We start from the raw sequence: 53,771 nt of genomic DNA, 5'->3' as shown, positions 1-53,771 counted from the left end.
ACCAGCGAGCCCGCCCCGATATGCGCACCGTTGAGGACGGTCGCGCCCATGCCGATCAGCACATCGTCCTCGACGGTGCAGCCGTGCAGCACCGCGTTGTGGCCCACCGACACCCGCTCGCCGACGCTGGCCGGGAATCCGGGGTCGGCGTGCACGGTGCAGTTGTCCTGAAGTCTAGTTTCCAAATGCTAGGATTCCCTGGAAGTCGCTGATCAGACCTGCCGCGCGGCGGTCGAGTGGACGCGCCGAAGGGTAGGTTTGGGATGGCCAGGTCTGTTACTCCAAAACTTAGTATCGCGACGAACGAGTATGTCGCTCAGCGAGAAGCCCAGGGGAAGAAGAGCCGGTCTCGGTCTGGCAATCCGACCGAGGATCGGCCGATGTACTACCTGCGGAGCCTGTTCCGGCGCTTCGTCGCGCGGGTCGATGACTGCCACGTAAGTTCACTGCGGAGTCACCACGTCGAAGATTTCTTCTATGGGCCCGGCGGCCTGCATGAGAACGCGGGGGATACGACCTTGGCGAACTACCGGATGAGCATCCGCAGTTTCCTGCGGTGGTGTGAGCGGCGGGAATGGACCCTCCGAACGATGGAACAGCTCACCGAGGGCCTTCGGGAGAAGTCCACTCAGAGCAACCGGAGCCGCTATCGGATGACGCGCGCCGAGCTTCGACTACTCCTCAACGCGGCGGCCTTCCCGCGGGACCGAGCCTTGATCGCCTTCGTAGCCAACACGGGTCTTCGCATCTCCGAGGCCGTGCGGATGCGCGTCCGAGACGTGTCCTTCCAGAAGGGGGAGCTGTACGTCTACCTCCCGAAGACGAAGGAAGAGGTGACTCTTCCGCTCTCTCTCGACCTGGAACAAGAGCTTCGGTCCTGGCTGACCACCTACACGGAAGCCGCGGGAACGCTGAAGCGGAACCACTACCTGTTTCCGGTCTGCCTTCGGCCCTTCTTCAAGGCCGGCCACGCCCAGGAGCCGAACCGGGATCGAGTCCTGAATCCCGAAGGGATGATCAGTCATCCGCATGTGATCATCAAGGATGTCGCCGAAGCCGCGGGGATTGAGCTTGACCCCGGGGATGCCTGGCACACCTTGCGCCGTTCCTTCGCCCGCATCCTCTACGAAGATGCCCGAGCGCACGGGCACGACAACGCGCTTCGGATCGTGCAGGCGGCGTTGAACCACAAGGAAGTGAGTACGACCGAGCGGTACCTAGGTCTTGACATCGAACGGCAGCGTTACGCCGACATGATCAAGGGCAAGCCGTTCCTTATGGCCGATCTCGACGGCGGTAAGCTCGTCGTGCTGGACGAGAGGAGGGGAAGCCGTGGCTAAAGAGGTCATCGAGCTAGTCAGGTGCGACGTGTGCGGCACTGACGATGACGTGGAGGGCTTCACGATCATCAGGGGCGGAAAGCCGAAGGACGTAGACCTTTGCGGCGAGCACAGGGGGCCGCTGGTCGAGCTGTACGGCCTCGGCGTCGAACAGGCGGCACCGCGGACCAAGAAGAGCGCGCGTACCGGTCACGCGGTCGTAGCGATCGAGGATTGGGCCCCTTCACTCGGCGCGCCCATGCAGTCGTCGCCCCCGGATGATGCTCCGGCAGCGGAGGAGACCCCCGTTCCGGAGGAAGCCGCTACCGCCGAGCTGGTCGAAGCGGCTCGCCCCCTGATCGGGACCACGCTTCTTTCAGAGAAGGTGGTCTTGGCCCTGGCTCCCTTTGTCCGCGCTGTCGAGAACGGCAAGCCGGTCACGGACGCCCGACGGCCCGTGCTGGACCTGAACCCGACGCGAATCAAGGCCCCGAAGGGTGAACAGGGCCAGCGCTTCCGTGAAGCCCTGGCCGCCTACCAGGGGTCGCACCGAGGCGCCGAGTAGTCCGGTGACGGAATGCAAGAAGCCCCCGACCGTTCAGGGTCGGGGGCTTCTTGCTACCAAAGGCCGTCCTGGCCAACGTTCTCTTCGTGCACTTCCCGATCAATCGGCATGATCACGCCCCGGAAGGTAGGGCCGATCTTGCACAGGATCGGTTCCTTCGAGTCGTAGACGCACATGTCGAGCGCGCGGCCGAGGCCGTCTTTCCCCTTCGGGGCCTTCACCTTGGAGAACCGCGCCAGAAGGGCGGGGTCGAAGGCGACCAGCTCGGGCACGGCCAGGGGCCGCCCGTCGAGGCGTGTAAACAGGCTGTCGAGCATCCCCCAGAGCCGTTCATCGGCCTGGGCCGAAGCGTCCTGAGCCGCCGTGGGGGTGTCGTTGTTGCCCGGCCGGAAAATCAGGCCGTCACCGGGCTTCACTTCGAGCCTGCCGAAGCCCTTCTTATCCTTCCTGCCGCCCGTGTCGAGGTCCGCCAGGGCGGTCCGGTCGACGTGCAGCGTCACGCCATCCGCGGGCCCTTCGTAGTCCTCAACCGGCGCCGCGTCCTGGCCAATTGCGTACCCGTCCGTACCCGTCACCGTGAGGCCGGCGGGGCCGAGTTGAATCCGCGCGGTCTTCACCATCGCTCGCGCCGGAAGGAAGCACAGGGCGTTGTATACGGCCCTGGCCATCTCTTCGCTAGGCAACGTCGCCGACGCTTGCACCGTCTCTCCTCTCCAGCTCCCCGAGTAGGTGAGCGAACGCGGCGAAGGCTTGCTGAGGAACAACCCCGTCACCGACGGCCTTCAACTGTTGGCCGCGGTCGAGGCCGTCGACCTTCGTGATCCAGCCGGGCACGATCCCCATCAGCCACTCAGCGAAGCGGGGGGCCAGGCGAAGGCCGCCGCGCGGCCCGTACTCGACCGGCACGGGCGCCGGTTGCCCCGTGAGGACTTCCCATCGGCGGACGGCGGGCGCGAAGTCGCCCCACCAGCCCGAGGGGCTGAAGTCCCCTCCGTAGTCGGCCCCAGGCTCGACGTTCAGTAGGAAGCACACTTCGTCTTCGAGGGTCGGGCCGTGGCCGCCCTCTTTCCGCTTGTCGGGGTGCTGCGGGGCGCCGTTGCGCGACAGATTCGCCGTGGGGGTCTTCAGTAGCTTCTCGGTCTTGTCCCGGGGCCACAGTCGGGCCATGGCGGTTACGAGATCGTCGCCACCAGCCCCAGGCCGAGCGGCCTTCGCGTAGTCCGGTCCTCGGCGGCCGTCAGCGGCCGTTGGGGTCGGCAGGAGCGGCAACGAGAAACCACCTATCGCGGTGGTGGGGGGCACCAGCGGCGGAAGCTCGGTAGCACGTCCAGACCGCGTCATACCCGCACGCGGCCAGGTCCCCGAGTACTCGGGAGAGTCCTCGGCTTCGGATGGCGGAGACGTTTTCCAGGAAGACGAGTCTCGGCTGAAGAATGCGAACGGCGTCCGATACGTTCGCCCAGATTCCCGAGCGCGACCCTTCGATACCAACCCGTTTCCCCGCATTGCTGATGTCCTGGCACGGAAAACCGGCCGTGATGATGTCTACGCCGTGTTCGGAGAGCGTCGACCAGTCAATTTCAGTAATGTCCCCGAGATTCGGCACTCCGGGGAACCGTCGCGCCAGAATCAGGGCCTTACTCGGATCGTTGTCCGCGACCCATGCAACCCGACCCCCCGTTAGTGCCTCTACAGCCATCCCGACCCCGCCGTAACCGGCGCACAGTTCCAAGATGCGGGGGACCGTCGAGGCCCCGCTACTCACAGTCGTTCTCGACCCCTTCGAAGAGATCCTTCAGAATTCGCTCTCTCTCCTCGGCCGGAAGGCTGTCCAGCTCGATCACTTCGCTATCCACGGTGCTTCCCCCTCTTAGGCCGTTCTTCGCGAAGTTCATTCAGGGTCAGGACCACGAACAGAGCCAGATTGAAGACTCCGAGGATGGCCAGGCCGAACAGCAGGGATACGGATTCATCGCTCACGATTCGGCCTTTCCGTAGCTGACGGCGTAGTCGTAGGCGACGAAGGCGTTTCGCATTCGATAGGCGGCCTGGTGAAGCTCCCTCTTCCCGCGGCCGGCCGCGACGTGAAGTTGCGCCACGGCCGTTTCGTGGTGGGGCAGGCCCTCGAAGGGCCGGATCATCTCGACAGCCTTGACCAGCGTCACGGGGCCACCATTCCAAATACTAGTTACCGACCGCATGAAAACCGGGCCGGGGTGGCTCCGGGCGGTCGATGGGGTGAGCGGAACGGCACCCCTCGGCGCCGCCCCTTCTGGTCCTCCAAAACCTAGCTTCGCTGCCCTGGCGGAATCAACGCTGCCCAGGTCAGCGGCCCTCGGTGAGGCCCTGGCCGAGCTAACAGGTCTACAGGCCCCGCAGGGGGTAAGGGGGTCGGGCTGAGTGAGCGGAGCGAGCGAAGACCGGGGGGATCGGGGGCCAGAGCTATAGAGCTACTGCGAACGACAGAGAGCAGTAGCAGAAGGGCGCCCCTCCCGAGGGCGCCCCTATAGAAGGAACTTCTTCAGCCCAGGCCGTAAGAGCCTGGGCATAGCAACAGGTCTATAGCTAATGAAGAAGCGGCCAACAGGCCGCCCCAATACAGGGGGCACCCCCGGAAGGGGGTGCTATCCCCATGCCATACAGCATGTGCAGTAGGCATAAGAAGCTCTATGCCCTGGGCACATCATGTGCCCTATGCGCTAACGCACCACGCAAGCACAAGAGCAAGAACACGCGCACGCGTGGACGCTATGACTATCAATGGCAGAAGGTAAGAGCCGAAGCCATCAGGCTTCAGCCCTACTGTTCTTTCTGCGGAACAGGCAATGACCTAACCGGGGACCACATCCTTCCATTGAAGGAAGGTGGGACGAACGTGATCGACAACGTTCGTGTTCTCTGTCGCTCATGCAATACACGACGAGAGAACGACTACCGAAAAGGGAAGCGGTACTAACCCCGCACAATCCCCGCGATGAGCCGAAAGGCTCGCCGTGAAGACGGCAGGGCATTCGATGCGACCGGCGCGCCCGGGGAGTCGACCGCTCTGCTTACGGCCAGGCCGAGACCACACCAGATCACGCACTGACGAGCATCCTGGTTCAGAGTCTCGGCCCTTCGAGGCCGGTAGGGGGAGGTCGAAACGATCTGGGGCCCCTTCCCCGCACCCGCCGCCTTCCCTCTCTGCGAGCGCGCGGGGGTTCGCCTGAGTTCGTGGGAATCCGGATGGCTCCGGTTAGCGGAGCGTGCAACCGCCTAGGCCGTTGACCAGCGCGGATGACTCCGCGCAATTGACAGAAGTGTTTCCCAGAAAGGGGAATTCAGACCCGAGAGAGGTTGCAGCCGTGCCCGGACCGCCCCCGACCCCTTCCAAGCTGGTCGAGCTGAAGGGGAACCCGTCGAAGAAGCGGCTGAACGGCACCGAGCCGGAGCCGACGAGGGGCGCCCCCAGGCCGCCCGCGGACCTCAAGGGCGAAGCCCTGGCCGAGTGGGGCCGGATCGTGCCCGAGCTTGACGGCCTGGGCCTTCTGGCGCGGGTCGACCGCGCGTATCTGGTGGCCTACTGCGAAGCCTGGGCTACGTTCAACGCGGCCCGGGAAGCCATGGCCGAGTACGGCCCGCTTGTGGCCGGCCGAGACGGCGGCCTTGTCAAAAACCCGGCGGCTCAAGTGATGCGCGACGCGGCCGACTTGATGCTGAAGTTCGGTAGCCGCTTCGGCCTGTCTCCCTCGGACCGTACGCGGCTCTCTGTGCCGTCTGCGGCCGAGGACGGCCCCGACGCTCAGGTTCTGTCTCTCCTGAGCTGACAGGGGCACTCAGGCGCCCTCCCAGGCGCCGGGGTTGAGCCCCCACGTCGACCCGCGAAGGGCGGTCGCGCTCCGTGGGGGCTCCCTTCTTGTCTTGCGCCAGGCAGCCTCTCAGTGAAGCGCTGGCGCCCGGTGGTGTGTAGCTCAGTGGTAGAGCGGCGGCTTCCAAACCCGCACGTCGAGGGTTCGATTCCTTCCACACCAGCGATGGGGTAGCTCCCCTGTTCCTGAAACTCGGGCTGATCACCTGACGGAGGGAACGCGCGCTTAGTTCAGCGGCCTAGAACTCCCCCTGTCCGGGGGCAACGCGGGTTCGAATCCCGTAGCGCGCCTAACACGTTTACACGCCTTCCCGGATCGAGGCTCCGCAATGGCTACCACTTCCGCGAACCGCGAATACCGGTTCTCTTTCGCCGAGGACATCCCGAGCGAAGGTTTCCCCTTCTCGCCGGACGTAGAGCGCACTCCCGAGCTTGATCAGATCGCCATGGACTACATGAGCGCGAAGCTTGCGCTCTATGCGGCCGTGAACCCCGGGCGAGTGATGAACACACGCTCTCTCGACTTCTACGGCACCACGGTGGTCAGCGAGACGACTTCGGAGAGCGCCCACCTTTTCCCGATCGCCCCCTAGCAGAGGAGTACCCGCCCGATGGCCGAGGCCCTGAAGAAGAAGCGCCGTAGGCGTAGGCCGGCGGGGTGGCTGTCGCGTCGCGAGTACGCGCTAAAGCTTCGGTGTGAAGGATGGGGTGTTCCGTACTCGAAGGTGAGTCGGACGCGGGTCTTCAATCGCGATGGCTGGGTCTGTCAGCTTTGCGGCGAGCCAATCGACAAGGTGATTCGGTTCCCGAAGCCGCTCAGTAAGTCGCTCGACCACATCGTTCCCCTGTCGCACGGCCCCGGCACTCCGGGGCACGTCGAAAGCAATTGTCAGGCGGCACACCTCGGTTGCAATTCTTCGAAGGGCAATCGGGTGTGAGTGATTCCGCCCCTTAACCGGTCTTTGGACTATGCAAAGACGATACGGGCAGGGGGTGACCAGTGAACGACGGTATCGTTCCTTCACCTTTCGGCCCGGTGGATGCGCGAGAAGGCTTCTTCTACTACGACGAGAAGAAGGCCGCGCACGCAATCAACTTCGTGGAGAAGCTGATTGTGCACACGAAGGGGCGCCATGCGGGCGCCCCGTTCCTTCTCGATCCTTGGCAGAAGGAAGAGATCGTCAAGCCGCTCTTCGGAACGGTCATGTATGACGACCAGTACAACGAGTATGTACGCCAGTACCGTATTGCGTGGCTCGAAATGGCGCGCAAGAATGGGAAGTCCGAACTTCTTTCGGCATTCGCGCTACTCGGTTTGGTCGGCGACTTCGAAGAGTCCGCCGAAGTGTACTCGGTTGCGGCTGACCGCGATCAGGCCGGTTTGGTCTACAACACTGCGAAGCGAATGGTTGAGCTGAATCCTATTCTCTCGAACCGGCTTGAGATCATCGATTCGAAGAAGCGGATCATCGACCGCAAGACGAATTCGTTCTATCAGGTCTTGCCCGGTGACGCCGCGGGCGCCCTCGGAACGAACCCTTCGATGGTTCTGTTTGATGAGGTTCTGACCCAGCGGGATCGGCATCTCTGGGATGCCATGCGGCAGGGTTTCGGTACCCGTCGACAGCCGATCATGATCGCGGCGACAACGGCTGCATACCGAACCGCGGCCTTCGCGCTTGAGGAACACGAACACTCCCTTCGTGTTCGTGAAGACCAGAACCTAGACCCGGCGCGATTCGTGTTCGCGCGGAACGTGCCGGATGACTGGGATTGGAAGGACGAAGGCCGGCCGCCCTCGGAGGAGCATCCGAGGGGGACGGGTTGGTACCTGGCGAATCCGGCCCTCGGTTCCTTCCTGAACATCAACAACCTTCGCGCCGAAGCCATGGAAGCGGCCGAGAAGCCAACAGCTCAAAACAGCTTCAGGGTCTTCCGCTTGAATCAGTGGGTTAGCCAGGCTAACCGGTGGCTCGACATGCACCTGTGGGACGAGAACGGATCACTGAAGGTCGACCGCGAACGGCTGAAGGGCCGTCCCTGCTATGCGGGTATCGACCTGGCCGCAACGGGCGACTTCAACGCGTGGGTTCTCCTGTTCCCCGGTAGCCCGAGTGACCCGGACGCGGACGGCTGGACGGTTGTCCCGCACTTCTGGGTTCCCAGGCCGGCGGTCGCGAAGCGAAGCGCTATGAAGTCGAGCTTCGAAGTCTGGGAGCGCGAAGGCTATTTGACGGTGACCGAGGGTCCGACTACGGACTTCAAGGCCATCTTCCGGCACATCGCGCGGGACGCAGAAACGTTCCGCCTTCGGTGCTTTGGCTATGACCCGTGGAATGCCACTCAGCTTGTGAACGAGCTTGAGGAACAGGGCCTTACGGCCGTGAAGGTTCCGCAGAGTGCGGCTCGACTCAATGACCCGAGCAAGGCCATTGAGAGCGCGCTAGCGGCTCGGGAGCTGCACCACGGCGGGCATCCGGTGCTTCGTTGGATGGCGGATAACGTCGAACTCGACGTTACCGGGGATGGCCTCGTCAAGCCTTCTAAGGCGAAGTCCGGCGAGAAGATCGACGGTATCGCCGCTTTGGCTAACGCCTTCTTCCTTACCGCCCTTCCAGCGGACGAAGAGGTTCATGTGACCTTCGTGAACTTCAACGAAGAGTACTCAGATTCCGACTTGGAAGCCCTCCTTACTCCTGCCTCACGGCAGAGGGATTACTTCCTTGACGACGACGATTAGGAGATTCATGGATCGGCCCAAGCTGGGCCGCTCGCTCCGGTCGGTCGCCAATTCGTTTGTCCCGAACGTCTTTCAGGTGGGCAGCCTCGGCTTCGCCGCTGTGGCTGCCTACGACGTTGCGCGCCCTCTCGGGCATTTCGCGGTGGCCGTGTGCCTCGGGCTTCTCGGGTACGCGACGGACGGGGGTAAGCGGCAGTGAGCCTGTTTACACGCATTGGCGAACTTCGCTCGGCGGTGTCTGGCGCGGCCTCGGATTGGGCGCGCGACATTGAGTCGGTCGGCATGGTTCGCACCTCTTCGGGGCGCAAGGTGTCGCGTCGCAACTCGATTCAGATGATTGCGGTTTACGCCTGCCAGTCCCTCATTGGGGATGCGGTCGCGTCCCTTCCGGTCGACCACTACACGAAGATCAACGGACAGAAGGAAACCTTCGATCCCGTTCGGTCGCCGCGCTGGATTCGACAGCCGAACCCCTTTCAGACGAGCTACGAGTTTTGGTTCCGCGTCATCATCAGTCTTCTGACTGATGGCAACGCGTTCATCTACACGCTGCGGAACGACAGGGGCGAAGTTGCCGCTCTGTACTGCCTTCACCCGCAGTACGTGAGCATTCTCGACGGCCCCCTAGGGGACAACCGCTTTGAGGTGAGCGACGACCAGGGCGCCGTTCAGGGCGTCCTAGACCGGTCTCAGCTTCTCCACATTCCGGCCTTCACGGTTCCGGGCGCAAGCCGGGGTCTGTCCCCGATTGACGTTGCCCGAGAGGCTATCGGCCTGGGGCTGGTTGCCGAGGAGTTCGGTTCCCGGTTCTTCGAACAGGGCACCACGATGGCCGGCGTCATCGAGCACCCGGGTAGCCCGCGGCCTGATGAAGCGCGACTTCTCCGAGACATGTTCCGGAAGACGCACGCGGGCGTGAAGAACAGTCACAGCGTCGGTGTGCTTACCGGTGGGGCTTCCTTCAAGCCGATCACGCTTAGCCCGGAGCAGGCTCAATTCCTCGAAACGCGAAGGTTCCAGAAGACGGAGATCGCTCTTCTCTATCGCGTTCCCGCTTACCTGGTCGACTCTTCCGTTAGCTCGACCTGGGGAACCGGTATCGAGGAACAGAACAAGTTCTTCGTAGACCAGACGCTGATGCCCTGGATCGTTCGCATTGAGCAAGCGGTAAGCACCTTCCTCCTTCCCGGCCTTCAGTACATCCGCTTCAACGTGGACGCTCGACTTCGAGCGAAGACGAAGGACCGATACGAGGCGTATCAAGTCGCCCTGAACAACGGCTTCTTGAACGCGGATGAGATTCGCGCAATGGAAGACCTTCCGCCGCTCCCGAAGAAGCTCGGGCAGAAGTTCTACCGGCCCTTGAACCTTGGCGTAGTCGGGGACGACGGCAAGGAAGAGAAGAAGGCCGAGGCCGGCCAGACTCCACCAGCCCTTCCGGTGCCCCCCGTTGTCCCTGATCCAAACGCGGACCCGAACGCAAACCAGGACCCGAACGCTACGGATCAGAAGGACCAACAGAATGCAGATGGAGCGTAGGGCAGTCCCTACCGAATTCGAGGTTCGATCCGAGGGCGGGACGTTCAACTTCTACGGCTATGCGCTGAAGTGGGACGCCCGTTCCTCGAACCTCGGCGGCTTTCGTGAACGTGTCGCCCAGGGGGCGACGGCAGAGAGCATCGGCCGCGATGACATTCGCGCTCTTTTCAATCACGACCCGAACCTGATCCTCGGCAGGAACCGAAGCGGCACGCTTCGCCTTTCCGAGGACAGCACGGGGCTTCATTACGAAGTCGACATGCCCGACACGACTTACGCCCGCGACCTGGCCACGGCCATGGAACGGGGGGATGTTTCACAGTCGAGCTTCGGCTTCAAGACTTCTGGCCCCGAGGGCGATTCCTGGGCCGAGGACGACGACGGTTTCCCGCTTCGGACTCTTCAGAAGGTCAACCTCTTTGACGTTTCGCCGGTCACCTACCCGGCATATGCCGACTCCACTTCGGGAGTCGGTTCCCGCGCACTTCAGCTCTTCGCGGAGAAGCGCGGTCTTTCTGTAGCGCGGCTGGATTCGCCGGAAGCGATCCGGGCCGCAATTCGAGGGGACAGCGACGCTCCGGCGCTGGCAGAAGCGCGGACTCGCCCCTTTGATCTGCACATCAGGGATCACGAAGCCGTGACCCTGAGCCTTCGTGCGGCGCGGCTCTAGGTCGCTCCCCTTTTTTTGCCCTGATACTAGTATTTGGAGCACTCATGGATTTCGCTGCCACGGCGAAGGCCGCGCTGGAGAAGCGGGCCAATCTGGTTACTGACCTTCGTTCTGTCGAGGCTGACGGTTCCCTGTCCGACGCCGAGAAGCGCGAGCGTGTCGAGCGGATCGACGCTGACCTTCGCGCCCTGGAGGTCGAGGCCCGAGAGGCCGTTGAGCGCGGTGAGCGAGAGGCCGAGGTCCGGTCCCTGGCCGCACGGGCCGGCGGCCTGGTGGTGCCCGGCGGCGCCCCCGAGGCCCGCCAGGGCGAGCGCGACGAGGCCGCCGAGCTTCGCGCGGTTGCCCGCGGTGAGCTGCCCGGCGTCGACTTCGACCTTCGCACCGCGACCAGCGGCACCGCCGCGAACGCGGGCAACACCTTCTCGACTTCGTTCGTCGCCCAGGTCATCGAGGCCATGCGGGTGCGATCCGAGTTCTTCTCGAAGGCCCGCACCCTGACCACCGGTTCGGGCGAGACGCTTGAGTACCCGGTGAAGAACGGGCGTCCGTCGGCCGCCCAGGTCGCGGAGAACTCGGCGTACAGCAAGAGCGACGGTTCTTGGAGCAAGACGAACATTGGCGCGTACAAGTACGGCGTCATTGTCGAGGCCACTCAGGAAATCGTCGATGACTCGCAGCTTGACATCCTCGGCATTCTCGCCGAGGACGCGGGCGAGGCTGTCGCGGACAAGGTCATGGCTGATCTTCTGGTCGGGAACGGTTCCGGCAAGCCGTTCGGCTGGATCACTCGCGCTACCGGCGCGGTGAACGCCGCGAACATGGCTGGCGTTACGACCGACAACCTGATCGACCTTCAGCACTCGATCCTCAAGCCGTACCGCCGGAACGCGGTCTTCATGACCAGCGACACGGCCATTCAGGGGCTCCGAAAGCTGAAGGACACCACGGGCAACTACATCTGGCAGCCGGCCCTTACCGCGGGTGCCCCGGACACCATCCTTGGCACCCCGATCATGACTGACCCGAACGTCGTCACGTCCGGCGCGGGCGCGAAGGTGCTGGTGTACGGCGACCCGTCGAAGTACCTGATTCGCCAGGTGAAGAGTCTCCGGGTTGTCCGCTCGGATGAGTACGGCTTTGACCGTGACGTGGTCGCCTTCAAGGTGACCTGGCGGGGGGCGGGCGATCTGTTCGACCTGGCTTCTGTGAAGGCTCTGACCGTTACCGCGTAAGCAGAAACGTTTCTCCGGCCTGGCCCTTCGGGGCCGGGCCGGACCTTTGCGGAGGCATTGATGAAAATCCGGATTCTTGAGAGCGGGTCGGGGCTTCTCGACGGCAAGCCGTTCCCCTCGGTTGGGGAAGAGGTCGAGCTTCCTGCGGGACTGGCCGTGTCTCTGATCAACGACCAGCGCGCGGAAGCCACGGCCGAGACGGCCGCAGAGACGCGCGAGACGGCCGCTTCTGCGACCCCCGAGAAGCGCGGTCCCGGCAGGCAGCGGAAGGCCGCGTAAGGGGGCATCGTGCGGTTTCTGAGCGGTAGGGGCGTCAAGCTGACGCACACCTTCCTAGACGACGAGTCGCCCCTGACTGTCCCTGCCGTGTCGGTGACCGTGCGGGATGCCCTCGGGCAGACCGTTTACACGGGTGACGCGACCAGCTCGGGGGACGAGTGGGCGGCCACGCTCCCGGCCCAACCCGAGGGCGTTTACACGGTCGATTGGACGGCGGCCGGCCTGGCCGTCGACAAGGGCGGCTTCGAGGTGGTCGGCGCCTTCCTGTTCTCGCTTCCCGAGGCTCGACAGTCGGACATGGACCTAGCGGACACGGTGCGCTTCCCCACGGCCGAGCTGAAGCACTACCGGGCCGTGGTCGAGGACGAATTCGAGGCCATCACTGACCGCTCGTTCGTACCGCGTACGACGCGAATCGAGGTCGAGGCGGATGGGTCGGCGACCCTCTTCCTCGGGTACTTCGATGTGACGGCCGTCAAGGCCGTTGAAGGCCCATCTGGGCCGCTCGATCTGGCCGGTTGGGCCGTCGACTCCTCGGGCTTCTTGAGGGCGCCCTTCGAGCTTCGGGACGGCGACCGGTACACGGTCACCTTCGGGTACGGCTTCGGCCAGGCCCCCGAGGACGTGAAGCGCGCGGGCTTGCTGCGGCTTCGGTCGTTCCTCACGGCCGAGCGGTCCGGCATCCCGGATCGCGCTACGAGCTTCGTGGCCGCCGAGGGCGGAAATTTCACGCTGGCGACAGCGGGCCGGAACGGGTGGGAAACAGGTCTTCCCGAAGTAGACGCGGTTCTGAAGCGGTACAAGTACGGGATTTTCTATGACGTGTTCGGGGTGGCCAGGTGAGTACACACGCCTTCGAGGCGAAGGCCGCCCTTCGGGACATGATCAGGGGCCTTCCGGCCCTGGCCGGCTATCAAGTCACCTGGGGCTATCCGGCCCGAAACCCTGAACGCCGTTGGGTGTTCGTCGGTGAAGTGCAGTGGCCGGATTCGCAGTGGGTGACGAACCGAAGCCGGGAAGAGGTCTTTGAGGTCAGCGTCATTGTGAATTGTCAGCTCTCGGCCGGTACGGCCGAAGAGGTCGAGCGGGAGCTTCAGCGCATGGCCGCGGGGATTGAGGACGGCATGAAGGCCAGTCCCAATCTCGGCATTCAGTCCGTGGTCACTACGGACTTCGTTCCTAAGAAGCTCTCTAGCTTCCCCTCGGATCAGGTCTATGAAGGGCAGTTCGAAGCCGTTGTTCGCGTGAAGGCGAGGCTGTAGTGAAGACCACCGTTGCGTACAACGGGCCTTATTCGGCGGTAGAGGTCCCTTCTTTGGGTCTCACCGCTACGAAGGGCAACCCGATCGAGGTTGCCGAAGAGGTTGCCCAGGCTCTCATTCGCCAGGGTTGGCAGGAGATCAAGGCGAAGAAGGAGACGGCTAAGTAAATGGCCACCATTCACGATTCCTACTTTGGTGTGGCGGATGAGTCCACCTACGGCACGGCAGTTGCCCCCAGCAAGTTCTTCGAGTTCACCGATGAGGGCATTGAGGGTAAGTACGAGCGGATTGACTCCGAGGCGATCCGCGCCGGTACCCGGGTTCTGAGGGCGGATCGCTTCGCGCCGAACGCGAAGGGTGCCGAGGGTGACGTGAAGATGGAAGTCCTTTCGGGCGGCTTCGACTTCTGGCTTAAGCACATGCTTGGCTCCGTCTCGGCCGGCGCCCCTTCCGGCGGTTTCACCACCTACACGGCGACCCTCGGTGACCTGAACGGTAAGTCGTTCACGGCTCAGGTTGGCCGGGTCGACAACACCGGCACGAAGACCCCGTTCACTTACGAGGGTGGCAAGGTCAAGGAGTGGGAGCTTACGAACGCCGTTGACGAGCTTCTGAAGCTCTCGGTGACGTGCGACTTCGCTAAGGAGACCATCGGGGTCGGCTCCGGGGTATACGCCCTGGCTACGCCCTCTTATGTTGCCAACACCAAGTTGTTCAGCTTCGGCGGCGGCACGGTCACCGTTGCCGGTTCAGCCTTCGAGATCAACGACTTCTCGCTGAAGGCTTCCAACGGCCTCAAGGATGACCGGTACTTCATCCGGTCGGGCGGCAAGAAGTCCGAGCCGCTGGAGTCGGACCTTCGTAAGTTCGAGTGGAGTGTCAAGGGCGAGTTCAACGGCACCACGCACATTCAGCGTGTCGCTTCGGCCCTGGCGAGTGGTGCAGTCGCTCAGATAACGGTTCTTTGGGATGGGCCGGACGGTTCGCAGTTCAAGGTAGACCTACCCTTTGCCCGGTTCGATGAGGGGCCCGTGAACGTGGGCGGCCTCGAAGTGGTCGGCCAGGATCTTTCCGGTATCGCCCTCACGGACGGCGCGGCTTCGCCGGTCACGATCACCTACAAGGCGATCTCGTAAGGCAGCCCCTTTTTTTGTCCTGAAGCTAGTATTTGGAATGGTGCTGGGTTATGCCCACGGAAGGCATTTACGCGAATGTCGAGGGACTAGCCCAGTTCACCCGGGCCCTTTCGCGTGCCGGTGTCGACGGCACGAAGCAGGAAGTGAAACAGGCGAACTTCGATGTCGCCGACAAGCTGACCCGCGCCGCCAAGGAAAAGGCCGCTGGCCTCACGCGCCAACAGCGCGCCGCGGCCGAATCTCTCCGGGCCACTAAAACGCAGAACTATGCATCGGTCCGGATGGGTTCGGCCCGAAAGCCGTACGCCCTGGGTGCCGAGTTCGGCGCCAAGAAGAAGACGCGTAGTGGCCAGATCGCCCGGGGCTTCCGCCCTTGGCGGGGAAACCAATTCGACGGCTGGAACGGCGGCCCCGGTTACTTCCTTCACCCCTCGATTCGCGAAAAGGGCCCTGCCCTGATCCGCGAATACATGAATCACATTGACCGCCTAATGTCGGAGGCTTTTCCCGAATGAGCGAGACCCCGCAGACCATTTCCCTTCGCATCGATCCGGACGTTCTGACGATCGGCGATCTCGAAGACTTCGAGGACGTTGTGGGTGCCGCCATCTATGACGTGCTCTCCCCCCGGCCCGTTATCGGCCCGGACGGAAAGAAGGTCCTTGACGAGAAGGGCCGTCCCGAGCTTGAGACGAAGATCCCGACGAAGGCCCTTAAGGCCCTCATCTGGATAACGCAGCGCGCCGATACTCCGGGCTTCTCTCTTGAGGACGCGCGGAATGTGCGTGTCTCCGCGCTTGAGCTGGTCGGCGCCGAGGACGGCCCGGGAAACGACAACGCGCAGAACGCCTGAAAGAACGGGCGGCGTTCTGCCGGTTCTACCGAATGACTCCCGTCGAAGTGCGCGGCCTTTCGGCCGCCGAGTATCGCGCCTTCTGCGCGTACATGAACGAATACCACGCTAGTCGGGAGTCCTTCTAATGGCCGATCAGAGAACGCTTCGGGTTGTCATTGTTGGCAACGCTGATTCGGCCGAGAACGCGATTCAGGGGCTCGCCGAGACTTCCGAGGACGCGGGCGGCCAGGTCGACGCGATGGGCGGGAAGTTCGGCAAGTTCAAGGGCATGCTGGGCGGCCTCGGGGCTACGGTCCTGGCCGCCCTTCCCCTTGCCGGTCTTATGGCCTTCCAGAAGGGCCTAGACGAGATTGGGAACCGCGCTAAGACCGCGGCTTCCATGGGGCTCACTGGAGCAGATGCGGCCAAGGCCGGCACGCTTGCGGGCGACCTTTACGTATCGGGCTTTGGCGAATCGACCGCCGAGACTGGCCAGATCGTCAAGCGGGTTCACGACGATCTGAACATGTCGGTTAACTCGGTCGACTTCAAGCCGATCGCCGATAAGGTCGCGACCGTTTCGAAGGTCATGGATCAGGACGTTGGCGGCACTACCCGGGCCGTCGCGAACCTGATGCGAAACGGCCTGGCCCGGAATGCGAACGAAGCTCTCGACATTGTTGCCGCGGGCTTCACTCACGGTGTCGACAAGAGTGAAGACTTCTTGGACACCCTTAATGAGTACGGAACGCAATTTCGGAAGATGGGCCTCGATGGCGCCACCGCTACCGGCATCCTTTCTCAGGGATTGAAGGGCGGCGCGCGAGACGCTGACCTGGTCGCCGACGCGATCAAGGAATTCGGTATTCGCGCGATCGACGGTAGTACGACTACCGCCGACGGGTTCAAGGCCATTGGCCTGAATGCCGGAGACATGGCGAAGCGTATCGGCAAGGGCGGCAAGTCCGCTTCCGGTGCGCTTCAGGAAACCATGGACAAGCTTCGGGCCATGAAGGACCCGGTTAAGCAGAGTCAAGCGGCCGTTGCCCTTTTTGGAACTCAGAGCGAAGACCTCGGTAAGGCCCTTTATTCGATTGATCCGAAGAGCGCCGTTGGCTCCCTCGGGAAGGTCAAGGGTGCGGCTCAGCAGATGTCGGACACCATGCACAACAATGCTGGTGCGAAGGTCGACATGTTCAAGCGGAAGCTTGAATATGGCTTCACCACTGCTGCCGCTGGTGCGATCACGGGCCTTCAGGGTCTGAGCAGAAACGTTTCTCCCATCTTTGACAAGGTGGGGAAGGCCGCGGCCCCTTTCATGCGGGGCCTGGGTCAGATCGGCTCGAAGATCAAGACCAGCTTCGAGACTGGCGCGGCCCGCACGGCGCTCGACCAGCTCGGGCAGAAGCTTTCGGGTATCTGGCAGGTTGTGGGGCCGGCCCTCGGCGGCCTGGTCTCGTTCTTCCGTACGCAGCTAATGCCCGTCTTTCAGGAACTCTGGACAAAAGCCCAGCCTGTTCTAGTTCAGCTCTGGTCGACTTTCAAGACGTACCTTGATCTGATCAAGCTTGGAATTCAGGGTTTCGTGGCCGCTGTCGTGTGGCTTTGGCAGACTTTCGGTGCCACCATCCTCGGTTACGTGAAAGCGGCCTGGTCTGCCGTCTGGCAGGTCATAAGCGGCGTCCTTTCTGTTATCCAGGGCATCTATAACGTCTTCATCGGAATTTTCACCGGAAATTGGTCGCGCGCCTGGCAAGGCGTAAAGCAGATCTTTTCAGGAATCTGGAATGTCATAGTCGGCGTTTTCCGGGCCGTCTGGAACACCATAACCAGCATCCTGCGCATTGGCGTCGATGCTGTAAAGGGAATCTGGAATCTCGCTTGGAAGGCCGTGAGTTCTTTTTTTCGCGGAATTTGGAGCGGAATAACCGGATTCTTTTCTGGCGCCATAGGGCGACTGAAGGGCTATGCCTCTTCCGGTGTAAGCGCCGTGAAGAACTTCTTCGTGAACGGCTTCCAGTCGCTCTATACGAGTGTGCGCGGAAAGCTGTCGAGCGTCGTCGGGGCCGTGCAGGAAATCCCCGGCAAGGTGAAGGGTGTTCTATCCGGACTCCCGGGGGCTTTGGTCACGATCGGAAAGAACGTAATTCAGGGCCTCGTTCGAGGCATCCGGAATTCCCTCGGGGCGGTCATGAGCGCCGCTCGTTCCATCGTTGATCACATCCCCGGCCCCATTAGGTCCGCGCTCGGAATCCACTCGCCTTCAAGGGTTATGGCCGAGATCGGAAAGTGGATTACTGCCGGTCTTGTGAAGGGCATGCTGGGCGGCACGAAGTCCGTCCAGAAGACCGCGACCAAGCTTCACCAACTCGTCACGAAGGCATTCAAGGCCGGGAAGATCAGCCGAGGCCGGAACAAGAGTATTCATGCTTGGCTTCACCGGGAAGACACGAAGCTGTACCGGCTTGCGAAGAATCGCGAGAAGGTTGCGGACCGGCTGAAGAGCGCCCAAAAGAAGCTGGAAGACCTGAAGAAGGCAAAGGCCGATATGGCGTCTTCGGTCTCTTCGAAGGCCAAGGATTTTGGGTCTTTCATGGGGGCTCTCGACACGTCGCAGTACGGAGACAACTCGGCGAACTCGATCCTCGCCCGGCTGAAGGGGAAGCTCCGGGGGATCATCAATTTCCGGAAGAACCTTCAGACTCTCGCTAAGCGTGGCCTCGGTAAGGGCATCATCAACCAGATTGCCCAGGCTGGCCCCGACGAGGGCGGCCAGATGGCCCAGGCTCTTCTTAACGCTGGTGGTAGTCAGATCAAGGATCTGAACTCGACCTATTCCCAGATCGGGAAGCAGTCCGACCAGCTCGGAAAGTTCGTTTCGGGCAACTACTACGACGCTGGCATTCATGCCGTGAGCGGACTGGTGAAGGGCCTTCAGGCCCAGGAAAAGAGCCTGACGAAGGCTATCGAGCGCATGGCGAAGTCCATGGTGAAGACCCTGAAGAAGAAGCTCGGCATCAGGTCCCCTTCGCGGGTATTCCGGGCTCAGGGCAACTTCACGGGCCAGGGCTTCGCCCTCGGCGTTGAAGACCAGGCGGACGCCGTGCAGGACGCGGTGAATTCGCTTGCAGGCACGCGCCCCACGGGGCGCCTGGCTAACAGGTCTATAGCCCATGCACGGGCCGACAAGTCGGCTTCGGTGGCTCCGGTGGTTCACGTCACCGTTCAGGGCAACGTCACGGCCGAGAAGGCCCTAGCGAAGTCCATCGCTTCAACCATTCGAGACGAGATCGTTCGCAACGGAAAGCGCAACGGGGGAAGGACGGGACTTTAAGCATGGCTTCTATCCCGAAGGTCACTGTCGAAGTCGCCTTTGACGGTGGCCCCTTCTCCGCCGCGTATACGTGGACGGACATCAGCGACTACGTGAAGGGGTTCCAGGTCCGGCGGGGCCGGAACAACGAGTTGGACCGGATCGAGGCCGGAACCCTTTCGGTGACGCTTGACAACTCGGATGGCCGCTTTACTCCCGGGAAGCGGAAAGCCGGAGGAAACATCCTCATCGGCGCCCAGGGCCAATATGCCTGGGACCTCGCCGGCCGCGCGAACAACACGGTGATGTCCTCCATCAACGTGGGCCAGGTCGACGATGACCAGAAGCCGCGGGTGATGTCCCGAACCGTTTACACGTCCGGGGCGCCCGTCTCGGCGTACTTCGCCGTGAAGTGGCTCGACGCCTCGGGGAACACCCTTCGCTTCGTGGCGGGTACGCGGTTCGTCGCCGACTCCTCTCCGGCCGTTTACACGCACGAAGAGACTCCGCCGGCCGGGGTCGCCACGGCGGTTGTGTACCTCTACGCGGACACGTACCCCGAGGGCACCGCGGGTCTTACCGCGTACGGCGAGAAGGCCGAGTGGTACAAGACGCAGCCCTACTACCCGAACGTGGTCCCCAGGCGGCGCGTGCGGGTGCGGACCGCGAACCTCTCCCCGAAGGACCTTTCGACGGGCGGGGACATCAGCCACACATCGGCTCAGTTCTCCACGGCACACAGCCCAGGGGCTACCAGCGCCTGGACGAGAGTCCATAAGTCGGGGGTGGGTGGTGTGCTCTTCAACTGTGGCTCCAACGGAGCCGCTGACTATGCATCCTCGATCCGCTGCGGCTACGTGGACAACGGCAAGCCCGTGGGCCTGGCGCGGGTTGCCCCCGGCCAGACATACAGCGCCCGCGTCCAGGTCCGGCAAGGGGACGCTTCACCTCAGCTCAGCGTGAAGCAACTCGTCCGCTGGTACGACGCGAACGGGGCCTACCTGTCCAGCACGGCCGACAGTCCAACTGTCGCGCTGACCTCGGGCCAGTGGCTGCCCGTCACCCTGTCGACCGTGACGGCCCCGGCTGGGGCCGCCTGGGCCGGCCTCTCCATCGGTACGAGCGGCGGAGATGGAGGGGGCCACGGGTACTTCTTCATGGACGAGATTCAGTTCGAGCAAGGGCCGACGCTGGCGGAGTGGGCTCCTGGCGGTTCCATCTTTCACGGCTACATTGAGAAGTGGCCGGTGACTTCCGAGGGCCTTACCGCCACGGTCGAGGTTTCCGCCGTTGACGGCTTCTCCGTCTTGTCGAACACCGATCTCCGCGGCGCCCTGCAAGCGGAGATCCTGACTACGGGGCCCCTCGGGTATTGGCCGCTAGGTGATCCGGCCGGTTCAGCACGGCTTGAGAATCTGGCCAATGACCAGCAACCGGCACGGTTGGTCGCCTCGAAGTACGGTGCGGGGACTCCCCTTCTTGGTGCGGACTCGATCGTGAAGAAGGATGCGAATACCTGTTACAGCTTGGCCAACGTGGCGAGCAATCAGGGCACGGTCGTTGATATTTGCGACGGTGGGCAGAGGCGGTATCCGCTCGGAACTGACTTCTCGGTGGCCTTCTGGTGCCTGCCCGTCCGCCCCTCATCGGGCCTCTATACGACGCTCTTTTCCGGATGGTCCGATACGGCGGCTGACTTCCTCTGGATTCGGCTCGACTCCTACGGGAACCTTCAGGTAAGCACGACGTATGCCGAGGGCACTCAGACAACTTTCTCTGTGTGGCCTGCTCTCAGTACGTCGACCCCGTCCTTCGTGGTTGTCACCATCGAACAGGGCGTCACGCGGGCGTACCTGAACGGGGTCTATCGACTGCTGGACCTAGGGCCCACGCCGACGAATAAGGACATCAGAGATCTTCGGTGGGCTTCGTTCGCTGGCCGGCAAGCTGGTTCGGTCTATGGGGAGTACGCCAACGGGCGGATAGCTCATCTGGCTATCTGGGATAGGTGCCTTACGTCTGCCGAGTTGGATGAGATTTGGCGCCTGGGCGATAACAGCGGGGCTGATTTCCCCGAGGATGAGCAAACGCGCCTGGCTCGCATTGCCACCATGGCGAACTTCTGGGGCGAGACGGCGTATGACACCGGTATGAGCACGCTCCAGGGGCCGGATTGGTCTGCGGGTGCGAGCGCGCTTGATGAGCTTCAGCAGACGGCCGAGGATGCTTCGGGATACCTCTTCATGGATGGTGATGGAAGGCTTACCTACCACAACCGCGATCGGCGCCAGGGCGCCGCAGTCCGGTATGAGCTGAGCGATAGTTTGGGCTTGCCTTACGAGCCTGGGCTTCAGTTCGAGATGGACGAAGACCGCATCATCAATGAAGTCTCGTACAAGCGGGCCAACGGCACCGAAGGTGCCGTTAAGGACCAAGGTTCCATCGACGCGTTCGGCCGGAAGTCGAAGAGCATTGAACTTCGGCTGAGTTCGGACAGTGCGGTTCAGGATGCGGCGTATACCCTGCTGAACCACTACTCGGAACCTGTTGTTCGCTGCGATTCGGTGACACTGAACGCTACGGCCACCCCGGGCCTGTTCATGGTCGCGCTAGGGGTCGAGATCGGCGACCGGATCACCCTTTCCGATCTGCCCTCCCAAGCCCCGGAATCCAGCCTCGATTACTACGTCGAAGCCATCGAAACCGATGTGTCGGTCGACGGCGGCACGCTGCAATGGGTAACCACCCTTGCGCTCTCGCCTGCCGAAAATTCCGACGTGTGGGTTCTCGAAGATCCCACGCTAGGGCGGCTCGACCGGACAACGGTCCTGGCCTACTAGCCCGTTTACACGCTCTGAGGGGGCGGCCGACCGGCCGCCCCCTCAGCATGCCTACCCCCTTGGAGTCCTGGCCGTATGGCTACCATTCCGGCTACTCAACCTTTCCTCGCGGGGGAGAAGGTCACGGCCTCGAAGCTGACGGCCGCGACGAAGACCCCGATTGACTTCCTGATGAATCCGCCCCGGTGTTCCGTCGCTTACAAGTCGAGTGACATTGCCTCGGACATGATTGCGACCAGTACCGCAACGCTGATCCCCTTCGGTACTGAAGGTTGGGATACGGATTCCATGCACTCGACCGCGGTCAACCCGAGTCGAGTTGTCTTCAACACCCCGGGCCTGTATGAGATCAGCATCTTTGCGCGGTTCAAGGTGAACGCGACCGGCTATCGACAGATGAACTTGCGCCTGAACAGTGCTGGTGATCCCGGTCTTGGGAGCACGCTCACGACTTTCGCCCAGGCCGCCGGCCCTACGACTTCAACGTCTATCAGCAGGACTTTCGATCTCCTGATCACTAACGCTGGCGATTACGTCGAGCTATTCGTGACTCAGTCGAGCGGCGCAAGCCTTGGACTCGATTCCGGCGAACGCGTCACCGGGATTATGGCCCGTTGGGTTGGCACGAACAACACCGCGTGATGCACGACTTGAAAGAACACCCCGATGACACTTATCGGCTTTGCCGGTTGGGCGTTCGGTGCATTGGCCACCGTCGGCGCCCTGGCCGCCGCGTACGTTCGCGTCCGATCCTCCGTCGATAACCAGACGGCGGAGATTTGGAAGGGCGAAGCGGAAGCGCAGAAGGCCCGAGCCGATCGGCTCGAAGCGCAACTAGATGAGCTATGCGGCCGTGTTGCTCGACTCGAAGCCGAGAACCGGCACCTTTCCGAGCTGGTCACCGGCCAGGCGGCCATAGCTGAGCTTCGGTCCCTTGTCGTGGCTCAGCACCAGGAACTTACTTCTCTATTCCGTTCGGAGGCACCCTGATGGATTTCGTACAGGCTAAGTGGTACGGCCCCGGCCGTACCGTCCCTATCCGCGTGATCGTCATTCACGACATGGAGGCGCCCGAGGGGCCGCTTACCGCGGAGAACATTGCGCATTGGTTCGCGACTATGAGCGCGACCTCGAAGGCTTCCGCGCACGTCTGCGTGGACAGCAACTCGGCAGTTCGCTGTGTCGCCGATGGTGACCGGGCCTGGCACGCGCCGGGCGCGAACAGTGATGGCCTGGGCATCGAGCTTGCCGGGTACGCGCGGCAGTCTCGGGGGGAATGGCTCGACCAGTATTCGAAGGGCGTGCTCGATCAGGCGGCGCGCGTCGTGGCCGGCTGGTGCCAGAAGCACGACATCCCGGCCCGGAAGCTGTCCGTCGCCGAGCTGGTCGCGGGCAAGCGCGGCATCGTCGGTCACCGTGACGTGTCGGCGGCCTACGGCCAGACGGACCACTCGGACCCCGGGCCCGGCTTCCCCTGGGACTACTTCCTTTCGCGCGTGAGCGCGTACATGGACCCGAAGAAGCCCGCTCCTCCGGCCCCCTCGAAGCCGAAGCCGCGGTACGCCCCGCCGGCCTTCCCGACCGGGCTGAAGCCGAACAGCTCGACCCCCTCGGCGAAGTCGCTTCAGCGTGCGCTGAAGGCCGCGGGCTTCATGAACAAGAGCGTCCCTGAGTCGGACAACTACGGCCCGAAGACTCAGGAAGGCGTGGGTCTCTTCCTGCGGAAGTACCCGCGGTACGCGTCCCAGGGGTCGACCTGGGACGTAGCGATTGGCCCGAAGGGTTGGGCCTACCTCTTCACCCTGGCCTACGGCAAGTAAGGAATACCGTGAAGTTTCTCCAGACCCATCCGGCACGCGTCTACGCGCTTGCGGTTGCTGTCCTCGGCCTGGTGGCCGCCCTCGGCGTGCACGTCCCCGAGGGGCAGGTTCTCGGTGTGGTCGCGGCCGTCCTGGCCCTGATCTCTGGTGAGGCGGTTCAGCGCGTCGAGGACGCGAAGACCCGTGACGCTCTCCTCACCCCGTCGCCTGGGCATGTCGACCTGGCGGACGAAGGCTGATGCCCGGACCCCCGGCGCCCTCTCGGGCGACCGGGGGCTTTCGTCGTTCGTAAGCCACTCACCGCGACCGGACGAAGAAGCCCCCGACCCTCACAGGGTCGGGGGCTCTTCGCGTTGCTGCACGCGGGGTTGGCCGGTCGTTGCGTTTACACGCTCCCGCGCGCGTGAAGCTCCTAGGCTCCGAGGGCCGGATACCGGCCTGCCTTCACATCGTCCACGAAGGCTTGCCACTGCTCCGGCTGGAGCAGTAGCGCCGGGCCTTCGGGATCTTTCGAGTCGCGGCAGCCCACCCCGTTGGCTCGGAACCGCGCCTCTACGCAGCCACCATTTTCGGCGCTATAGCTGCTTTTAAACCATTCGGACCTGTTTGCGTGCATTTACGTTCTTTCCCTCATTGGCCAAGTTGCCTAGCGATTTCCCTTATCAGGGACTGTGATTCGATCGGGCCCAGCGCTGCGGCGCGGAGATGGTTGAAAACATCTCCGTAGTATTCAGTATCACGCGGGGTCTCCAAGTAGCTCTGAGAAGTATGGTTTTCGAGGGCCACCACTTCCATTTCAGATGGCTCCGGAAAGCGGTAGATCATGAAGGGGAACGGTCCACCCCGGTAGGCACCTGCCGAAAAGGGTAGTACCTGCAACGTTACGTTCGGAAGCTCGGAGATCTCCGTCAGGTGTCGCAACTGGTCCTGGAGGACGGCCGGCCCGCCGTACTCCTGCCGCAAGGCGGCCTCCCCGAGGATCAGCCACGCCTCAAGCGGTGACTCGCCGCGGGTGATGGCCTTCTGTCGCTCCATCCGGACCTGAACGCGCGCCTGCCGCTCTTCGTCAAGGGGGCCGGGCTCCCCGCGCCCCACGACGGCCTCGGCGTAGGGCTGCGTCTGGAGCAAGCCGTGCACCACTCCAGGCTCGAAGCCTCTGCAGTGTGACACGTCTTCTTCGAGGCCGACTTGATCGAGGAAGTCGTCCGGAAGCCGGTCTTCGAGGTCGCGCCACCACCGGCGCTTGCGGCTCTCGCGCGCCAGGGCAAGCCATCCTTCCTGATCGCTCTTGCTCTTGACGCCGTACAGCTGAAGCAAGAGCTTCAGATCGACTTGCCGGATGCCCGACTCCGCCTTCTCGATCCGGCTGATCTTCGAAGGATCACAGCTCAGCTCGTTCGCGGCATCCTCCTGCTGAAGCTCGCGCGCCTCGCGCAGCCTGCGCAGATTCGCGGCCAGGACGCGCCGCCGCACGGTGGGTCGCTGCACTACAGCCATGCGTTGCCCTCCCTCTCGATCCGTTGTGATCGCATGCGACTGAATATGCCAATCACCCGTCTTGATGAACAAGTAAGTTGTACCGCTTGCAACTTGGGCTGCGTGTGCTCCATGCTACCGACGAAGCCAGCGCACCAGCTTGCTGGCGGTATCTGATGTTTGGTCAAACTAACGTCTGCCGCCGCTAGTTCGTCGCGCCCCAACGCGGGTTTGGGAGGTAGGCGCGTGTCCAGAGTGGAGCGGTACAAGACGCTCATGAACAACGAGAAGGCGCCCGGTCTAGCGCGTCGTGCCGTATGCAACGCGCTATCCGCGTGGGAGTACGAAGGCGACGTGATCGAGACGGCGGCACTCCTCACCTCTGAGCTGGTGACCAATGCGATACGGCATGCCCCCGCTTCAACCTGCGTGATCGTTCGATTCGCCGTCCTCGGCGGGATGTTCGCCATCGAGGTCTACGACGAGAGCCCCAAGACCCCCGCCCGGAAGACCGTTGGTGCCGACTCGGAGAGCGGGCGCGGCCTGGCCCTGATCGAGGCCCTTACGGCCGAGAGCGGCGGTCGGTGCGGCACGAAGCCCGCGGGTTGTGGCAAGTGGGTCTTCGCCACGCTGGCGGTGCCGCGCCTCCCTGAGCATGTGATCGCGAGAGAGCTAGTGGGTACACGCGGCGTTTGCCTGGGGTCGGCATGAGCAGGCGGGCGGCACTCGCCAAGGCCGCGAAGCCTGAGCTTCGTTCGCACCGGCTGAGTAGGCGCCGGTGACTCCGCCGGCCACCACCGCCGAGCGCACCCGCGAGCGGAAGCGCAAGCCGCGGTCGAGCCGTACGACGCGCGCCCCGACGAAACCTGCCATACCCGAGCTGGTGACGTACTGCGGAACCTGCACGGACCACAAGCGCATTTGGTGCCCGGACTGCTGCGGATTCGCGGGGTGCGACACCTGCGCATTCACGTACAAGGTTCCATGCCCTCAGTGCTCGGGCGGAACTCTGGAGCCGATCAAATGGTGAAGCGATTCCTCGGCCGCATTTTCTGGCTGTGTTTCGTCTTGCTGGTAGCCGCCTCTTGCGGCTTGATCATTTCCCTGGGCATCGCGGGAAGAATGTAGAGAAAGGGGAGGTTGGAGTGAGCAGGCCGCTTCACTTCGGAAAGCCGAAGATCAGCGCCAAATGTGACGTGAAGTGCGACAAGCACGACCGGAACAAGAACAAGCAGTTCACGGAGAAGACCGAGCTTGCCGCCCGCATGCGGGCCAAGATCGAGGGGGCCGCCTACGTGAAGGCCGGGACGGTCGGAACGGCGGATCGTACGGTTCACGAACTCGTCACGGTCGAGGAGTCGTTGAGGCCGAAGTGCGGGGCCGGCGAACCGAATGAGCCTGTCTATGAGTGGGCGCGTAACGTGAATTGCTCGGACTGCTTGGATGGCGAACGCGAACCGGTCGCCTAGGCCGGAGCGGGCAAGAGGAACTTAATGACGTCAACGTCCGCCGACAGGGCAGCCTTTGACAGGTTCAAGGGTGACCTTGAGCGACTGTGCAACCAGTACGGATTCAAGCTCAGCTCCAGCACTGCCCTCCCCTTGATCGTATTCCGCAGGGACGGGCGAGAGATCGTTGGAAAGCTGCCGTATCTGAATTACGAATTTCCGTAGTCATCTGTAGGGAAGATCCATGAGCGGACAGAAGGCAACGACCACATCGGTATACGTCATTCCGACTGGCCGCCGTTATCACAAGGACCATGACTGCGTGGTACTTGGTCGGTGCAACTCGCCCAAGGCTCACGTCGTCTCTCTCGCAAGGGCCAAGCGGGCAGGTAAAGAGCCGTGCCGGTTCTGCTCTGGTCCTTCCTGAGTACCACCTAGGCCCCCGGCGATCGAGTCCGCCGGGCGCGCTCCTCACGGAGGGCCCAACCATCCCCGCCGGCCCCAGTCTTCCCCGCTGTCGTCTGGGAGACGAAGAGGGGAGCGCGAAGGCCGCCCGAGGCCACGGGAGCAGTCTTGGGCGGCCTCAAATTCCCCCCGCTTCTGAACTCTCGTATTTCGGGAACGGGTTCCAACAACCAGAGAAGTTAGGCGAAATGGCCAAGAACGAACTTCCGTGCAACGCTGACGGCGAGGACGCTGGTGGACAGCCGCAATGCACGACGCATGACGCGACATTGATTCGCGCGTCCGGCGCACCGGAAGGCACGTACAAGTGCGGTTCGGAGTATGTCGTGAAGGACGACAAGCCTAAGTAGCAGCGCGGCCATTCGCAATCAGACTCCGCCCCGCCGAACTCCACTGAGCCTCGGCGGCGGCGGGTAAGACCCCCGCCCGGCTGTCTTCATGGACAGCGACAGTCGGGCGGGTCAGCAGATGCACGCAACCGAAGGAGAACACGGAATGAGTGCAACCCTTCCCGCGCCCGAGAGGGTAGCGGAGCGAGCGAGAGAGATCATGTCGGCCTTCGAGGCTGACCCTGAGTTCGGGGCGTTCTGTGCCGCCGCGCTCAAGTACGACGAAGCGTGGACTTGCTTCACGGGCTTTCCCGTCATCGCCAATTGGGACTTGGACGCTGACAAGCGCCCGCTTCTCACGGAGGGACTTCGGGCCCTTTCCCTCAAGGCGGCCGTGTACGAGCTGGGCGGCCAGGACGAGGACATGACGGAAATCCCCGTCGCCGTTCCCGTGGACGAGATGATGCACGCGATGATCGCGCAGCCTCAGCTTCTCGACCGGATCGCAAAGCGGGTCGGCGTGTCGGTCATTCACCAGACCGACAAGGAGCACCACGACTACGCGCCCGGCGACTTCACGCACAAGGCGTACGTGGCCGCGTGGGGCGAGCCCAACCCGCGGTACTGGGTCAGCCACACCGAGGCGCAACGCCGGCTGGAGATCCTTGACGCCAAGTACGAGGCGGCGGGGTTCCGGCGTTCCGGCAAGGCGCACTCCATCGACTTCGCCGCGGCGTAGTCGTCAGCTCAGCGCACGGCGCAGCACGTCTAGCGGGTCAAGGTCCGGGAACTGTCGCCGGATTTCCGCTGTCGCTTGCGTAATGAGCTGGTCGAGTAGGACCGGTGCGGCGCCGTAAAGCACGTCGTGCAAGTACTGCACCAGCGCGGAAGGGTCGGGCGGCAAATGCACTTCGGCGGTCAACGGCACGTTTTCGCTCTTGTAGCGGGCCGCGGGCAGCCCGACCTTTTCCGGGTGGACGCAAACCGGGGTGCCGTCACTCAGGTATCGGTGTCCGTCTGCCTGATTGAACGGGCATTCTTTCGTCGGTCGCTCGAAAACGTCGAACTCCCCAACGGGGAAACGACGGGAGGGGCAAACACCGCAAGCAAGGTGCAGAACGTCACCGTTGACGAAGGGTTCAGCCATAGAGCGAGCCTAGCCCAGTCGGGCCAGGCGCGGACGCCCAAACCGATCGGCGAACCCTGGAGGTTCAGACGGTCGGGGCGGGTGCATGGCCCTCTTAGGCGTCCATCGGGAGTCAGCCTTAGAGGATGAGGGGGCAGGGCCCTGAACAGGCCCGCATTGCCCCCGAAGGCCCTGCTCGCCGACTTCTTCCCCGAGGCCGGCGGGCGGGGACCTCTCGACGCCCCACCGGGGCCCTCAAGCTGGTGCACGGCTTCCACCTTGGCCGGTCGGTCGAGTCGTGCACCATATAGGCCCCTGCTGTCTGTTAACCCCCGTGGCGGATGGCAGGGGCCGCCTCATGGCAACGAGAAAGGGGGCCGGTATCCCGGCCCCCTTCGGCATTCCCCTATCCGTTGATCAGTTCTCGGCAGTGGTCGCAAGCGCAATGCGCATCGTGCAGGACGGTGCAGAACTCACTAGCGGGCGTGTCCCCCGCGTCGAGGACGGTTCCGCACATCCGGCAGAAGGTCACGCTCTCCTCGTAGAAGTGCACCCAACGATGGATTCCCTTGCGGAGATTGACGGCCATTGTTCTTCCCTTCATCACCCCCGTTTCCGGGGGCTTCTCTCGCTGACAAGGAAGACAGTAGCAGCGTTTAAACGAGATTCCAAATACTAGCTTCGCGCCAGCAAGAAGGGGCCGGTCACCCGGCCCCTGATCACTAGTTGGCGTTCTCGGTGATGAGCTGAGCCAACTTCTCGTAAGGGTCGAGTCCTTCACGCTCGGCCCGAGCGACGAAGCGCCCCCACTCTCCGGCCTCGATGTGAAGGGGCACCGCCACGCTGACAGGCGGGATCGGCTTACCCTTCTTCTGGCAATTCTCCTCATGGGCAGCCACGGCCGCGCGTCCGGCGTCGGTGATGACGTGGCCCCACCAATCGCCTTGAGTGGCGAAGCCGTACCACGCCTCATCCATGGCTTCGAGGGTGCGTTCATGCGTATCAGGTAGCCGTCCGTGCGGGTGCACGCTGGCCGCCTTCAAGGCCTGGTACTGGTAGGCCGTCATGGTCTTCTCGGTCATTCGCTCAAGCCCTTCGCGTTCTCCCACTCGGCGACCTGCCACGCATCCGCGCGAACAACGCTCACCGTCCAGCCAGCCTTGTGGTACGCGGCTCGCACGGCTCGGCCGGCCGTGGCCGCCACGTCCCACAGGGAGGGTACGCGCACGGTCATGGTCCACTCGGTGACGCCGTCCCACATCTGGGCCGTGGCCCCGTAGTCGACCAGTTCGCCGGTTACGGCGTCGAGTTCGTCGGCGCACTCGGCCAGGTTGCGCCCCTGGTGCCTCACCCTGATCACGGCCTGATAGTCATGCATCGTTTAAACCAACTCTCTCGCTGACACGGTGAAGGGGGCCGGTTGCCCGGCCCCCGTGGAGGCTACAGAATCCCGAATCTGCGCGCTACGGCCTCATTGTTGCGCTGCCCTCGGCCCCCGACGTTGCGGCTTATCCATTCCGTCGGAGCCTGGGGGTTCTTCGGATAGCAAAGCCAACCGTGAGTTCTCCGCTCGACCCTGAAGCCTTCTGCCTCGATTGCCTTTGCGAGACCTTCCGGAGTCCGCTTGACCTTTGCCATGCCGCACCCTTCCCTTACCTTCCCTCACTGACGAGAGCGAGGTTACTAGTATTTGGAATCCCTGTCTAGCGGCCTGGGTGGTTGCTGCGGTTGTCTTTCGTCTTTGCGTTTCTCCATGCTCCGGGTGCCCCGAGTCGGGTGGAGTCTGTGAACCCCCCTACGAAGAAAGCAATAGGTCCCCCAGTCATGGTGGTTGCTCACTTCGTAGGGGGATCTCCGGTACGCCCGTCACGGTACGTCGCCATCAGAACCGGCATTACAGGGATTATCTGTGCCGCAGGGCCGGGATGTGTGATCAGAGCCAGGGGCCGCATGCCCGACCGTTCTGCACGGTCACCGGTCCGGGCCTGCCTTCACCCGGTCTGTCTGTCACTCGGTATGCCGTCACGCCCCCTCCGGGGCTTCTCTACCTCCCGGTGGCTGAATCCGGGGTCGGCTTTTGTGAGGCAGAGCCGTTCTCTTACTGCCGACTGGTCTGGACTCCCCAGGGCGTCAACCCGGGGCCGCAGGGCGGTTTCCTGGGACCGCTCTCCCTTGGCATGTCGTCTCCCCTGGGTGCCATCCCTCGGGGCCGTCGTGCGCGGCCACGCCCCGATCGCTCGGGCCGTGCGGCGCTGACGTTACTAGTATTGAAACTAGACGAGCAAGCTATACGGTGGTGATCAGGGCCACACGTTTACACGTCTTCCCAAAGCTAGCTTCGGGGGCTTCGAGCGTCGAGGGTCGAGGAAGCCGCGAGAGGGCCGTTCGCGGGGCCGGTGGGGGAGTGGGCCAGGGGGCGTGTGCGGGCCGCCCTGGGGGTGAGTTGGAGCGTTCGCGGGCATGAAGAAGGCCCCCGCCGAGGGCGGGGGCCGGGGTCGAGCTGGGTGCGCTGTTACGCGGTCTTGGCCTTCGCGTACGCCTCACGGATGTTGGCGGGCACACGGCCGCGGTCGTTCACGTCGTATCCGTTCTCCTTCGCCCAGGCACGGACGGCGGCGGTGTCCTCGTTCGACTTGCTCGAACCGATGCGTCGAACCGTCGCGCGGCCCCCAGAGGTCTTCCGGGCAGACCCAACGAACGGCGCCAAAGCTTCGCGCATCTTCTCCGCGTGAGTGTCGTTCAGGTCGATTTCGTAGGACTTCCCGTCGAGGGCGAAGAGCACGGTCTGACTCGCCTCGGAGCCGTCGAGGTCATCCGTAAGGAGCGTGATTACCTTCTGAGCCATGGTCTGTTCGTCCTCTTCCTTGTTCGCGCTGAATAGCGCAGTGATGTTGTCGTGTTTATCAGCGTGGCACTTACAGCCGCAACCGTCTCCGCTGACGCTGAGCCGAGGGCACTTCCCGTGATGCCCAGTGAGGCACCATCCGAATTTGGTCACGCGTTCACCAGCTCATCGCTGTGCGCCTTCGTGAACGCCTTGATGACGGCTTCCGGAATCCTGCCGGTGTCCTTCACGTCATAGCCGTGTCGTCGCGCCCAAGTTCGAATGAGAGGCCCGGCGTCCGTCGAGACGTGGGCGGCTGCCGGTACGGCCTCGAAGATGCGGGGCTGTTCGGCCTTGACCGGGGGAAGCTCCCAGTCCGGCCAAGGGCCATCCGACAGGGGCTCTTCGTCGTCCTGGTCCCAGTCGACCAGCTCGACCAGCTCGGTGCGGGCGGGTTCCCGGCGCTTCACCAGATGCGTGAAGAGATGGACGGCCAAGGGGACGGCCAGGGAGGGAACTCCCCGGATCACGGGGGCCGGAACGGTGTCCGGAAGGCTGTTGGACCACAGAGAGTACGAGAAGAAGGCGCCGGCCAGAAGCCACGGGTAGGCCGTGGCCTTCCATCCGTAGTCACGGAGCCGGTAGGCCACCCATACGGCCACCGTGACGAAGCCTTCCACTATCAAGGGGTAGACCACCGAAAGGTCATGGTTCCCGGTGCTCTCCAAGTAGACGCGCCGGAGCGCTTCATAGGAGAGGGTGAAGGCGCCCGCCGCGATACCGGCCACCACGCTAGCGGCGGCCCTGTCAGTTCTCTGCATGGATTCCCCTTCCGGCCCGAAGGCCGTTTCTCGCTGACAATGGGAATCTAGCATTAGGCGTCGCAGAATTTCAAGTTATAGCTTCGAGTGAAGCAAAGGAGGCCCCTGCTTCCGCAGGGGCCTCAACTCTCATCAGTCTTCGGGAACGGACTCGGCTTCTTTCGTCGCGTCGTACCCGTACCTTTTCAGGACCACTTCAGCACCGCGAATGAAGCGCTCTCGGGGCGTCATGCCATCTTTCGGCGGCTGTTCCGTTGCCATACTTCGAAATCCTCCTGTGCGGGACTGAGTTGTTCGAGCTTACAGGCGGCCCCTGGAAGGGGCCGCCTAAGAGGGGTCAGGCAAGTTCCATGACCGTTCCCATGGGGCAGATCGGCATTCCGACTTCGAGCCACTTCGCGGTAGTGCGGACAACGTACCCGCCGCATCCACAATCCGGCTTGCAAGAGACCTTGATCATGCGGGTTCCCTGCTTCTTGGGTCCGGAGGAAACCGGGGGCTCTTCCGGAGTCTCCTCGGGGTCTTCCGGCTTCGGCTCTCGCTTCGGCTGAAGCGGCTTACCCATGGGGTAAAGGGTGGCGTGCGCATACGGCCCGAGGGCCTTCGCCAACTCCCGAAGCTTCTCGCTCAGTTCCGGGGTAGCAACCGTGGCGGTCATCTTCCCCGTGAGGCCGAGGGCCTTAGCGGCCGTGGCGAAGGCGCCCTTGTGGCCGCTCTGGCAGTCGTCGGCCGCGTGCACCAGCTCATGAATCAGCACGTCGAGAACGCGGGCCGTGTCGTTCAGCTCGGGCGAGATGAAGATGTGGTTCACGTCGTCCTCGGACACGCGACGCGCCCAGCACTGGCCGAGGATCGTCGCGGACTCGCGCTTAGCGCCGTACCCGAAGCCGACCGAGACGTGAACCCGCTGGGGAAGCGGGAACTCGATCTTCGCGAATTCCGGCCGCAGCGCGTCAATCGCCATGTGAAGCCACTCTTCCCGGGTCATGTGACGCTCGGGGGTCGCCTTCGGGTTGACGGGGGCGACCTCTTCCGTCTCGGGCTTCGGGGTGCCGTACGAGAGGCACACCGAGCAAGTCACTTCGGCCTCGGTCGGCCGGTACTTCGTGCCCCGATTGGTCATCGAACCCGTACGGCAGAGAGGGAAGTGAAATTCCGGGCCGCCATCGTCGAAGGCCGTCTGTCGCTTGTGGACCTTGCCGCCCAGAACAGAGATGACGTTCATTGTGTTCCCCTTCGCTCGGGCGCCGGCCGTTCCGGCGTCCGTCTCGCTGACAGGTGGAACGTTACTAGCATTTGGAATCTCGCGCAAGGTTTAAACGGGCTACGTTCAATGCTAGCTTTGGGGTAACGAAAACGGCCCCCGCCGAAGCGGGGGCCGCTGCATCGACCTTCACCGTGTCAGCGAGAGAAGGGGGGATGCGGTTTTGAGACTAGCCGAAGGCGCATGGCGAAGGCCATTTTGCCGATTCAGCCTTCGAGGGCCTGGGCGACGTTGTCGAGGGCCCGAGCGTCCGGCCGAAGGTGCCAGGTGCCGCACCTGACCACGCGGGCCCCGTGGCGGCCCCGTAGGGCGTTCACGTCTCGGGCGTACGTGATGTGTCGCGACTCGGGGTCGAGGCCGGCCGACCGGCACCACATGCGGAACTGGGCGAGGCTTCCCGCCAGGACCACGATCGGCTCACTCACCGACGGCCCCACGGACACGGGCTAGGTAGCGCTCGACCTTCGCCAGGGCCGGGAAGTCTTCGGGGTCCAGCCGCTCTAGCTCGGACTCGACGGCGTCCGCCTCCTGGCCGTCGAGGTACAGACAGAAGGGGTGTCCCAGTCGCGCGCGGCGGTAAGCCTTCACTCGGCACCCCCGAGGACGTACCGCGCCGAATGGTCCTCGGTCGCCGCAACGCGAGTGACAGTGGTCTTCGCATACCGGGCGGCGCTGTACTGGCCCTTCATGCCGGAGAGGCAGCGTTGCACCTGGCGGTGAACGGCCTCTTCGGTGTCGCCCTCGATCACCCGAGGAAACTTCGGGTAATAGGCGTGCGGGTTGTCGATGATCACCTGAATCATGCGAGGAACCTCCGGGTCTCGACCCTGCCCTTCTCGGCGAGAGTGGCGGTCATGGAAGCCCCGCGGCTTCCGTTGCGGATGAAGGCCAGGCAGATATCCGGCGCTAGGTCGACCAGCTCGGCGTTGCGGATGGCACCCGCGCTCTTCCCCCACCGGTCCCAGTCGGCCGGACGGCGGATGATGTGCATCCCCGTGGCTCTGGCGTACTCGTCGGCGAGCGCATCGGCCCCGGTGGGGCACGCTCCGTGAATCAGTACGGCTTCGTGGTGCGGAGCCTTCGCCTCGTAGAGGGCCCGGAAGATCTCCAGCTCAATCGTCCGGGCGTCCGTCCAGTCCCGGGAACCGGTGACGAGTATCTTCAACAGCCGCTCCCGGCGTACACGGGAACGACGGTGGTCGTGTGGCCGTGAGGCTGCGGAGAGGCAGGCCGGACCGGTCGGGGGCCGGGGGCCGGCCGCGGGGCCGGGGCAGGCTTCGAGAAGGACGGCGGACGCGGGGCGGGCCTCGGCGCAGTGAAGCCCATGGGGGCCGCACACGCGCGGTCCGTGTCACAGGACACGATGCCGATAGCGGCAAGGAGAGCCAGAGCGAGAGCGACAGCGACCCGCTTCAAGCGATGCATGGTGCGCATTCTTCGATTTCCTTCCGGGGGTTCAGGCGGTGGCGCCAACGGTCCGACGCTGGGGGCCGGAATGGGCTTTCATTTCCTGCTGACGCTTAACAACGCTGTTGTTCAGAACGCGAACGATCTTGTCGATAGCGCGAGAAAGCCGCATGGTCTCGGCGGAAGAAAGGGCCTCTCCGCGCTCATACCGCTTCGCGATTACCTGAGCGTCGAGAACGGGCAGGGTGCTGTAAGCGCGGTCGAGATCCCAAAGGGCGACGACGACACCGCCCGCAGAGACGGATACACCGTCTTCCTTCGTCGGGGCGGTTTCCCAAAGCTCAGGCTGGAAGAAAGCCCTCTCGAAGAGCTGTCGAACTTCGGAGGACGTGTAAACGTACTCGGCCGAGTGATAGATGTACGTGTATCGCTCGCGTCCCGCGTAGCTGATCGCGATCTTCCGGAAGTTGTTCCGAAGCTGTCCATCGGGGTAGGCGGCCCCCTCGTACACTCCTTGCTTCTCGACGACGTGAAGAAGGATCTCCTGCCGAATGTCCTCGGCGTCAATCCCGGGGTACTCGTCGGCGACCCGGCGGGCAACACCCTCGGCGATCTTCGTGTACTTCGTCCAGTCAATCATCGTGCTTCTCCTAAGCGGCCTTCAGGCCGTACGTCTTGCCTTCGACCACGAAAGAGCCGTTCGGGCGGATGAATACGGGGACGGGGGTAACGCGGTTCTTGTCGACGTAGAGAATCCCGAAGCCCTGTTGCCAGTTCGCGTGACCGGCCTTCAGGTAGTGGGCGCTCTTCATGTCCATGAGGTTTCCGACTTCGAAGCCGAATCGCTCGCGCGTCACCTTCGAATTGACGGCCGTGTGTTCGTGCTGGATTCCGAGCTTGTGAGTGTGGCCGCAGACCACGGAGTAACCCCACTTGCGAGCAAGGGCCATAGCGGTTCCGCCGGGAATCCGGGACGACGCGCCTTCGTCGCCATGGGCGAGAAGCCATCCGGGGGCAATCTCGTACGGCTCTTCGTGGTAGGTCACGCCGTACTTCTCGAAGTCGAGAAGGGACGGCACTTCGAGGGCCTTCAGGCCCATAAGGCCAGGGGCGCGCGTCCGCACGTAGTTGAGAGGCCGGTCCATGTGATTGGAACGGCTTACGTGAATGGGGCCTTCGTGCACCGCACGAAGGCCGGCAAGAACCCGCTTGCCCGCGTCACAGTGCGCCTGAAGATCCCCCTTGTACTCACCGGCCATTCCGCGAGTCCATCGGCTGATCTGGGGGAAGTCGACTTCATCCCCCACGCTGGCTATCTCGTCCGGGCGGTAGTCCCCGATGAAGCCGAGGACGTTCCGGACGGCCCGCCGATCGTGAAACGGGATCTGCATGTCGGACAGGACAACGATGCGCTTCAAAGGGTGACGCCCTTCTCTCGAAGGGCTTCTTCGAGTCTCTTCAGTCGGATATCGAGCATGGCCGCATACACGGCTAGGTCTTGAGCTTCTTCACGGGCGTACACGACCAGCTCGACCAGCGGCATGGTTTCGAACTTCTGCCGCCCGTCGCCTTCGTCGTACTGTTCGGCCCCGATTCCGAGGATTCGCCCGCGGCATTGCCGAATGAAGTGGCCGAATTCGTCGGCGAGTTCGTGACTGGTCATCGCTTGATCTCCAGTAGGTCTAGAAGGGCCTCGGGCCCGTGAGCTAGGACATAAGAATTCACGTCATGCCCGGCCGGCATGGGGCAGATTCGAACGTTCTTGACAAGCTCGGCGATTTTCTCGGCGAACTCCAGCCCCTGCCCCTTATCGTCGCCATCGGCAAGCATGAAGACCGCCTTATAGCCCTTGAAGCATCGAGCGAAGTACGGCTTGAATGCGCTCACGCCAGCCATGCCGACGGCAGGAAGCCCAAGTTCGACCGCCCGCCCGTGTGCGGCTCGAATACCCGCTTCGTGTGCCGCAATCGCGTCAAACTCGCCTTCACAGATGGCGATATAATCGCTCGGCATGAGAAGGGCATTTGCGTTATAGATCCGGGGAGGGTCACCGGGGACAGACCGATACTTCGGCCCTTCCCCGTCGCCGAGGCGCCGGAATCGTATGGTCATGACCCCGGCCCTGGTGAGGTAGGGAATCGCAATCATCCCCCTTGCCGTCTCATGCCCCGGCAAGGGGTTTTCGACGTAGCCCAGCCTGAAGGATGCTGCGCTGTCCGCGGACAGGCCGCGCTTCTTCAAATACTCCACGGCGGCGGTACTCCGGGTTAGATCCCCCTCGTACCTGGCCGTAGCTTCCTCCAAGAAGCTTTTCAGCGCAGGATCGGGTACAAGAGAAATCGCGACATCCTTCCTGGTCGGCGATTACATCGAACGAGTCGCCCGAGATATCGCATGCGAAGCACCGGAACTTGTTCTCTTCGGTGCAGACAGAAGCCGAGGCATTTCGGTCTTCGTGAAAGGGGCACTTCATTTTCCGGAAACGCGCCCCTTCTGGAACGTCAGTCGCTCCGTAGTGCTCCAGCACTTCCGCGATCGGCGGCTTCTCCATCCGCCCTCCCTTACGCTCCAAATACTAGTTTCGCGCGGGTGGCGGAATCAAAGGACGGGATAGACCCGAATCCGTGCGCCAGGCTCTTCGTCGTGTGACGCATAGACCTTGTGCGCGTAGAGCTTCACCACCTGGGCGTCATCCTCGAAGGCCCCGCCGGCCTTCAGGCCATCCAGGGTCGAGCGGCAAAGCTTGTCCAGGTCCGGGTACTTCGCCGGATATACGGGAGCGTCCGGCTTGAGCTGGTCGGCGAACTTGCCAGTGCGATAATGGCTCTTGGGTCGTTTCAGTCGGAACACGGCCCGCACGGCGACGTACGTCCAGGGGTCGAAGGTGTGGTTCAGGGCCTCGGCCGATATGGCAGCACGCCACGGCTTGACCTTTTTCGAAGACTCCACCATTCGACCCCCGCCAACGTGCCTCTTACTGCCCTGCGGGGCAGGGGTGCCGATCACGTCTATCTCGATCATCCGGCGAGCCTCATGCGTTCCATGTCGGCGTCGAGATAGAGGATCATGGCGCCGGACGCGTCCGCCTTTCCGGTTCGGTTTTTCACGACCGACACGCCCATCTGGCGCGAAGCGTCGTCACCGATGCGGTGAAGGGTGAGAATCATTTCCGGCACGCGGCCTATCTGCCCCTTGATCTGGGACAGGGGTACCGGCGAATTCCCGTCGTTGCTGTCGCCTTTTACGTGGTGCAGAGCCACCACGCACGCGCCCGTCATGCGGGCTAGCTCATGAAGGTATTCACAGACCTTCTCCAGGGCGACATAAGAGTTACTGTCGCCCTCGGCGTCCGGGACGACATTGGACAGGTTGTCCACGATGATTAGTTCCGGCCACATGCCGTAGGTGACCGCGAAAGCCTTCAGCTCGGCTTCGAGGTCATCAATCGTTAGGCTCGCGGTGAAGTCCCAACGAAGGTGATCGAAGCCGTCCAACTGGGCTTCTACGGCCGTGGTCTTGCCGTGTTCTAGCGCGTTCTCGATGTCCCTGGTCGACCAGCCCGAGACGTTCGCGGCGCAGCGAACGAACATGGTTTGGGGGTCGGTGTCCGCGCTGAAGTAGAAGGCCGGCACGCGGGCGTGTAGGGCCAGGGCCATGGAGAGGGCAGACTTACCGACACCGGGCGCCGCAGAGATAATCGTGAACTGTCCTCGGCGGAAATGGACGGTGTTCGCGGCGAAGGTCTTGAAGAGTACGGGGAGGGGTTCGCCGGTCTTACCGGCATCGCCCTTCGCTCGAACAATCGTGTACAAGGGCGATCCTTCGAGAGTTCTTAGGCGGAAGCCCAGACAGGCAGGGGGGCGCAGTTGCGATAGCGGCTCTTCCGGAATTCGCCAGTGGTGGCGATCAGGCCGCGCTTCGCGGCTCGACGCATCACGGGGCCGAGGGCGCGCGGCTCACGCGGCTTGATCAAGCCCAGGTCCCAGAGATCGTCAGTGGTGAAGTCGTCGAGGACGCCGGACACTTCGGCAACGAAGCCGAGGGCGTATCGCTTCCACTCGTCATCCGCGTTCGCGTCCACCTGGGCGATAGCGGCGTCACGGGTCTTCTGGGCGTCGAGGTTCGTAGGCATGGGGGCACTCCGCGGGCTTGTTTAAACGGGCATGAGAAAGGCGCGTTGGGCGGCCTCACGGCCTGGCAGTCGCGCCCCTGCCATTCCAAATACTAGGTTCGGGCCTAGCGAATGAACTCCAGAGAGCACGCGTCCGGGGTTCCCTGCGGGGCGGGGCACGCCCAGGCTCGCCAGGTTCCCGGCTTGTTCTTGTACGGCTTCTCAAGGAACCGCTTCTGTCCGTGCGGACAGGTGGGCGGAGTGCCGTACGGGGTCTGGCCGGCCGGGGCCTGAGCGGGCGCCGGGGCGGGGGCCTGGGCACCGCGGTCATAGTTGCCGGGGTGCTCAACCGGGCGCGCCCCGAGCTGAGCGCCAAGGGTCTCTTCGGCCCGAAGGGCGCTCACGGCCTCACCGATCAGGGCCGAGATTCCCGTCTTCGTGTACCCGTCGAGAAGGTCGACCAACTCGGCCTGCGAATCGGCCTTGATCACAACCCAGGTGGCGTCATGGCCACCGTGGGACTTCAGGGTCACAGAGAACTTCTCGGACTCAGACATTCACACTCTCCTGATAGGGGTACTGGCGTGCGTCCACGCCGTTGACATCGCAGAAGCGCCGGACCGTACAGGTACGGCAAGCGTCGCCAGGGTTGGGGAGGAACAGGCCGAGGCGAACGGCCCTATCCATGTTCCGGAACCATCGCTTGACCTTCTCTAGCGAGTAGTCCTGAAGGTTCCACGGGTCGGTGGGGGCATTGTTCTTCGCCATGAAGAAGTCACCGAATCCCGGCTTCACGCCGAACATGTCGTTCAGCGCATGGTCGTAGACGGCTAGCTGAAAAGGCGTATCGGGGAGCCGAGTCCCCGTCTTCAGGTCCCTGACTCGAAGGTGGCCGTCCGGGTACTCCACCACCTGATCAATGAACCCGCGGACTTCGATCCCGTCGAGGACGAGCGTGAACGGAAGCTCAATGGCCGGCTGTCCGTCGACCGGTTCCCAGATGCGTTCGGGCGCTTCTATCGCGTACTCAAAGTAGGCTTCGACCTGCCCGCGTCCACGCTCACGACGCTTCTTCAGGTCGTTCTCCGGCTTCGTGGTGCCCCCGGTGAGCCACCGGGTCACGTCCGGTTCGACGGCCAGGGCCGCCGCGTGCTCTCGCTCCCATGCTTCTTCGAACCACTCGGCCATCTGGTCGGGCCCGTAGGCCCGGTGGCTCTTCTCCCACTTCTCCACGGCTTCGTGGTAGGCGGTCCCTTGGATGAACCAACCGGCTTGATTCTGGGGAGCTTTGGCGACCTTCTCTAGCCGGTACGCCTCACCGCAGCGTACGAACCCGGTGTACTGCGATACGGAGCGATGGGCCACCGTCACGCCCCGGTGGGGGTGTGGTTTCCGGTGGCGACGTTCTCGATCTCGCCGAGGAAAGCAGCCATGGTCACGCCGTCCACGAACTGGGGGACGACAGCGTTCGAGAGGCGGACGGTCGCGCCGTGAACGACCAGTTCGACCACGTTCCGGCCGAGGCCAGCGTCACGGAGGGGGCGCACAGCGATGGGGCGGCCGTCGATGTCGGCGAAGTTCATCGTGGGGGCGTCGTTGAAGGCGTCGGCGGTAGACATACAGGCTCTCTCTTTTCCAAATGCTAGGTTCAGGGCAAACAGAAGGGGCAGCCTGGTTAGCTGCCCCTGGTTCGGTATTCAGTTGTTGAGTGTTGGGTTACTCGAAAACCCAATATGCGGTCGTGTACTCGTCGCCGTGATCGCACCCGAGCGTGTCGCTATACCAGCCCTTAAGGGCTATGGCTCTTATGGGCATCATTTCGCGGGCGGTCTGTACGTCTTCACCTTCGGTGTTCTTACCGCAGTACGAGATTTCGAGGCGCGTTCCGTTGGCGTATCGAACTCTCACGACCGAGATTACTTGCGGCACATCCATGAGGATGTCAACCCCCTGAAGGTCTTCACCCGCGTTGTTGAGATCAATCCCGGTCGAGCTGTCTACGAGCATTCTTGTTGTCCCGGCGGCCAGTACCACACCAATATGATTTCGGTTCCCGCGCGCCGTCAGTAGCACTCGGGATCGAAGCTTACCCCGTATAACTTCACAGGGCCTACACATTCTTGCAACTTCAACTACTGCGTTATGTGATCGTTATACTTAGCTTTGCCTTACCTCAAGGGAAACTCAAGTTCCCTCTAGGCGGCAAGGCCGCTAATCCGGCGCAAACGGTCGGCTAGGGTCTTGCGCGGCATGTCGAGTTCACGCGCCATGGCAGAGATCGACATCCCCTCAGCCTGCATGCCCCTGACCTTCGCGTTCAACGTCTCCTCGATCATGACCACCCGGAACCGCTTGGCGGCCTTTCGGTCATCCGGGGACAGTCCACCCCATACGCCAAATTCCTCATCCTCGCCCAGTTCGGCGCACTCAGTGCGGGCCGGGCAATGGCCACACGCTTCTTTCGCGTCTTCCATGTCCCGGGAATTCTCCGAGAACCAGAACTCGGGACTGACCTCACAGGGGTACGACAAGACGCCTCACTTATGCCGGTGTATTTGGCCGCCGGTATTGCTCACGTCCCCGACTTCTTGCCGGTTCCTCCGTGGCTTCCCTCGCTGACATATTCATCTTCGCCCGGCCCCCCTGGCGGAGTCAAATACTAGCTTCAGGGCAGCAGAAAGGCCGCCCTACCCCCTTGTAGGACGGCCCGGCTTCTCCCCCGTGGAAATCGTTTACACGCCGCTATCGCGAACCGGAAGGATCTACGATCTTGGGAAGGCTGGAAGTATCGTCATCGCTGGTATCGCGAACGAGATCATCACCATCCGCGGCTCGACGCTTCGAGTAGTAGAACCCGCCAGTAGTCGGGTTAGCCGGATTGGGGCCCATATCCCGGTGATAGCAGACCACGACATCCGCGGCCTTCACCTCATTGAGCCACTTATCGAGCATCCTCTCTTTCACCTCGGGCAGGGTGTCACCCTGTTCCCGGCGCGAGAGCAGGCGCAGCATCATTGCGGGGCGCGCGTGCGCGTGCTCCGTCTTGACCGTCCACGGAAGGTACTTCTTGTGGTCGGGCCTCTGCTTCGCCAGGCCAGCGTCTCGAAGCTGCCAGTACACGGCCCCCTTCGTGACCCCGTACATATCCGCAATCTCTTGGTACGTCTTACCTTTCGAGCGGTGGTCTCTCAGTACGTCGCTCGTTGGAAGTTGTCTGGGGGCCGGCATAAGGGGTCCTTCGAGGTGGGGGAAGCTTGTTGATCAAGCTAGTGGGGTGCCTGACTAGCTGCCAATGGGAAGCTGGTCAAGCCCCGAACCGTCTAGGTTCAATACAAGTATACGCATGCAGCTTCCCGCATGTTGGGGTATCCCGAAATTCGAGATCGCCCCTCAATGGCGCATTCGGATGGACGTTCGAATGCGGGGGTTTGGGGGCGTTGACGCGACCCCGAGGGGGGTCTACCTTGGGGGTTTAAGCGCCGCGTTTCCGCAGGTCAGAGGGTAAATCCTAGTTGTCCTGGATGTTGCTCTGCGCCCCGACACTGATCGGTGCGGTGTCCCCGCGGAGCACGGCGTGGTACCAGACGCTCGCCTCCGGTGCCACCGACACCTCACCGATGACCACGGATGTCGGGGCGGCGAACGCCTCCGGGTCGACCTTCGGCTCCCTGCCGCCCACCCCGGCTATCAACGCCCGCTCCGTCACAGCATGTCTCCCTCGGTCCGTCTGGGCATGTCCCCGGCACGGTACCCCCGTACCGAACCACCGCAACCGGCGGAACCACAGCAATCGATCATGCGTCCTGATCTCCGTGGGAACACCGGGAGGGTCCATGGGGACCAGGCAAGAGCAGACACAGGAACCGCGCCGCTTCTTCGTGGCGGGCGACGGCGAGCGGCTCGGCTGTGCCGCGTTCGCCCCCGCTGCCCCGGCGGTGGGCGCCACCGCGGTGGTGCTGCACGGCGCCGGGACCAGTGACAAGGAGCGCATGCTCGGCCTGATGCGGGACCTGGCGGCCACCGGCCGTACCGCCGTCGCCTGCGACTTCTCCGGCCATGGCGAAAGCTCCGGTGAACTGGGCGAGTTGAGCCTGGAGCGGCGGTTCACCCAGGCCCGCGCTCTGATCGACCAGTCGGTACCCGCTTCCGATGAACTGGTCCTCATCGGGTTCAGCATGAGCGGTCAGACGGTCGCCGATCTGCTGGTCCACTACGGTCCACGGGTCACCACGATCGGCCTGTGCGCACCCGCCGTCTACGCCCGTGACGCCTGGCAGGTGCCGTTCCGTGCCGGATCCGGCTTCACCGAGATCATCCGCACCCCGGAGAGCTGGCGCTCCTCCGCCGCCCTCGACACCTTCCGCGCCTACCGCGCGCGGGCGGTCCTCGCGGTGCCCGCCCGGGACGAGGTCATCCCGCCGGAGGTGACCGAGGCCGTGGCGGACGCGCTGGCCGAGGAGGCCGTTCTCGGCCATCTCGTGCTGCCCGAGGCCGAACACTGGCTCGGCGCCTGGTTCCGTGACCAGCCCGGTGACCGCCGCCGCTTCGTGCGGGCGCTGGTGGACGCCTGAGCCCTGAGCCCTTGAGGCCGCCGAGGATGCGCGGGCGCCGACCGGGCGACCCCGCGGGCCCGGGCACCCCGCCGGTCCCTCAGCCCGTCGCCAGCAGCAGGGTTCCGACCAGCGCCAGTCCCGCACCGCCCGCCTGGATCGCCCGCAGCCGCTCGTTGAGCAGCCCGCGGGCCGCGAGCGCGGTCACCACCGGGTAGAGCGAGGCGAGTACGGCGGCCACCGCGACCGGACCGTGGTGGGCGGCCAGGTTGTAGGTGCCGTTCGCGGCGACATCGGACAGGCCCACGAACGCGAGCGCCGGAAGTGCCGCCCGGACCACGGCGATACCGCCCTCGGGGCCCTCGGGCAGTGCGGGGTTGCCGCGCCGGACGGAGACGTAGAGCGCCGCGCCGCCGACCGCCACATTGCCCAGCCGCTGCACGAACAGCGCGAGGAAGAGCCCGGTGAGGGTCGAGGACGCCTCCGCGATCAGCGCCATCACCGAGCCGAAGCCGAGGGCTGCGACCAGGGTGAGCACCAGGGTCTGCCGCTGGACGGGCGCGCCGCCGGTCTGCGGTCCGCTCGCCAGGACCACACCGGCCACCGCGACCACGATCCCCGCGACCTGGAGCACACCCGGCCGCTCGCCCAGCACCAGCGCAAGGCCGAGGGGCACCGCCACCCCGCCCAGCGCGCCGAGCGGGGAGACGACGCCCATCGGGCCCAGCGCGAGGGCCCGGTAGAAGCAGAGCATCGCGGCCGGTCCGACCACACCCGCCGCGACCGCGAACCACAGCTGCGGTCCGGCCTCGGACCAGCCGCCGGTGGCCACCACGATCGCCCCGAGGACGGCCACCGCGATGGTCTGCGAGACCACGACGACGGTGAGGGCGGGCATACGCCGGGTGAGCAGCCCTCCGCCGAAGTCGGCCAGCCCCCAGAGCAGGCTGGTGGCAAGAGCGAAGAGTGCGGACATGGTGGAACCTCGCCGTACAGTGTGTTGGACGTGGGAGTACACCCCACCGTAGTTCAATGCGTTCGACTAAGCCATTCAAAATATTGGACGGACATCCGGACCGTGACGGACCTCGACCAGCTCACGCAGTCACTCGCCCGCAATCTCAAGCGCTGGCGCAATGAGCGCGGCTACACCCTCGACGCCCTCGCCGCCCGGGCCGGGGTCAGCCGGGGCATGATCATCCAGATTGAGCAGGCCCGCACCAACCCCAGTGTCGGCACCACCGTGAAGCTGGCCGACGCCCTCGGGGTGAACATCACCACACTGCTCGACTATGAACAGGGACCGCAGGTGCGCCTGGTCCCCGCCGATCAGGCGGTGCGGATGTGGTCCACCGACGGGGGAAGCTACACCGCGCTGCTCGTCGGGACCGAGGCGGAGGGGCCGCTGGAGTTGTGGGAGTGGCGGCTGATGCCCGGTGAGGGCAGCACATCCGATCCGCATCCGGCGGGCACCTTCGAGCTGCTGGTCGTGACGGAGGGGGTGCTGACCCTGGTGGCGGGCGGCGAGGAGCACACCGTACCGACCGGGACATCGGCCGCCTTCGAGGCCAACACCCCTCATGGCTACCGCAACGACGGCGATGTCCCGGTGGCGATGACCATGGCCGTCTCGGTCCCGCCCGCTCGCTGAACCGTCCGTCCGCCCGCTCGGCTAGCGTGACCCCATGAGCACGCCGATGGATGCCTTCGACGACGTCCGCCCCGCTGTCGAGTGCCTGGACCTGCTGACCGCCCCCGTCGCCGCCGCCCTGCGCGACTGGCGCGGGAACGTGCCGGTCGAGCAGGTGCGCTACGTCGACACGGACCCGGAGCGGGCCGACACCGCCGTACTCGTCGAGCACTACGGGGCGTGGCTGCTGGAACAGTCCGCCAACTGCGTGGTCGTCGCGGGCAAGCGGGGCGGTGCGGTCACCCTCGCCGCCTGCATGGTGCTGGCCCATACCCGCGCGGATGTCAACGGTGTGGTCCGCCGTCATCTCGGCGCGCGGAAGGCGTCGTTCGCCCCGGCCGGGACCGCCACCGGGGAGAGCGGTATGGAGTTCGGCGGCATCACGCCCATCGGTCTGCCCGACGGCTGGCCGCTGCTGGTGGACGCCGCCGTCGCGGAGATCCCCCACGCCGTGATCGGCAGTGGCGGCCGCCGGGGCAAGCTGATCGTGCCGGGCGCACTGCTGGCCGGACTGCCGGGCGCGGTGGTCCTGGAGGGTCTCGGCGTCTGACCCGCCGGTCAGGGCCGCCCCGCACGCCGATCCGCCCGGGAGTCCTTGCGGGCACGCGCGGCTCAGCCGAGCCGCGGGATCTCGATGGCCGGGCAGCGGTCCATGACCATGTCCAGTCCGGCGGCCCGGGTGCGCTCGTAGGCTGCCGGGTCGATCACGCCGAGCTGGAACCAGACGGCCTTCGCCCCGATGCTCACCGCCTCGTCCGCGATACCGCCCGCCTGTCCCGCGTTCACGAACACATCGACCACGTCCACCGGGAAGGGGAAGTCGGCCAGGGAGGCGTAGCCCCGCTCGCCGTGCACCGTCTCGGCCTTGGGGTGCACCGGCACGATCCGCTTGCCGAAGCGCTGGAGCACGCCCGCGACCCCGTAGGCCGCGCGCTCCTGGTTGGCGGAGAGTCCCACCACGGCCCAGGTGTCACCCCGCTCCGTCAGGATCCTGCGGACCGTCTCCGGATCGCCGTACATGGGTGCCTCCTGCGGGGATGCTCGAATGTGCCGTTCCAGGGCTCCTCGCATCACAACCGTCACCGGCGCCCGCGGATTCCCGGTGATCCGGTCATCCGCGGTGCTCCGGCAGCAGGACGCCCGCCACCTCGGCCATCACCGCCTGCCAGTGGTCCCGCCGCTCGGCGCGCTCCCGTGTACCGGAGAGCCGTTCCTGGTGGAAGCGCAGGACGCAGCCCGCGCCCTGTGCGGTGACCGTGATCTGCACGGTGGTCTCGCGCTCCGCCGCCGCGGGCCGGTGGGTCAGCCGGAGCCGGGTGCCCTCCTGGTAGCCGCGCACCTCGCCGGTCACGCCTTCGTCGGTACGGTACGCGGAACCGCGCTCGGGGTGGATCCGGACGCCGTGCCCCAGCCACAGGGCGAGCCCCTCCGGTCCGGTGACGAAGCGCCAGACGGTCTCGGGCGGCAGCGGCAGCGTCTTGGAGACGCCGATCTGGAAGCCCGCGGTCCTGGTGAGTCCGGTGGGATGCGTCATGGTGCGGTGTTCTCCTCGGTGTCACGGCGGGCGCGCAGCGCCCGGACCTTGTGGCGGTTGCCGCAGCGCTCCATCGCGCACCAGCGGCGCCGCCCTGGGCGGGAGGTGTCCACGAAGACCAGGAAGCAGTCGTCCGCTCCGCAGACCCGGATCCGCCCGGCGAAGCGGCCGGTGAGCAGTTCGACCGCGTCACGGGCGATCGTGGACAGCGCCTGGCGGGCCTGTGCCGGGGTGTCCCAGCCATGGGTTCGACGCGCTGTGACGTACGGGACCAGCGGGGGACGAGCCGCCGCGCGATGGAGTTCGGCGAGGTCTCCGGCGGCCAGCGGTCCGCCGTCCGCCGCGGCGCGCGCCAGGCCCCACAGCGCGTCACGCAGCCGACGGCCCGCGGCCACGTCCTCCGGGGCGGTTCGCACATCGGCGGGGTCCAGGCCGAGCCGGCAGCGGCCGAGCCAGTCGGCCAGGTCCGCCGGGGTGTGCAGCACCTCGTAACGGCTCAGCGCCCCGGGCCCGCCGGTGGTCAGGAACTCCAGGCACAGCGCGCCCGGATCGAACAGGTAGCGGGTGCCCTCGGGGGAGGTCAGCACCAGGCCGTGCGACGACTCGCTCATGTAACCACTATAACCAGTTACCGGGCAATGGGGCCGCCCGGAGGGCGGTCTCCGCACGGCGCTCCCCGCGGCGCATAGGGTGGACGGATGCAGGAGCGGTACCGGACGGTCGCCCGCGCGGGCGTGCATGAGATCGAGATCAACAAGTCGCGCTTCATCTGCTCCCTCGCGCCCGCCGCGACCGAGCGGGAGGCGCAGGACGTCATCCAGCGCGTCCGGAAGGAGCACTCCACCGCCTCGCACAACTGCTTCGCCTACGTCATCGGCGCCGACGGCGGAGTGCAGAAGGCGTCCGACGACGGTGAGCCGGGCGGTACGGCGGGTGTGCCGATGCTCCAGATGCTGGTGCGCCGGGAGGTGCGCTACGTGGTGTCCGTCGTCACCCGCTACTACGGCGGTGTGAAGCTGGGCGCGGGCGGGCTGATCCGCGCCTACGGCGGCGCGGTCGGCGAGGCGCTGGACACCCTGGGCACCGTGGTCCGGCAGCGCTTCCGGCTGGTCACCATCACGGTCGACCACCAGCGGGCCGGAAAGCTGGAGAACGATCTGCGCGCCACCGGGCGGGCGGTGCGCGATGTGCGCTACGCCGAGGACGTCACGATCGAGGTGGGGCTGCCCGAGGCGGACGTCGAGGCGTTCCGCGGCTGGCTCGCGGACACCACCGCCGGGACCGCCGTCCTGGTGCTGGGCGGCGAGGCGTACCAGGACGCGTAGCCGGACGGGTCCGGCGACGGAGGAGACCGCGCGGAGTCCGGCGCCGCGGTCTGATTCACGACGATCCGGACGATACGGCCCGGGCGGAACCGCGGACCGGTGGCTCCGCGTCGGACGCGGCGTCCGGGGAGCCCTGCTGCCCCGGCCCCGGTGCCCCGGCCGGTCTGCGGCCGAGGGCGATCCTGACCGGACGGGCCGCACCCGCGCGGGACACCGGCCGCAGCCGGACGAAGGCGTCCAGCCCGCCGCCGGGTGCCGCGGCCAACGTCGCCTCCCCGCCGCTCACATGGGCCAGTCGCTGGACCAGCGACAGGCCCAGACCGGTGCCGCCCTTGGGCGCGTCGGGGGCGCGCCAGAAACGGTCGAAGGCGCGGCGCCGCTGTTCGGCAGTCATCCCCGGCCCCTCGTCGATCACATGCAGTTCGACCCAGGGCGGCCGCGTCTGGTGACCGGGCAGATGGAGCGGGCGCCGGTCGGAGACGGAGAGCCGGGGCCCGAGGGTGACCGTGCCGCCCGCCGGGACCGCCCGCAACGCGTTGGAGAGCAGATTGTCAAGGATCTGTTCCACGGCCCCGGGCGCCGCGAGCGCATGGCCGACCGGTCCGCCGGTCAGCACCAGCCGGGCGTCCTCCCGCTCGAACAGCGGCGCCCAGGTGCGCAGTCGGTCGGCGCACACCTGGTCCACATCGACCGGTTCGGGGACGACGGCCCCCTCCTCCAGGCGCGCCATCGCCAGCAGCCCTTCCACCATCCGGGCCAGCCGGTCCGTCTCGGTCATCGCCGCGGTGAGGCAGTCGTGCGCATGGCCGGACACCTCGGGCTCCAGGTTGTCCAGGCGCAGCCGCAGCGCCGCGAGGGGCGTCTTGAGCTGGTGGGACGCCTCGGCGGCGAAGGCGCCCTGGGAGGCCAGCAGATGTTCCAGCCGCGCGGCGGTCTGGTTGAACGTCGCCGCGAGGCTGCGCACCTCGGGCGGTCCGGAGCTCGCCGGGGCCGGGGTGGCCAGTTCTCCGTCGGCCAACCGGTGTGCGGCACGCTCGAGTTCACGGATCGGACGGCTGGTCCAGCGGGCGAAGACCAGGGCCACGACGGCGACGGCGACCAGGATCGCGAGCCCGGCGAGGGCCAGGATCAGCCAGATCCGGTGGACCCGGCCCTCCACCGCGTCGGTGGGGAGGGTGAGCCAGACCGCGCCCTGCGGCCGCTCGCCGTGGCCGATGGGGGCGGCCATGGACAGATGGCGCACCCCGCCGATGGTGGAGGTCCGGACGTCGAACGCGTCATGGCCGTTCAGCGCGGCCCGCAGTTCGGGCCGTGCCGCCGCGCTCCGCCGCTGCCCGACGGAGAGCGGCTGCGATGCGGCGAGCAGCCGGCCGTGGACACCGACGATGAGGACGGTTCCGCCGATGCGCTCGGCGCAGTGCATCACCCTCGGTGGCAGCCGGTCCTCCCGGCCCGCGGCGAGGGACAGTGAGGCGAACGCGGCGACGGACTCGGCCTCGTCCTCGGCGGCGGTGATGATCCGCTCCCGTTCGGCCCGGCTGTAGACGTACCCCAGCGGTATCTCGAGGCTCAGCAGCACCAGGGCCGCCAGGGTCAGATAGCCGAGCAGCAGACGGCGGGTCACGGCCGGGCGGTCTGGGGCACCCGGGCGTGCACCGCGAGCCGGAAGCCGACGCCGCGCAGGGTCTGGATCCAGGCCGGATCCCCCAGCTTGCGGCGCAGGGTGGCGATGTGGACGTCCAGCGTCTTGGTCGGCCCTTCGAAGTGGGGGTCCCAGACGCGGTCGAGGATCTGCTGACGGGAGCAGACGGCGCCGGGGTCCTCGGTGAGCAGGGCCAGCAGCTCGAACTCCTTGGGGGTGAGGGGCACGGGGGAGTCGCCCACCCAGACCTGCCGGGTCCGCCGGTCCACGATCAGCGGCTCGGCGAGGGGGCCCCGGAGATCGGCGACCGGGGGCTCGTACGCCGCCCCGGCCGGACGCGCGGCGCCGGAGGGGCCCGGGCCCGGGGCCGGGACCACCACCGGAAACGTGGCCGACGGCGGGGAGGTGCCCACGGAGGCGGCGGGCCGGGTGCGGCGGGTGATCGCCCGGATCCGTGCGATCAGCTCCCGCATGCTGAACGGTTTCGCCAGATAGTCGTCCGCCCCCAGTTCGAGTCCGAGGACCCGGTCGGCCTCCTCACCCCGGGCGGTGAGCATGATGATGGGCACCTCGGACGTCCGCCGGATGCCGCGGCAGACATCGATGCCGTCCATGTCCGGCAGTCCCAGGTCGAGCAGGACGATGTCCCCGTACGGCCCCCGGAGCCCCTCGGTCCCGGTGCGGACATGGTCGACGGTCAGCCCGTACCGCCCTAAACCCTCGATCAGGGGCTCGGCGATGGTCTCGTCGTCCTCGATGAGCAGTGCACGTACCGTCATGCGGTCTGTCTACCGCAGCCGCTCCGGGCCCCGCCGATTTTTGTCATCCTCCGAGCGGGGGCCGGAATCGGCGGAACGGGACCGCCGCGGAGTACGTCATCACGGGCGGTCGGCAATGGCCCCGGGCGTTCCGGAAGGGACGTCCTGTTAGGGCGGGGCCCCGATCGCCGATACCGTGGCCGGAGCCCGTACCGTCCATCCGGTGCGGGCGCGATGGTGACCGAGGTCCATGGGGCGGGGGAAGGACAAACGTGCGGGTCGGGGATGAACGGTGAGAATTCTGCACACCTCCGACTGGCACCTCGGACGGTCCTTTCACCGGGTGAACCTGCTCACCGCCCAGCGTGAGTTCATCGACCACCTGGTCACCACGGCGCGGGAGCGGGAGGCCGACGCCGTGGTCGTCGCGGGCGACGTCTATGACCGCGCGGTGCCGCCGCTCACCGCCGTCGAGCTGTTCGACGACGCCCTGCACCGGCTGGCGGAGCTCGGCGTTCCCACCGTGATGATCTCCGGCAACCATGACTCCGCCCGCCGGCTCGGCGTCGGCGCCGGACTGATCGAACGCGCCGGGGTCCACCTGCGCACCGACCCCGCCGAGTGCGCCACCCCCGTCGTCCTCGACGACGCCCATGGCGCGGTGGCCTTCTACGGTCTGCCGTATCTGGAACCCCGCCTGGTGCGCGAGACGTTGGACGCCCCGGCCGCCGGGCATACGGCGGTGCTGGACGCCGCCATGCGGCGGGTGCGTGCCGATCTCGCCACCCGGCCGCCCGGCACCCGCGCCGTCGTCCTCGCCCATGCCTTCGTCACCGGTGGCGCGGTCAGCGACAGCGAGCGCGACATCAGCGTCGGCGGTGTGGCCTCCGTCCCCGCCGAGGTCTTCGACGGTGTGGACTATGTGGCGCTCGGCCATCTGCACGGCTGCCAGACCCTCACCGAGCGGATCCGCTACTCCGGCTCACCGCTCGCCTACTCCTTCTCCGAGGCCCCCCATCGCAAGTCCATGTGGCTGGTGGAGCTGGGCCCGGCGGATACGGCAGAAGCGGTGGGGCCGGGCAGCGCCGCGCTGTCCGCCGAGCGGGTGGACTGCCCCGTGCCCCGGCCGCTCGCCCGGATCCGCGGCCGTATCGAGGACCTGCTCGCCGACCCCGGTCTCGCCCGGCACGAGGACGCCTGGGTCGAGGCGACCCTGACCGATCCGGTCCGTCCGCAGGAGCCGATGGCCCGGCTGACGCGGCGCTTCCCGCACGTCCTCACCCTCGCGTTCGACCCCGAGCGGCCCCCCGAGGACCCGCTCGCCTCCTACGCCCGGCGGCTGCGCGGCCGCGACGACCAGCAGATCGCCGAGGACTTCGTGGCCCATGTGCGCGGTGGACGCGGTCCGGACGCGGCGGAGCGCACAGTGCTCGGCGACGCGCTCGAAGCCGTGCGGACCGAGGAGAACGGCGCCGGACGGGACGCCGGGGGCGGCACCGGCCGCACGGAGGGGACGCGATGAGGCTGCACCGGCTGTCCATCACCGCCTTCGGTCCGTTCGGCTCCACCCAGGAGATCGACTTCGCCGAACTCTCCGCCGCCGGGCTCTTCCTGCTCCACGGGCCCACCGGCGCGGGCAAGACCTCGGTCCTCGACGCGGTCTGCTACGCCCTGTACGGGCAGGTGCCCGGGGCCCGGCAGGGCAGTGCGCCATCCCTGCGCAGCGATCACGCCGATCCGTTCACCCCGACCGAGGTCGTCCTCGAACTCACCGTCGGTGAACGGCATCTGGAGATCACCCGCAGCCCCGAACAGCCCCGCCCCAAGAAGCGGGGCACCGGGACGACGCGTGAGAAGGCGCAGAGCCTGCTGCGCGAGCGGATCCCCGCGACGGGTACGGCGCCGGGCCGGCCGGGGGAGTGGAAGGCGCTCAGCCGCTCGCACCAGGAGATCGGCGAGGAGATCGGGCAGCTCCTCGGGATGAGCCGCGAACAGTTCTGCCAGGTGGTGCTGTTGCCGCAGGGCGATTTCGCGCGCTTTCTGCGCGCGGATGAGATGGCCCGCGGCACCTTGCTGGGCAGGCTGTTCGACACCGGCCGCTTCGCCGCCGTGGAGCACCGGCTCGCCGAACTGCGGCGGGCCGCGGAGAAGCGGGTCACCGGCGGTGACGAGCGGCTTCTGGCGCTCGCCCACCGGATGGCCCAGGCGGCCGGACCGGCCCCCGACCTCGTGGCGTGGCCGCTCCCCGAACTCGCCCCCGGCGCACCGGGGCTGGCCGACGCCGTCCTGGAGTGGGCCGCCGTCGCCCGCGCCGGGGCGCGTGAGCGGCGCGACATCGCGTCCGCGGCGGTGCGCGCCGCCGAGGCCGCATATGACGAGGCCCGGCACGCGGCCGACACCGAGCACGAACGGGACCGGTTGCAGCAGCGCCACGCCGAGGCCCGGCGGCGTGCGGACGACCTCGAACGGCAGCGGGCCGAACACGACCGCGTGCGTGAGCGGCTGGAGCGCGCCCGCGCGGCGGACGCGGTCGCCCCCGCCCTCGAACTGCGCGCCGCCGCGGACCACGAACACCGGGCCGCGGCCGACGCCGAACGCGCCGCCCGTGCCCGACTGGCCGCCGACCCCGGTCTCGACACCCTGACCGCCGCGCTCCACCGGCCCGCCGCACCCGGGATCCCGGGTCAGCGCCCGGCGGACGAGCGGGAGGTCCCGGCCGAGGCGGTGGCCGCCGGCGACACGGCCCACCGCACCTCCGGCGCCGCGCGGGGAGACGCATCCGTGGCGGGGACCGGGGATGGACCGAGGGACGGGGGTTCCGCTGAGCCGGGCGCGGCCCCGCGGCCCGAGGACCCCCGACGGACCGATGACGCCGCACCGCCTCCCGAGGGCACGCCCCGGCCGTCCGCCGCGCACCACCGGGACGACGACACCCGGCCGTGGCTGCCGGGCCCCGCGCCGCACGGCCCGCAGTCCCCGGCCCCGGCCGACGACGGGCACCTCCGCACCCGTCTCTCCGAGGCGGACGCCGCTTCCCTGGCCCGGGTCGAGCGCGGGCTGCGCGAGGAACTCGGCTCCCTGGCCGCCGCCCGGCGCGCCGAACAACGGGCCGAGGCCGTGGCCGACGAGATCGCCGGGCTCGACCGGGAGGCGCGCGCCGACGACGAGGCGCTCGCCGAGGCCGCCGACTGGCTCACCGGCTGGGAGACGGTCCGCGCGGAGCACCAGCGGCGTATCGACGACGCCCAGGACGCCGCCACCCGCGCCGAACAGCTCGGCGGCCGGATCGAACCCGCCGAACGACGGCTCGACGCCGCCCGGTTGCGAGACCGGCTCACCGTGGAGGCTTCGGAGGCGCGCGAGCACCGAATGCGGTGCCGGGAGGACGCCACCGACGCCCGGCAGAACTGGCTGGACCTCAAGGAGGGCCGACTGCGCGGGATCGCCGCCGAACTCGCCGCCGGGCTGCGGGCGGGGGAGCCGTGTGCGGTATGCGGATCGGCCGAACACCCGGACCCGGCGCGCCCCGGCGACGGGCATGTGGACCGGGCCGCCGAGGAAACCGCGCTGGCGGAGTACCAGAGCGCCGAGGCACGCCGGGAGG

69 protein-coding genes, 2 tRNA genes and 2 pseudogenes (2 of these 73 running past the window's edge) are annotated in these 53,771 nt (G+C 65.4%); 35 read left to right on the top strand and 38 right to left on the bottom strand.

The features are described 5' to 3' along the window. Positions 1–182, bottom strand: a pseudogene (locus NMK44_RS12150) (gamma carbonic anhydrase family protein); its annotated part reaches 202 nt to the left of the window's first position; the annotation flags it as partial. 198 nt (positions 183–380) lie between these two features. Here NMK44_RS12150 and NMK44_RS12145 point away from each other — a divergent pair. Next, on the top strand, positions 381–1,340 hold the full coding sequence (locus NMK44_RS12145) for a tyrosine-type recombinase/integrase (RefSeq protein WP_254741560.1): 960 nt from the start codon (positions 381–383) through the stop codon (positions 1,338–1,340). After that, a complete protein-coding gene (locus NMK44_RS12140; RefSeq protein ID WP_254741558.1) occupies positions 1,333–1,884 on the top strand; it encodes a hypothetical protein in 552 nt (183 codons plus the stop codon). Before NMK44_RS12145 ends, NMK44_RS12140 begins: the two co-directional genes overlap by 8 nt. 53 nt (positions 1,885–1,937) lie before the next feature. Here NMK44_RS12140 and NMK44_RS12135 read toward each other — a convergent pair whose 3' ends face one another. The 4 genes from NMK44_RS12135 to NMK44_RS12120 all read right to left on the bottom strand — a co-directional run bounded on the left by NMK44_RS12135 (position 1,938) and on the right by NMK44_RS12120 (position 4,049). After that, positions 1,938–2,504 carry a hypothetical protein gene (locus NMK44_RS12135; protein ID WP_254741556.1) on the bottom strand — a complete coding sequence of 189 codons (567 nt, stop codon included), beginning with the start codon at positions 2,502–2,504 and terminating at the stop codon, positions 1,938–1,940. A 55-nt stretch (positions 2,505–2,559) separates the two neighbouring features. Continuing rightward, the gene (locus tag NMK44_RS12130; RefSeq protein WP_254741554.1) at positions 2,560–3,051 is read right to left on the bottom strand and encodes a DNA (cytosine-5-)-methyltransferase; all 492 of its coding nucleotides are present in this window, start codon (positions 3,049–3,051) and stop codon (positions 2,560–2,562) included. Between the two features lie 70 nt (positions 3,052–3,121). Further along, positions 3,122–3,583: a DNA cytosine methyltransferase gene (locus NMK44_RS12125; RefSeq protein ID WP_254741552.1), complete on the bottom strand. Its 462-nt coding sequence runs from the start codon at positions 3,581–3,583 to the stop codon at positions 3,122–3,124. Positions 3,584–3,860: 277 nt separating this feature from the next. Next, the gene (locus tag NMK44_RS12120) at positions 3,861–4,049 is read right to left on the bottom strand and encodes a hypothetical protein (protein WP_254741550.1); all 189 of its coding nucleotides are present in this window, start codon (positions 4,047–4,049) and stop codon (positions 3,861–3,863) included. Positions 4,050–4,516: 467 nt separating this feature from the next. On the opposite strand from NMK44_RS12120, the gene NMK44_RS42685 reads away from it, so the two are divergent. From NMK44_RS42685 to NMK44_RS12010, 24 genes are all read left to right on the top strand, one after another. Further along, the gene (locus NMK44_RS42685; protein ID WP_374215260.1) at positions 4,517–4,840 is read left to right on the top strand and encodes an HNH endonuclease; all 324 of its coding nucleotides are present in this window, start codon (positions 4,517–4,519) and stop codon (positions 4,838–4,840) included. Positions 4,841–5,228: 388 nt separating this feature from the next. Further along, positions 5,229–5,690: a phage terminase small subunit P27 family gene (locus tag NMK44_RS12115; protein WP_254741547.1), complete on the top strand. Its 462-nt coding sequence runs from the start codon at positions 5,229–5,231 to the stop codon at positions 5,688–5,690. Between the two features lie 133 nt (positions 5,691–5,823). Beyond that, positions 5,824–5,895, top strand: a tRNA-Trp gene (locus NMK44_RS12110). 56 nt (positions 5,896–5,951) lie between these two features. Beyond that, positions 5,952–6,022: transfer RNA gene (locus NMK44_RS12105), tRNA-Asp, on the top strand. Between the two features lie 38 nt (positions 6,023–6,060). Next, a complete protein-coding gene (locus tag NMK44_RS12100) occupies positions 6,061–6,324 on the top strand; it encodes a hypothetical protein (RefSeq protein WP_254741544.1) in 264 nt (87 codons plus the stop codon). Between the two features lie 18 nt (positions 6,325–6,342). Then, complete coding sequence (locus NMK44_RS42680) at positions 6,343–6,669, top strand: HNH endonuclease (RefSeq protein ID WP_374215259.1); 327 nt, start codon at positions 6,343–6,345, stop codon at positions 6,667–6,669. 62 nt (positions 6,670–6,731) lie between these two features. Continuing rightward, complete coding sequence (locus NMK44_RS12095; protein WP_254741541.1) at positions 6,732–8,471, top strand: terminase large subunit; 1,740 nt, start codon at positions 6,732–6,734, stop codon at positions 8,469–8,471. Positions 8,472–8,478: 7 nt separating this feature from the next. After that, positions 8,479–8,670 carry a hypothetical protein gene (locus tag NMK44_RS12090; RefSeq protein WP_254741538.1) on the top strand — a complete coding sequence of 64 codons (192 nt, stop codon included), beginning with the start codon at positions 8,479–8,481 and terminating at the stop codon, positions 8,668–8,670. Next, the gene (locus NMK44_RS12085) at positions 8,667–10,010 is read left to right on the top strand and encodes a phage portal protein (RefSeq protein WP_254741536.1); all 1,344 of its coding nucleotides are present in this window, start codon (positions 8,667–8,669) and stop codon (positions 10,008–10,010) included. The genes NMK44_RS12090 and NMK44_RS12085 overlap by 4 nt, the downstream gene beginning before the upstream one ends. Beyond that, positions 9,994–10,680: an HK97 family phage prohead protease gene (locus tag NMK44_RS12080; protein ID WP_254741533.1), complete on the top strand. Its 687-nt coding sequence runs from the start codon at positions 9,994–9,996 to the stop codon at positions 10,678–10,680. The genes NMK44_RS12085 and NMK44_RS12080 overlap by 17 nt, the downstream gene beginning before the upstream one ends. A gap of 44 nt (positions 10,681–10,724) precedes the next feature. Next, entirely contained in the window at positions 10,725–11,912 is a 1,188-nt protein-coding gene (locus NMK44_RS12075) for a phage major capsid protein (protein WP_254741531.1), read from the top strand. A gap of 60 nt (positions 11,913–11,972) precedes the next feature. Then, the gene (locus NMK44_RS12070; RefSeq protein ID WP_254741529.1) at positions 11,973–12,191 is read left to right on the top strand and encodes a hypothetical protein; all 219 of its coding nucleotides are present in this window, start codon (positions 11,973–11,975) and stop codon (positions 12,189–12,191) included. 87 nt (positions 12,192–12,278) lie between these two features. Beyond that, complete coding sequence (locus tag NMK44_RS12065; protein ID WP_254741527.1) at positions 12,279–13,034, top strand: hypothetical protein; 756 nt, start codon at positions 12,279–12,281, stop codon at positions 13,032–13,034. After that, complete coding sequence (locus tag NMK44_RS12060) at positions 13,031–13,453, top strand: hypothetical protein (protein WP_254741525.1); 423 nt, start codon at positions 13,031–13,033, stop codon at positions 13,451–13,453. Before NMK44_RS12065 ends, NMK44_RS12060 begins: the two co-directional genes overlap by 4 nt. Continuing rightward, positions 13,453–13,620, top strand: coding sequence for a hypothetical protein (locus tag NMK44_RS12055; RefSeq protein WP_254741522.1), 168 nt, complete (start codon positions 13,453–13,455; stop codon positions 13,618–13,620). The genes NMK44_RS12060 and NMK44_RS12055 overlap by 1 nt, the downstream gene beginning before the upstream one ends. After that, positions 13,621–14,589, top strand: a complete 969-nt coding sequence (locus tag NMK44_RS12050; RefSeq protein WP_254741521.1) for a phage tail tube protein — start codon at positions 13,621–13,623, stop codon at positions 14,587–14,589. A 50-nt stretch (positions 14,590–14,639) separates the two neighbouring features. Next, positions 14,640–15,104, top strand: coding sequence for a hypothetical protein (locus tag NMK44_RS12045; protein ID WP_254741519.1), 465 nt, complete (start codon positions 14,640–14,642; stop codon positions 15,102–15,104). Then, positions 15,101–15,442: a hypothetical protein gene (locus NMK44_RS12040; protein ID WP_254741517.1), complete on the top strand. Its 342-nt coding sequence runs from the start codon at positions 15,101–15,103 to the stop codon at positions 15,440–15,442. The genes NMK44_RS12045 and NMK44_RS12040 overlap by 4 nt, the downstream gene beginning before the upstream one ends. A 127-nt stretch (positions 15,443–15,569) precedes the next feature. Continuing rightward, the gene (locus NMK44_RS12035) at positions 15,570–18,758 is read left to right on the top strand and encodes a phage tail tape measure protein (RefSeq protein ID WP_254741514.1); all 3,189 of its coding nucleotides are present in this window, start codon (positions 15,570–15,572) and stop codon (positions 18,756–18,758) included. Positions 18,759–18,760: 2 nt separating this feature from the next. Continuing rightward, positions 18,761–21,577: a LamG-like jellyroll fold domain-containing protein gene (locus NMK44_RS12030; protein ID WP_254741512.1), complete on the top strand. Its 2,817-nt coding sequence runs from the start codon at positions 18,761–18,763 to the stop codon at positions 21,575–21,577. Between the two features lie 75 nt (positions 21,578–21,652). Next, a complete protein-coding gene (locus NMK44_RS12025; protein WP_254741509.1) occupies positions 21,653–22,219 on the top strand; it encodes a hypothetical protein in 567 nt (188 codons plus the stop codon). Between the two features lie 24 nt (positions 22,220–22,243). Beyond that, positions 22,244–22,567: a hypothetical protein gene (locus NMK44_RS12020; RefSeq protein ID WP_254741506.1), complete on the top strand. Its 324-nt coding sequence runs from the start codon at positions 22,244–22,246 to the stop codon at positions 22,565–22,567. A 53-nt stretch (positions 22,568–22,620) separates the two neighbouring features. Then, the gene (locus tag NMK44_RS12015; RefSeq protein WP_254741503.1) at positions 22,621–23,397 is read left to right on the top strand and encodes an N-acetylmuramoyl-L-alanine amidase; all 777 of its coding nucleotides are present in this window, start codon (positions 22,621–22,623) and stop codon (positions 23,395–23,397) included. An 8-nt stretch (positions 23,398–23,405) separates the two neighbouring features. Continuing rightward, positions 23,406–23,636, top strand: a complete 231-nt coding sequence (locus tag NMK44_RS12010; RefSeq protein ID WP_254741500.1) for a hypothetical protein — start codon at positions 23,406–23,408, stop codon at positions 23,634–23,636. Between the two features lie 173 nt (positions 23,637–23,809). Here the strand turns inward: NMK44_RS12010 and NMK44_RS12005 are convergent, their stop codons facing one another. Together NMK44_RS12005 and NMK44_RS12000 are read right to left on the bottom strand one after the other, a co-directional pair. Then, positions 23,810–24,013 (bottom strand): DUF397 domain-containing protein, encoded by a 204-nt coding sequence (locus NMK44_RS12005; protein ID WP_254741497.1) that lies wholly within the window; start codon positions 24,011–24,013, stop codon positions 23,810–23,812. Positions 24,014–24,027: 14 nt separating this feature from the next. Further along, complete coding sequence (locus NMK44_RS12000) at positions 24,028–24,894, bottom strand: helix-turn-helix domain-containing protein (RefSeq protein WP_254741494.1); 867 nt, start codon at positions 24,892–24,894, stop codon at positions 24,028–24,030. Between the two features lie 255 nt (positions 24,895–25,149). Here NMK44_RS12000 and NMK44_RS11995 point away from each other — a divergent pair, with 255 nt between their 5' ends. The 3 genes from NMK44_RS11995 to NMK44_RS11985 all read left to right on the top strand — a co-directional run bounded on the left by NMK44_RS11995 (position 25,150) and on the right by NMK44_RS11985 (position 27,854). Continuing rightward, a complete protein-coding gene (locus NMK44_RS11995) occupies positions 25,150–25,584 on the top strand; it encodes an ATP-binding protein (protein WP_254741491.1) in 435 nt (144 codons plus the stop codon). A 434-nt stretch (positions 25,585–26,018) separates the two neighbouring features. Continuing rightward, positions 26,019–26,342, top strand: coding sequence for a hypothetical protein (locus tag NMK44_RS11990; RefSeq protein ID WP_254741488.1), 324 nt, complete (start codon positions 26,019–26,021; stop codon positions 26,340–26,342). A 939-nt stretch (positions 26,343–27,281) separates the two neighbouring features. After that, positions 27,282–27,854 carry a hypothetical protein gene (locus tag NMK44_RS11985; protein ID WP_254741485.1) on the top strand — a complete coding sequence of 191 codons (573 nt, stop codon included), beginning with the start codon at positions 27,282–27,284 and terminating at the stop codon, positions 27,852–27,854. A gap of 3 nt (positions 27,855–27,857) precedes the next feature. Here the strand turns inward: NMK44_RS11985 and NMK44_RS11980 are convergent, their stop codons facing one another. The 25 genes and pseudogenes from NMK44_RS11980 to NMK44_RS11870 form a co-directional block, all read right to left on the bottom strand. After that, positions 27,858–28,262: a hypothetical protein gene (locus NMK44_RS11980; protein WP_254741482.1), complete on the bottom strand. Its 405-nt coding sequence runs from the start codon at positions 28,260–28,262 to the stop codon at positions 27,858–27,860. Between the two features lie 701 nt (positions 28,263–28,963). Beyond that, positions 28,964–29,323: a hypothetical protein gene (locus NMK44_RS11975; protein WP_254741479.1), complete on the bottom strand. Its 360-nt coding sequence runs from the start codon at positions 29,321–29,323 to the stop codon at positions 28,964–28,966. Next, a complete protein-coding gene (locus NMK44_RS11970) occupies positions 29,320–29,601 on the bottom strand; it encodes a hypothetical protein (RefSeq protein WP_254741476.1) in 282 nt (93 codons plus the stop codon). The genes NMK44_RS11975 and NMK44_RS11970 overlap by 4 nt, the downstream gene beginning before the upstream one ends. Positions 29,602–30,753: 1,152 nt before the next feature. Further along, positions 30,754–31,086: a histone-like nucleoid-structuring protein Lsr2 gene (locus NMK44_RS11965; protein ID WP_254741473.1), complete on the bottom strand. Its 333-nt coding sequence runs from the start codon at positions 31,084–31,086 to the stop codon at positions 30,754–30,756. Positions 31,087–31,235: 149 nt separating this feature from the next. After that, entirely contained in the window at positions 31,236–31,886 is a 651-nt protein-coding gene (locus tag NMK44_RS11960) for a DUF2637 domain-containing protein (RefSeq protein WP_254741470.1), read from the bottom strand. 132 nt (positions 31,887–32,018) lie between these two features. Further along, positions 32,019–32,147 carry a hypothetical protein gene (locus NMK44_RS42035; protein WP_302888074.1) on the bottom strand — a complete coding sequence of 43 codons (129 nt, stop codon included), beginning with the start codon at positions 32,145–32,147 and terminating at the stop codon, positions 32,019–32,021. A gap of 76 nt (positions 32,148–32,223) precedes the next feature. Then, positions 32,224–33,111, bottom strand: coding sequence for a SprT-like domain-containing protein (locus NMK44_RS11955; protein WP_254741468.1), 888 nt, complete (start codon positions 33,109–33,111; stop codon positions 32,224–32,226). 456 nt (positions 33,112–33,567) lie between these two features. Next, positions 33,568–33,738, bottom strand: a complete 171-nt coding sequence (locus tag NMK44_RS11950) for a hypothetical protein (protein WP_254741465.1) — start codon at positions 33,736–33,738, stop codon at positions 33,568–33,570. After that, entirely contained in the window at positions 33,735–33,953 is a 219-nt protein-coding gene (locus tag NMK44_RS11945; protein ID WP_254741463.1) for a hypothetical protein, read from the bottom strand. The genes NMK44_RS11950 and NMK44_RS11945 overlap by 4 nt, the downstream gene beginning before the upstream one ends. Beyond that, positions 33,950–34,315: a DUF2493 domain-containing protein gene (locus NMK44_RS11940; protein ID WP_254741461.1), complete on the bottom strand. Its 366-nt coding sequence runs from the start codon at positions 34,313–34,315 to the stop codon at positions 33,950–33,952. The genes NMK44_RS11945 and NMK44_RS11940 overlap by 4 nt, the downstream gene beginning before the upstream one ends. A gap of 291 nt (positions 34,316–34,606) precedes the next feature. Then, positions 34,607–35,197: a hypothetical protein gene (locus tag NMK44_RS11935; RefSeq protein WP_254741458.1), complete on the bottom strand. Its 591-nt coding sequence runs from the start codon at positions 35,195–35,197 to the stop codon at positions 34,607–34,609. Positions 35,198–35,207: 10 nt separating this feature from the next. Beyond that, positions 35,208–35,975, bottom strand: coding sequence for a hypothetical protein (locus tag NMK44_RS11930; RefSeq protein WP_254741456.1), 768 nt, complete (start codon positions 35,973–35,975; stop codon positions 35,208–35,210). Then, positions 35,972–36,220 carry a hypothetical protein gene (locus NMK44_RS11925; RefSeq protein ID WP_254741454.1) on the bottom strand — a complete coding sequence of 83 codons (249 nt, stop codon included), beginning with the start codon at positions 36,218–36,220 and terminating at the stop codon, positions 35,972–35,974. The genes NMK44_RS11930 and NMK44_RS11925 overlap by 4 nt, the downstream gene beginning before the upstream one ends. Beyond that, positions 36,217–36,807: a toprim domain-containing protein gene (locus NMK44_RS11920; RefSeq protein ID WP_254741451.1), complete on the bottom strand. Its 591-nt coding sequence runs from the start codon at positions 36,805–36,807 to the stop codon at positions 36,217–36,219. The genes NMK44_RS11925 and NMK44_RS11920 overlap by 4 nt, the downstream gene beginning before the upstream one ends. Continuing rightward, a complete protein-coding gene (locus NMK44_RS42675) occupies positions 36,719–37,108 on the bottom strand; it encodes a CHC2 zinc finger domain-containing protein (protein WP_374215258.1) in 390 nt (129 codons plus the stop codon). Before NMK44_RS42675 ends, NMK44_RS11920 begins: the two co-directional genes overlap by 89 nt. A 47-nt stretch (positions 37,109–37,155) precedes the next feature. Next, positions 37,156–37,578 (bottom strand): RusA family crossover junction endodeoxyribonuclease, encoded by a 423-nt coding sequence (locus NMK44_RS11915; RefSeq protein ID WP_254741449.1) that lies wholly within the window; start codon positions 37,576–37,578, stop codon positions 37,156–37,158. Next, complete coding sequence (locus tag NMK44_RS11910) at positions 37,575–38,369, bottom strand: DnaB-like helicase C-terminal domain-containing protein (RefSeq protein ID WP_254741446.1); 795 nt, start codon at positions 38,367–38,369, stop codon at positions 37,575–37,577. Before NMK44_RS11910 ends, NMK44_RS11915 begins: the two co-directional genes overlap by 4 nt. Positions 38,370–38,389: 20 nt before the next feature. Further along, a complete protein-coding gene (locus NMK44_RS11905; protein WP_254741444.1) occupies positions 38,390–38,689 on the bottom strand; it encodes a hypothetical protein in 300 nt (99 codons plus the stop codon). 104 nt (positions 38,690–38,793) lie between these two features. Next, positions 38,794–39,225: a D29-gp49 family protein gene (locus NMK44_RS11900; protein ID WP_254741441.1), complete on the bottom strand. Its 432-nt coding sequence runs from the start codon at positions 39,223–39,225 to the stop codon at positions 38,794–38,796. Next, entirely contained in the window at positions 39,218–40,033 is an 816-nt protein-coding gene (locus NMK44_RS11895; protein WP_254741757.1) for a RecB family exonuclease, read from the bottom strand. Before NMK44_RS11895 ends, NMK44_RS11900 begins: the two co-directional genes overlap by 8 nt. A 2-nt stretch (positions 40,034–40,035) precedes the next feature. Next, positions 40,036–40,287 carry a hypothetical protein gene (locus NMK44_RS11890; protein ID WP_254741438.1) on the bottom strand — a complete coding sequence of 84 codons (252 nt, stop codon included), beginning with the start codon at positions 40,285–40,287 and terminating at the stop codon, positions 40,036–40,038. A 97-nt stretch (positions 40,288–40,384) separates the two neighbouring features. Then, the gene (locus NMK44_RS11885) at positions 40,385–40,702 is read right to left on the bottom strand and encodes a hypothetical protein (protein WP_254741435.1); all 318 of its coding nucleotides are present in this window, start codon (positions 40,700–40,702) and stop codon (positions 40,385–40,387) included. Positions 40,703–40,863: 161 nt separating this feature from the next. Beyond that, complete coding sequence (locus NMK44_RS11880) at positions 40,864–41,199, bottom strand: WhiB family transcriptional regulator (RefSeq protein WP_302888073.1); 336 nt, start codon at positions 41,197–41,199, stop codon at positions 40,864–40,866. 211 nt (positions 41,200–41,410) lie between these two features. Beyond that, entirely contained in the window at positions 41,411–41,788 is a 378-nt protein-coding gene (locus NMK44_RS11875; protein ID WP_254741427.1) for a hypothetical protein, read from the bottom strand. Between the two features lie 391 nt (positions 41,789–42,179). Next, positions 42,180–42,374 (bottom strand): annotated as a pseudogene (locus NMK44_RS11870) (gamma carbonic anhydrase family protein); the annotation flags it as partial. Between the two features lie 127 nt (positions 42,375–42,501). On the opposite strand from NMK44_RS11870, the gene NMK44_RS11865 reads away from it, so the two are divergent. After that, positions 42,502–43,239, top strand: coding sequence for an alpha/beta hydrolase (locus NMK44_RS11865; protein WP_254741424.1), 738 nt, complete (start codon positions 42,502–42,504; stop codon positions 43,237–43,239). 79 nt (positions 43,240–43,318) lie between these two features. Here the strand turns inward: NMK44_RS11865 and NMK44_RS11860 are convergent, their stop codons facing one another. Continuing rightward, positions 43,319–44,194 carry an EamA family transporter gene (locus NMK44_RS11860; protein WP_254741420.1) on the bottom strand — a complete coding sequence of 292 codons (876 nt, stop codon included), beginning with the start codon at positions 44,192–44,194 and terminating at the stop codon, positions 43,319–43,321. A 102-nt stretch (positions 44,195–44,296) separates the two neighbouring features. Between NMK44_RS11860 and NMK44_RS11855 the strand changes: the two genes are divergently transcribed. Both NMK44_RS11855 and NMK44_RS11850 read left to right on the top strand, forming a co-directional pair. Next, positions 44,297–44,869 (top strand): helix-turn-helix domain-containing protein, encoded by a 573-nt coding sequence (locus tag NMK44_RS11855; RefSeq protein ID WP_254741417.1) that lies wholly within the window; start codon positions 44,297–44,299, stop codon positions 44,867–44,869. Between the two features lie 34 nt (positions 44,870–44,903). Next, the gene (locus tag NMK44_RS11850) at positions 44,904–45,458 is read left to right on the top strand and encodes a YbaK/EbsC family protein (RefSeq protein WP_254741414.1); all 555 of its coding nucleotides are present in this window, start codon (positions 44,904–44,906) and stop codon (positions 45,456–45,458) included. Between the two features lie 62 nt (positions 45,459–45,520). On the opposite strand, the gene NMK44_RS11845 is transcribed toward NMK44_RS11850, so the two are convergent. The 3 genes from NMK44_RS11845 to NMK44_RS11835 form a co-directional block, all read right to left on the bottom strand. Continuing rightward, positions 45,521–45,928: a CoA-binding protein gene (locus tag NMK44_RS11845; RefSeq protein ID WP_254741411.1), complete on the bottom strand. Its 408-nt coding sequence runs from the start codon at positions 45,926–45,928 to the stop codon at positions 45,521–45,523. A 91-nt stretch (positions 45,929–46,019) separates the two neighbouring features. Beyond that, positions 46,020–46,442: an SRPBCC family protein gene (locus tag NMK44_RS11840; RefSeq protein WP_254741408.1), complete on the bottom strand. Its 423-nt coding sequence runs from the start codon at positions 46,440–46,442 to the stop codon at positions 46,020–46,022. After that, entirely contained in the window at positions 46,439–47,053 is a 615-nt protein-coding gene (locus tag NMK44_RS11835) for a CGNR zinc finger domain-containing protein (RefSeq protein WP_254741405.1), read from the bottom strand. The genes NMK44_RS11840 and NMK44_RS11835 overlap by 4 nt, the downstream gene beginning before the upstream one ends. A gap of 87 nt (positions 47,054–47,140) precedes the next feature. Between NMK44_RS11835 and NMK44_RS11830 the strand changes: the two genes are divergently transcribed. Next, positions 47,141–47,767 carry a YigZ family protein gene (locus tag NMK44_RS11830; protein WP_254741402.1) on the top strand — a complete coding sequence of 209 codons (627 nt, stop codon included), beginning with the start codon at positions 47,141–47,143 and terminating at the stop codon, positions 47,765–47,767. 55 nt (positions 47,768–47,822) lie between these two features. On the opposite strand, the gene NMK44_RS11825 is transcribed toward NMK44_RS11830, so the two are convergent. Then, positions 47,823–49,391 (bottom strand): sensor histidine kinase, encoded by a 1,569-nt coding sequence (locus NMK44_RS11825; protein ID WP_254741399.1) that lies wholly within the window; start codon positions 49,389–49,391, stop codon positions 47,823–47,825. Continuing rightward, positions 49,388–50,188, bottom strand: coding sequence for a response regulator transcription factor (locus NMK44_RS11820; RefSeq protein ID WP_254741396.1), 801 nt, complete (start codon positions 50,186–50,188; stop codon positions 49,388–49,390). Before NMK44_RS11820 ends, NMK44_RS11825 begins: the two co-directional genes overlap by 4 nt. 271 nt (positions 50,189–50,459) lie before the next feature. Between NMK44_RS11820 and NMK44_RS11815 the strand changes: the two genes are divergently transcribed. Continuing rightward, on the top strand, positions 50,460–51,689 hold the full coding sequence (locus tag NMK44_RS11815) for an exonuclease SbcCD subunit D (RefSeq protein WP_254741393.1): 1,230 nt from the start codon (positions 50,460–50,462) through the stop codon (positions 51,687–51,689). After that, positions 51,686–53,771, top strand: partial view of an AAA family ATPase gene (locus NMK44_RS11810; protein WP_254741390.1) — the 5' portion only. The gene runs 1,337 nt beyond the window's last position; the window shows 2,086 of its 3,423 coding nt (coding positions 1–2,086); it begins with the start codon at positions 51,686–51,688; its stop codon lies beyond the right edge, outside the window. The genes NMK44_RS11815 and NMK44_RS11810 overlap by 4 nt, the downstream gene beginning before the upstream one ends.

The sequence above is a fragment of the Streptomyces cucumeris genome (assembly GCF_024295805.1).
Lineage (GTDB): Bacteria > Actinomycetota > Actinomycetes > Streptomycetales > Streptomycetaceae > Streptomyces > Streptomyces cucumeris.
This window is presented reverse-complemented; position numbering and strand designations above follow the sequence as displayed.

Bases quoted from the DNA above. Each gene is read 5' to 3' on its own strand.
- NMK44_RS12145 (WP_254741560.1), top strand. From the start codon at position 381: ATGTACTACCTGCGGAGCCTGTTCCGGCGCTTCGTCGCGCGGGTCGAT.
- NMK44_RS12135 (WP_254741556.1), bottom strand. From the start codon at position 2,504: ATGGTGAAGACCGCGCGGATTCAACTCGGCCCCGCCGGCCTCACGGTG.
- NMK44_RS12130 (WP_254741554.1), bottom strand. From the start codon at position 3,051: ATGGCCCGACTGTGGCCCCGGGACAAGACCGAGAAGCTACTGAAGACC.
- NMK44_RS12125 (WP_254741552.1), bottom strand. From the start codon at position 3,583: ATGGCTGTAGAGGCACTAACGGGGGGTCGGGTTGCATGGGTCGCGGAC.
- NMK44_RS42685 (WP_374215260.1), top strand. From the start codon at position 4,517: ATGCCATACAGCATGTGCAGTAGGCATAAGAAGCTCTATGCCCTGGGC.
- NMK44_RS12100 (WP_254741544.1), top strand. From the start codon at position 6,061: ATGGCTACCACTTCCGCGAACCGCGAATACCGGTTCTCTTTCGCCGAG.
- NMK44_RS42680 (WP_374215259.1), top strand. From the start codon at position 6,343: ATGGCCGAGGCCCTGAAGAAGAAGCGCCGTAGGCGTAGGCCGGCGGGG.
- NMK44_RS12090 (WP_254741538.1), top strand. From the start codon at position 8,479: ATGGATCGGCCCAAGCTGGGCCGCTCGCTCCGGTCGGTCGCCAATTCG.
- NMK44_RS12080 (WP_254741533.1), top strand. From the start codon at position 9,994: ATGCAGATGGAGCGTAGGGCAGTCCCTACCGAATTCGAGGTTCGATCC.
- NMK44_RS12075 (WP_254741531.1), top strand. From the start codon at position 10,725: ATGGATTTCGCTGCCACGGCGAAGGCCGCGCTGGAGAAGCGGGCCAAT.
- NMK44_RS12070 (WP_254741529.1), top strand. From the start codon at position 11,973: ATGAAAATCCGGATTCTTGAGAGCGGGTCGGGGCTTCTCGACGGCAAG.
- NMK44_RS12050 (WP_254741521.1), top strand. From the start codon at position 13,621: ATGGCCACCATTCACGATTCCTACTTTGGTGTGGCGGATGAGTCCACC.
- NMK44_RS12045 (WP_254741519.1), top strand. From the start codon at position 14,640: ATGCCCACGGAAGGCATTTACGCGAATGTCGAGGGACTAGCCCAGTTC.
- NMK44_RS12040 (WP_254741517.1), top strand. From the start codon at position 15,101: ATGAGCGAGACCCCGCAGACCATTTCCCTTCGCATCGATCCGGACGTT.
- NMK44_RS12035 (WP_254741514.1), top strand. From the start codon at position 15,570: ATGGCCGATCAGAGAACGCTTCGGGTTGTCATTGTTGGCAACGCTGAT.
- NMK44_RS12030 (WP_254741512.1), top strand. From the start codon at position 18,761: ATGGCTTCTATCCCGAAGGTCACTGTCGAAGTCGCCTTTGACGGTGGC.
- NMK44_RS12025 (WP_254741509.1), top strand. From the start codon at position 21,653: ATGGCTACCATTCCGGCTACTCAACCTTTCCTCGCGGGGGAGAAGGTC.
- NMK44_RS12020 (WP_254741506.1), top strand. From the start codon at position 22,244: ATGACACTTATCGGCTTTGCCGGTTGGGCGTTCGGTGCATTGGCCACC.
- NMK44_RS12005 (WP_254741497.1), bottom strand. From the start codon at position 24,013: ATGCACGCAAACAGGTCCGAATGGTTTAAAAGCAGCTATAGCGCCGAA.
- NMK44_RS12000 (WP_254741494.1), bottom strand. From the start codon at position 24,894: ATGGCTGTAGTGCAGCGACCCACCGTGCGGCGGCGCGTCCTGGCCGCG.
- NMK44_RS11995 (WP_254741491.1), top strand. From the start codon at position 25,150: ATGAACAACGAGAAGGCGCCCGGTCTAGCGCGTCGTGCCGTATGCAAC.
- NMK44_RS11985 (WP_254741485.1), top strand. From the start codon at position 27,282: ATGAGTGCAACCCTTCCCGCGCCCGAGAGGGTAGCGGAGCGAGCGAGA.
- NMK44_RS11980 (WP_254741482.1), bottom strand. From the start codon at position 28,262: ATGGCTGAACCCTTCGTCAACGGTGACGTTCTGCACCTTGCTTGCGGT.
- NMK44_RS11975 (WP_254741479.1), bottom strand. From the start codon at position 29,323: ATGACCGAGAAGACCATGACGGCCTACCAGTACCAGGCCTTGAAGGCG.
- NMK44_RS11965 (WP_254741473.1), bottom strand. From the start codon at position 31,086: ATGGCTCAGAAGGTAATCACGCTCCTTACGGATGACCTCGACGGCTCC.
- NMK44_RS11960 (WP_254741470.1), bottom strand. From the start codon at position 31,886: ATGCAGAGAACTGACAGGGCCGCCGCTAGCGTGGTGGCCGGTATCGCG.
- NMK44_RS42035 (WP_302888074.1), bottom strand. From the start codon at position 32,147: ATGGCAACGGAACAGCCGCCGAAAGATGGCATGACGCCCCGAGAGCGC.
- NMK44_RS11955 (WP_254741468.1), bottom strand. From the start codon at position 33,111: ATGAACGTCATCTCTGTTCTGGGCGGCAAGGTCCACAAGCGACAGACG.
- NMK44_RS11945 (WP_254741463.1), bottom strand. From the start codon at position 33,953: ATGATTCAGGTGATCATCGACAACCCGCACGCCTATTACCCGAAGTTT.
- NMK44_RS11935 (WP_254741458.1), bottom strand. From the start codon at position 35,197: ATGATTGACTGGACGAAGTACACGAAGATCGCCGAGGGTGTTGCCCGC.
- NMK44_RS11925 (WP_254741454.1), bottom strand. From the start codon at position 36,220: ATGACCAGTCACGAACTCGCCGACGAATTCGGCCACTTCATTCGGCAA.
- NMK44_RS42675 (WP_374215258.1), bottom strand. From the start codon at position 37,108: ATGGAGAAGCCGCCGATCGCGGAAGTGCTGGAGCACTACGGAGCGACT.
- NMK44_RS11915 (WP_254741449.1), bottom strand. From the start codon at position 37,578: ATGATCGAGATAGACGTGATCGGCACCCCTGCCCCGCAGGGCAGTAAG.
- NMK44_RS11905 (WP_254741444.1), bottom strand. From the start codon at position 38,689: ATGCCTACGAACCTCGACGCCCAGAAGACCCGTGACGCCGCTATCGCC.
- NMK44_RS11900 (WP_254741441.1), bottom strand. From the start codon at position 39,225: ATGTCTGAGTCCGAGAAGTTCTCTGTGACCCTGAAGTCCCACGGTGGC.
- NMK44_RS11890 (WP_254741438.1), bottom strand. From the start codon at position 40,287: ATGTCTACCGCCGACGCCTTCAACGACGCCCCCACGATGAACTTCGCC.
- NMK44_RS11865 (WP_254741424.1), top strand. From the start codon at position 42,502: ATGGGGACCAGGCAAGAGCAGACACAGGAACCGCGCCGCTTCTTCGTG.
- NMK44_RS11860 (WP_254741420.1), bottom strand. From the start codon at position 44,194: ATGTCCGCACTCTTCGCTCTTGCCACCAGCCTGCTCTGGGGGCTGGCC.
- NMK44_RS11850 (WP_254741414.1), top strand. From the start codon at position 44,904: ATGAGCACGCCGATGGATGCCTTCGACGACGTCCGCCCCGCTGTCGAG.
- NMK44_RS11845 (WP_254741411.1), bottom strand. From the start codon at position 45,928: ATGTACGGCGATCCGGAGACGGTCCGCAGGATCCTGACGGAGCGGGGT.
- NMK44_RS11840 (WP_254741408.1), bottom strand. From the start codon at position 46,442: ATGACGCATCCCACCGGACTCACCAGGACCGCGGGCTTCCAGATCGGC.
- NMK44_RS11835 (WP_254741405.1), bottom strand. From the start codon at position 47,053: ATGAGCGAGTCGTCGCACGGCCTGGTGCTGACCTCCCCCGAGGGCACC.
- NMK44_RS11830 (WP_254741402.1), top strand. From the start codon at position 47,141: ATGCAGGAGCGGTACCGGACGGTCGCCCGCGCGGGCGTGCATGAGATC.
- NMK44_RS11820 (WP_254741396.1), bottom strand. From the start codon at position 50,188: ATGACGGTACGTGCACTGCTCATCGAGGACGACGAGACCATCGCCGAG.